The organism is Streptomyces sp. NPDC004031 (genome assembly GCF_053604375.1).
The window spans coordinates 1-57,671 of sequence record NZ_JBSGHL010000027.1; the positions used below are offsets into that span (position 1 = coordinate 1).

Below are 57,671 nucleotides of genomic sequence, written 5' to 3' on the forward strand. Positions count from 1 at the left end.
CGCACGGTGTGGTGGACCGCGCTGAACGTCGTGCTGATCATGGTGCTGGGCACGCTGGTGGCGCTCATGCTGGTCCGGCTCGGCAAGCGGATGCGGCTGGCGGTGATGAGCGGGCTGGTGCTGACCTGGGCGACCCCGGTCATCGCCGCCACCACCATCTTCCAGTGGCTCTTCCAGTCCCGTTTCGGAGTGGTCAACTGGGCACTGGTCAAGCTGGGCTTCGACTCCTACCGCAACTACTCGTGGTTCGCGCACGGCACCGCCACCTTCTCGATCCTCGTGGTGCTCGTGGTGTGGCAGTCCGTGCCCTTCGCGGCGCTGACCCTCTACGGGGGCCTGACGACGATCCCGGCGGAGCTGTACGAGTCGGCGCGGATCGACGGCGCGGGGGCCTGGAAGTCCTTCCGGCTGGTGACCTTCCCGATGCTGCGGCCGCTGTTCGCGCTCGTCACCTCGCTCGAAGTGATCTGGTGCGCCAAGGCGTTCACCCAGATCTGGGTGATGAGCGAGGGCGGCCCCAACGGCGCCACGACCACGCTCCCCGTCTACGCCTTCCAGATCGCCCAGAGCCTGCACAAGTACGACCTGGGCGCGGCCGTCTCCACCCTGACCGTACTGATCCTGCTCGGCGCGCTCGTGTTCAACCTGCGCCGGATGTTCCGCCAGGAGGGCGCGCTGTGACCGCTTGGACCACTGGTAAGGCGCCGCGGACGCTCCGCCGCCGGCCGCGCGCGCGGCGGCTGCCGCTCAACCTGGCCGCGCTGCTGACCCTGGCCGTCTCGGTCTTCCCCGTCTACTGGATGGTGGTGACCGCCTTCAAGCCGTCCGCCGACATCCAGTCCGACACCCCGTCCTTCCTGCCGCTGCACCCCACGCTCGCGCACTTCCGCACCGCCGTGGACTCCCCCGGCTTCGGCACCTTCTGGCGCAACAGCCTCACCGTCACACTCGGCGCGGTGCTGATGTCGCTGGTGGTGGCGCTGCTCGCGGCCTTCGCCGTCGGCCGGATGCGGTGGCACGGGCGGCGCGCCTTCCTGCTGATGGTGTTCGTCGCGCAGATGGCGCCGTGGGAGGCGCTGCTGATCCCGATGTACGTCATCGCGCGGGACACCGACATGCTCGACAAGCTGTCGATGCTGACGCTGGTCTACTTCATGACGACGCTGCCCTTCACCATCGTCACGCTGCGCGGCTTCCTCGCCGCGATCCCGGTGGAGCTGGAGGAGGCCGCCCAGGTCGACGGCTGCACCCGGCCCGCGGCCTTCCGCCGGGTGACGTTCCCGCTGCTCGCGCCGGGGCTGCTGTCCACGTCGCTGTTCGGCTTCATCACGGCGTGGAACGAGTTCGCCTTCGCCAACACGCTGATCATCAAGAACCAGGACGCCCGTACGCTGCCGGTCTGGCTGGCGTCGTTCAGCAACGTCTTCGGCACGGACTGGGGCGCCACGATGGCCGCCTCGTCGCTGTTCATGCTGCCGGTGCTGGTGGTCTTCCTGCTGCTCCAGAACCGGGTCACCTCGGGCATGACCGCGGGGGCCGTCAAGGGCTGATCCCTCCCCCGCCGCCGCACCGCGGCCCCACCGTACGCCCCTGTCCCGCGCTCCCCGCCGAGCGCGCGCCCCGCCCTGCCCTGGAGAGCGACTGCCGTGATCATTCCGCACCCCACCCAATACGCCCGCATCCCCGGCCACTTCACCTTCGACGAGTCCACCGCCGTACGGGCCGACGGCGCCGCGGCCGGCGCGGCCCGGCTGCTGCGCACGCTGCTCGCGCCCGCCACCGGGCTGCCGCTGCGGTCCTCCCCGACGGGCACCGTCGTCCTGGTCGTCGACGACATGCTCGGCGGGCTCGGCGACGAGGGCTACGGTCTGACCGTCGGCCCCGACGCGGTGCTGCTGCGCGCGGCCCGCCCGGCGGGGCTGCTGCGCGGTGTGCAGACGCTGCGCCAACTGCTGCCGCCCGAGGCGCTCGCGGCGCAGCCGGTGACCGGCGTGCCGTGGCGCATCCCCGGTGTGCAGATCACCGACGTGCCGCGGCACCCGTGGCGCGGGGCGATGCTGGACGTGGCCCGGCACTTCCTGCCGGTGTCCTTCCTGCGCCGCTTCACCGACCTGCTGGCCTTCCACAAGCTCAACGTGCTGCACCTGCACCTCACCGACGACCAGGGCTGGCGGATGCCGGTCGCCGCCTTCCCGCGGCTCACCGAGATCGGCGGGCGGCGCGGCGGCGACACCCCGCACGAGGGCGCCTACACCGCGGCCGAGCTGCGCGGCCTGGTCGCGTACGCCGCCGAGCGCGGGGTCACCGTGGTGCCGGAGATCGAGATGCCCGGACACACCCGGGCGGCGCTCGCGGCCTACCCGGAGCTGGGCAACGTGCCCGGACGGCAACTGGACGTGTGGACCGAGTGGGGCGTGTGCGACACCGTCCTCGGCGTCCACGACGAGGTGCTGGACTTCTGCCGCACGGTGCTCGGCGAGGTGCTGGACGTCTTCCCGTCCCGCTATGTGCACATCGGCGGCGACGAGTGCCCCGTCACCGAGTGGGAGACCGGGACGGCGGCGCGCGAGCGGGCCGCGCGGCTGGGCCTGGAGTCGCCCAAGGCGCTGCACGGGTGGTTCCTCGGCCAGGTCGGCGACTTCCTGCTGGCGCAGGGCCGGCTCCCGGTGTGCTGGGCGGAGGACTCCGGGGCGCCGCCCGCGGACTTCACCGTCATGCCGTGGCGGGACGCCGACCACGGGCTCGCCGCCGCCCGGCGCGGCCACGACGTCATCATGACGCCCTACCGCTCGACGTACCTGGACTACCCGCAGGCCGCCGGTCCCGACGAGCCGCGCGGCCAGGCCGGCGGGGTGCTGGACCTGCGCGCGGTGCACGCCGGCGACGCGGTGCCGCCCGGCTGGGAGCCGGAGGCCGCCGCCCGGGTGCTCGGCACGCAGGGCCAGTTGTGGACGGAGTACGTGACCACCGCCGCCCAGGCCGAATACCTCGCCTTCCCGCGGCTGGCCGCGCTCGCCGACCGGGCGTGGAACCCGGCGAGCAGCTGGTCGGCCGACTTCCGCCCCGCGCTGCGCCACCACCAGTCCCGGCTGGACGCGCTGCGCGTGCACCACCGCCGCGAACCCGGCGGCGCCCCCGCGACGGCGTCCTCGCGCTGACCCGCGGGACGCGCGCGGCCCCCCGACCCGCCGGGCCCCGAGCCCGGCGCGCACCACCTCCCTCCCCTCGGCCCACTTGGCCCACCGGACCCACCCACCCCACTGGAAAGGGATCACCGTGTCAGGTAAGACCGCACGAAGCACCACCGCACGCACCGCACGCCGCCCGGTCCGCATGCGCGCCGCCATGGCGCTGTGCGCGGCCGCCGGGCTCGGCTGCGCGGCCCTCACCGCGCTGCCCGCCTCCGCCGCGCAGGACGCGCTCACCGCGCAGTACCGCACCAGCGCGACGGGCGCGACCGCCGACCAGTCGGAGCCCTGGCTCCAGGTCACCAACACCGGCAGCTCGTCCGTACCGCTCAGCCAGGTCACCCTGCGCTACTACTTCAAGTCCGACGGCCCCTCCGTCACCTACCGCTTCGCCTGCTCGTGGGCCGTCAAGGGCTGCGGGAACATCACCGGCACCTTCGGCACCCTCGCCCACCCGACTGCGACCGCCGACCGCTACCTGGAGATCGGCTTCACCTCCGGCGCGGGCTCGCTGGCCCCCGGCCAGAACACCGGCGACATGCAGCTGCGCTTCTACCGCGCCGACTGGCAGACCCTCACGCAGTCCGACGACTACTCCTTCGGCGCCACCCAGACCTCGTACGCGAACTGGACGAAGGTCACCGTGCAGGAGAACGGCTCGGTCGTCTTCGGCACCGCGCCCGCGGGCAACGACCCCACCTCGCCGCCCACCACCCCGCCGACCACCCCGCCCACCTCCGGAGGAGGCGGCGACGACCCGGGGGCGCCCGCGCTCTTCGACGACTTCTCCTACACCTCCAGCTCCGACGCGGCCGTCTCCCAGCACGGCTGGACGGTCAAGTCCGGCCAGGGCGGTCCGGGCGTGGCGGGCGCGACCTGGTCGCCCGGCGACATCACCTTCGCCGCCGACGGCAGCAGCAACCGCGTCATGGACCTCAAACTCACCACCGACGGCACCGCGTCCGGCACCCGGGAGACCGAACTCCAGACCACCGCGCGGAAGTTCAAGAACGGGACGTACGCGGCCCGGGTCCGCTTCGGCGACTCCCCCGACAGCGGCCCGGACGGCGACCACATCAACCAGACGTTCTTCACCTTCACCCCGCTGAACGCCCCCATGGATCCCGACTACAGCGAGCAGGACTTCGAGTACCTGCCCAACGGCGGCTGGGGCGAGACGCAGAACATCATGTACGAGACGTCCTGGGAGACGTACAACCCCGACCCGTGGAACGCCGTCAACACCCACGGGCAGCAGTACGGCAGCCTCAACGGCTGGCACGACCTCCAGATCACCATCGACAACACCAACATCACCTACTACATCGACGGCCAGGTCGTCGCGACGCACGGCGAGCCGTACCTGCCCGAGACGCCGCAGTGGATCGACTTCAACCACTGGCTCATCGACCTCACGGGCCAGACCAGCAGCACCTCCCGCTCGTACCACGAGCAGGTGGACTACGTCGCCTTCGTCAAGGACCAGGTGCTGACCCCCGCGCAGGTCAGCGCGCGGGTGGCCGGATACCGGGCGGCGGGGACGACCTTCACGGACACCGTGCCCAATCCGTGAGCCGTGAGCCGCGCCCAGCGGGTTTCCGTTATCCGCCGGGCGTGGCACCGTCTCCTGTCCGGGGGAAGAAGCGCCGTCCGCACGGCGCGGACGGACGACGGACGACGGAAGATCGGAACGGAGCAGCATGCGCGCAGACGGCCGTGTCGGACCCGACCCCGCACTGGTGGCGGCCGCGCGGGCGGGCGACCAGCAGGCGCTCGACCGGCTGGTCGCGCAGTGCCTGCCGCTCGTCTACAACATCGTGGGCCGCGCGCTCGACGGGCACGACGACGTCGACGACGTGGTCCAGGAGACGCTGCTGCGGGTCGTCCGCGGGCTGGACGGCCTGCGCGACCCGGCGGCCTTCCGCTCCTGGCTGGTGGCCATCGCCGTACGCCAGGTCCGCGACCGCGAACAGGCCCGCAAGGCGTCCTGGCACCACCGCACCGCGCTGGACGCCGCCGAGCTGATCCCCGACCCGGCCTCCGACTTCGCCGCCCTCACCATCCTGCGGCTCGGCCTCACCGACCAGCGCCGGGAGATCGCCGAGGCCACCCGCTGGCTCGACGGCGACGACCGCACCCTGCTCGCGCTGTGGTGGCTGGAGGAGACCGGGGACCTCGGCCGCGCCGAACTCGCCGACGCGCTCGGCCTGTCCCGGCAGCACGCGGCGGTCAAGGTCCAGCGCATGAAGGAGCAACTGGACGTCTCCCGCGCGGTGGTCCGCGCGCTCGGCGCCACCCCGCCCTGCGACGGGCTGCGGCACGCCGCCGCCGGGTGGGACGGGGTGCCGAGCCCGCTGTGGCGCAAGCGCCTGGCCCGGCACATCCGCGGCTGCGCCGACTGCACCGCCCGCACGGGCGGACTGCTGCCGATGGACCGGCTGCTGAGCGGGCTGCCGCTGCTGCCGGTGCCGATCGGGCTCGGACTCGGCCACGCGGCGGGCTCCGGGGCCGCCGCCGGCGCGGGTGCCCTCGACCCCGCGGGCCTCGCAGGGCCCGCCCCCACACCCCCCACCCAGGCCGCGCCCCATGCCGCGGCCCCGCGCACCGCTCCGGCACACCCCCCACGCCGGAGCGGTGCGCGGCACGGACACCGGGCCAGGCCCCGGCTGCTGCACGGCCCCGCCGGGGTGACCACGGCCGCGGCCGGTACCGTCGCCGCGGTCGCGGCGGGCGCGCTGCTCGCCGTCCACCTGTCCGCGGGCGGCGACTCGGCGCCTGCCGCCGACGCCTCCGCCACGCCGCGCCCGGCGGCGAGCAGCACGTCGGCCGCCGCCGCGCCCACCACCGCCGCGCCGTCCCCCACGACGCCCTCGGCCTCCCCCACCCCGTCCTCCGCGACGCCCTCCGCCAAGGCCACCGCCCACGCCCCGGCCAAGGCCGCGCCGCCCGTCGCTCCCGCGTCCTCGACCCGCAAGGGCGTCGGCGTCTGGACCTTCGACGGGGTGAACTCCGCCCTCGGCAAGTCCGGCGCGAGCTGGTACTACACCTGGTCCACCACCCACAGCGGCGTCAGCGGCCCCGGCTTCGTCCCGATGATCTGGGGCTCCGCGAGCACCGACGCGGCCTCGCTCGCCCAGGCGAAGAAGGCCGGTCCCTACCTGCTGGGCTTCAACGAGCCCGACATGTCGGGGCAGTCCGACATGAGCGCGGACCAGGCGCTCGCCCTGTGGCCGAAGCTCATGGCGAGCGGGAAGGTGCTGGGCAGCCCCGCCGTCGCCTACGGCGGCGACACCCCGGGCGGCTGGCTGGACCAGTTCATGTCCGGGGCGAAGGCCAAGGGCTACCGCGTCGACTTCATCGCCCTGCACTGGTACGGCGGCGACTTCCGCACCCCCGAGGCGGTCGCCCAGCTCAAGTCCTACCTCCAGGCGGTGTACAACCGCTACCACAAGCCGATCTGGCTCACCGAGTTCGCCCTCATCGACTTCTCCCACGGCACGCGCTTCCCGACCGACGCCCAGCAGGCCGCGTTCGTGACGTCCGCGACGAAGATGCTGGACGGCCTGCCCTACCTGCAGCGGTACGCGTGGTTCGGCCTCGGGGCCGACGACACGAAGCCCAGCAGCGGGCTCTTCCGCAGCGGTGCCGCCGAGACGGCCGCGGGGCGGGCGTTCGAGGCGGCACGGTAGGGGCGGCACGGTAGGGGCGGCGCGGCCCGCCCGGGGCTCAGGCCGCCGTGAAGGTCACCTCGGGCGCCGCCCCCGCGTCGGTCGTCGCCAGCAGGCGCAGCCCCTCCGACGTCAGCGACGCGCGGTCCGCCGCCGCCAGCGGAGCAAAGTGCGTGACCTCCACCGCCGCCTTCCCGCGTGCCCGCGCGAAACGCCAGGTGCCCGCCACGAAGCCGTCGACCAGGATCGTGCCGCGCACGATGCCGTTGACCGTCATCACACGCGAGCGGTACGCCTCCGGCACGATACGTGTCCGGTCCACGTGCGACAGCAGGACGTTGTCGAAGTCCGCGACGAGCCGGGCCGTCACCGGCACGTCCGGGTCGGCGAGTTCCGCCTCCGGCAGGTCGTACAGCTCCCGGCCGTCGTCGGTCGTGTACGTGCGCAGGTCCAGCGGCGCGAAGGCGGACTTCAGCCCCGTCAGACCCGACCACTTCTGGAGGTCCGCGGGGGTGGCGGGTCCGAAGGCGGCGAGGTAGCGGCGGACGATGTCCGCGCTGTCCGGCGCCGTGTCGGCGGCCTCCTCCCCGAGCCACTCCTCCAGCAGGGCGTACGTCGTCTCCCCGCCCGCGCCCCACACCCCGCGCGGCGGCAGCTGCACGAGCGGCAGCCACGACCGCAGCGCGTTCACCAGCGCCGCCGGGTCCGCGGCGGGGAAGCGCGGGGCGAGCGCCGCGCGCAACTCCGCGGGGGTGCGCGGCTTCTCGCGCAGCAGCGCCCGCCCCTCGGCGGTCAGCGCGGCCTCGTCCGCCCCCGCCAGCCCCTTCGCCCACTGCGAACTCGCGAACGACCGCCGCAGCATCGGATCCACCCACGGCCGCAACCGCGACGCGTCCCGCGCCGTCACCAGATGCACGGTGCTGCGCATCATCGCCAGCCGGACGACCCGCCGTTCGGTGAGCAGCCGCCCCAGCTCGGCCACGTCGAAGCCGTCGAGCCGGCTCCACAGCCCCGGATACGGGGAGGAGGGCACCTGCGACTGCATCCCGAGCAGATGCCCGACGACATCCTCGGCGCCGGTCGCGGGCCCCGCCCGGTGCAGGAGGCGCTGACGGCTGAGCAGTGTCCGGTTGAGCGTGCGCAGGCTGAGGGGCATGGATCTTACGGTAGGCCCCGATGCGGACAGGTGCGGTCCGCGACTGCCCCTAGCGCCCCGCCTGCGGGGGGAGGGAGCCGGGGCTCAGGCCGCCTGCTCCGCCGTGCGCGGGGGTGCGGCGGCGGGCGTCCGCCGGTGGTCGGGGAGGTCCCGTACGCGGCGGATCGGGGAGAAGGCGAGGATCAGCGCGGCGAGCGGGATGCCCGCCGTCATGACGGTCATCGCGGCGCGGGGGCCCAGGGCGGTGCCGAGGGCGCCGCCGAGGAGCGCGCCGAGCGGGATCGTGCCGTAGCCGAGGAAGGCGGCGCTCGCGGTGAGGCGGCCGAGGAGTTCGGGCGGGCAGTAGCGCTGCTGGAAGCCCGCCTTGACGACGTTGCCGCCGACGACGCCCGCGGTGACGCAGAAGCCGCCGGTCACGAAGAGCAGCACTCCGGCGCCTCGGGTGGTGAGCGGCATGAGCAGGGCGAGGACGGGGACAGCCAGTTCGAACAGCAGCGTGGCGCGCGCGGTGCCGACGCGGCGGGCGACCCGGCGGGCGGCGAAGGCCCCGGCGACGCCGCCGGTGCTGGTGGCGGCGATGAGCGTGCCGACGAGGCCGGGGGGCAGGCCGACGGTGCGGACGAGGAAGACGACCTGGAGGGACTGGTAGCCCATGAGGGCCAGGTTGGAGGCGGCCCCGAAGAGGGCGAAGGTGCGGAACCACGGGTCGCCCGCGATGAGCCGCAGGCCCGCGCGGACCTCGGCGCCGAGCGCTCCGCGGGCGCGGCGGCCGGTGCGGGCGGGGCGGGGCTCGCGGTGGCGGATGCCGGCCAGGCACAGCAGCGAGACGAGGAAGGTCGCGGCGTTGGCGAACAGCCCGTTGACCGCCCCGGCGGCCTGCGCGATGACACCGCCCGAGCCGAGCCCGGCGAACTGCGCGGCGGACGCGCTGCCGTGCAGCTTGGCGTTGCCCTCGGGCTGGTCGGCGGGTTCCAGGAGGGTGGGGAGGTAGGCGGTCCAGGCGGTCTGGAAGAAGACCGCCGCGGTGCCCGTCAGCAGGGCCACCGTGAGGAGCAGCCCCATGCTCAGCAGCCCGCACCGCGCGGCGAGCGGCGCCGCGGTGAACAGGGCGAGGGAGGCGGCGGCCGACGACATCATGACCGGGCGGCGCGGCAGCCGGTCCACCCACGCGCCGACGGGCAGGCCGATGAACAGCCAGGGCGCCCAGGCGCTCGCGCTCAGCAGCCCGACCTCGAACGTCCCGGCGTGCAGCACGGAGACGGCGATGAGCGGCATCGACACCCCGGTGACGGACGCGCCGAACTTGCCTGCGGTCTCGCCGCACCACAGCAGGCGGAAGTCCCGGTGGCGGCGCAGCAGGCCGCCGCGTGCGCCGCCGCTCATCCGGTGCCCCGCGGTCTGCGCGGGAAGGACTGCAACTGGACGACGACGGGGAGCGCGCCGGGCGCGGGCTCGGTGCCGGGGGCCGGGGTGTGGCGTGCGACGACGTCGGCGAGTTCCGCGTTGAGCGCCTTGAGCTGGTCGGGCGTCAGCCGCAGGTCGCGCCAGTCCGCGACGGTGCCTGCGGCGCGCCAGGCGGTGTCCCAGTCCTCGTTGACGTAGGCCGTGACGCGGCTGAAGTACTGGTGCAGCAGTTCGTGCAGGTAGACGCCGAACGCGCCGCGGGTGTCGGGGTCGTCGCGGAAGTCGGCGCTGTTCAGCTCGTTCCTGGTGTCCACCCGGCGCCACCAGCGCTCCCGCTTGGTGCCGCGCCCGACCTCCTCCTCGATGAAGTCGTGCTCGGCCAGGTGCCGCAGGTGCCAGCTGACGGTTCCGGTGTTCTCGCCGAGGCGCTCGGCGAGCATGGTGGCGGTGGCCGGGCCGTCCAGGCTGAGGATCTCGAAGATCTTCATGCGCAGGGGGTGGGCGAGCCCGCGCAGGCTGCGGGCGTCGATCCGGCGGGTGGGCGGCGGGGGCACGGGTTCCCCGGGCGGGGTCGGGTCGGTCATGAGGGCAGCATAGGTTGCAGAGGATCCTCTGCATAGAGTCATTTGCAGAGATTCCTCTGCATGACGGCCGGACCGCGCCCCCACGGGAGCCGTACGGACGCGGTCAGGCGGGCAGGGCGTGGATGGGCATGGACGCGCCGGTCAGCGGCATCCCCGTGGCGCCCGTGCGGCACGCCAGGATCTCCGCGGTGACCGACAGCGCCGTCTCCTCCGGTGTGCGGGCGCCGAGGTCCAGCCCGATCGGGGAGTGCAGCCGGGCCAGTGCCGCGGCGGGGACACCGGCCGCGCGCAGCCGGGCCGTCCGGTCGGCGTGGGTGCGGCGCGAGCCCATCGCCCCGACGTAGCCGAGCGGCAGCCGCAGCGCCCGTGCCAGGACAGGCACGTCGAACCGCGCGTCGTGGGTGAGGACGCACACCACGGTACGGGCGTCGAGGCGGCCGGCCGCGGCTTCGGCGTCCAGGTAGCGGTCCGGGTGGTCGACGACGACCTCGGCCGCGTCCGGGAAGCGCCGCGGGGTGGTGAACACGGGCCGCGCGTCGCACACCGTGACCCGGTAGCCGAGGAAGGATCCGGCGCGGGCGAGCGCCGCGGCGACGTCCGTCGCGCCGAGGACGAGCATCCGCGGCGGCGCGGCGGCGCACTCGGCCAGCAGCGTCAGCGGCTCGCCGCACCGGCTGCCGTCCGCGCCGATCACGAAGGTGCCGGTGCGCCCGGCGGCGAGCAGCGCGCGGGCCCCGTCGGCGGCGGTGGCGTCGCGCCGCTCGTCGCCGAGGCCGCCCTCGTAGGGCAGGTCCGGGCGTACGAGCAGGGCGCGGCCCAGGAGTTCGGCCGGGCCCGCCACCACCCGGGCCAGCGCCGCCACCTCACCGGCGGCGAACGCGGCCAGTGCGGCGGCGAGTTCGGGCCGGGCGGCGGGGTCGACGCGCTGGACGAGGACGTCGATCTCGCCGCCGCAGGTCAGGCCGACGGCGAAGGCGTCGTCGTCGGACCAGCCGTAGCGGCGCAGCAGCGGCCGCGCCGGCTCCCCCGCGGCCAGGGCCTCCTGGCACAGCAGGTAGACGTCGGCCTCCACGCACCCGCCGGACACGCTGCCGACCGCGGTGCCGTCCGCGTCGACGGCGAGCGCGGCCCCGGGCTGCCGGGGCGCGCTGCCGCTGACGGCCACGACCGTCGCCACGGCGAAGGGGCGGCCCGCGGCGCACCACCGGTGCAGGTCGGCTGCGATGTCGAGCATCGCCTTCACCTCCTCGGGGCCGGTGGGACGTGTGGGTGCGGGGCGGTCCCGCCGGGTGGGGACGGGTGCGGGACGGACGCGTCCTAGGGTCCGGTCAGGTGTTCCGGGCGGACCGGGGTGCGGGTCAGGGCGCGGCCGGTGGCCTGGCGGATGGCGGCCAGGATCGCCGGGGTCGAGGACAGCGTCGGCGCCTCGCCCACCCCGCGCAGCCCGTACGGGGCGTGGGTGTCGGCGAGTTCGAGGATGTCGACGGGCATGGGCGGGGTGTCGAGGATGGTGGGGATCAGGTAGTCGGTGAAGGACGGGTTGCGGACCAGCGCGGTGGTGGGGTCGATGACGATCTCCTCCATCACCGCCACCCCGAGGCCCTGGGTGCTGCCGCCCTGGATCTGGCCGGTCACCGACAGCGGGTTGACGGCCTTGCCGACGTCCTGCGCGCACGCCAGCTCGACGACCTTGACCAGGCCCAGTTCGGTGTCGACCTCCACAACCGCGCGGTGCGCGGCGAAGCTGTACTGGACGTGCCCGTTGCCCTGCCCGGTGCGCAGGTCGAAGGGCTGGGTGGGGCGGTGGCGGAATTCCAGCTCCAGGTCGATGGCCTGGTCGCCGAGGACGTCGGCGAGGCCGGCGAGCACCTCGCCGCCGTCGGTGGCCACCTTGCCGTCCTCCAGGACGAGTTCGGCGGTGGCCCACGCCGGGTGGTGGCTGCCGAACTTGCGGCGGCCGAGGTCGAACACCCGCTCCCGCACGGCCTCGCAGGTGTGCTTGACGGCGCCGCCGGTCATGTACGTCTGGCGGGAGGCGGACGTGGAGCCGGCCGAGCCCACGGTGGTGTCGGCGGGCGCCAGGGTGACCTGGGCGACGCCCAGTTCGCTGCGGGCGATCTGCGCCTGGACGGTCACCCCGCCCTGGCCGACCTCGGCCATCGCGGTGTGCACGGTGACGACGGGCTCACCGGCGACGGCCTCGATGCGGACGCGCGCGGTGGAGTAGTCGTCGAAGCCCTCGGAGAAGCCGACGTTCTTGATGCCGACGGCGTAGCCGACCCCGCGCACGACGCCCTCGCCGTGCGTGGTGTTGGACAGCCCGCCGGGCAGGGCCCGCAGGTCGGGGCCCTCGGTGGTCTCCCACTGGCGTTCCGGCGGCAGCGGGCGGGCCTTGACGCGGCGCAGCAGTTCGGCGACGGGCGCGGGGGCGTCGACGACCTGCCCGGTGGGCATGACCGAGCCCTGGCTCATGGCGTTGCGGCGCCGGAAGTCGACCGGGTCCAGGCCGAGTTCGGCCGCCAACTTGTCCATCTGGGCCTCGTAGGCGAAGCACGCCTGGACGGCGCCGAAGCCGCGCATCGCCCCGCAGGGCGGGTTGTTGGTGTAGAGGGCGAGCGCCTCGATGTCGACGTCGTCCACGACGTAGGGGCCGACCGCGAGCGAGGCCGCGTTGCCGACGACGGCGGGCGAGGAGGAGGCGTACGCGCCGCCGTCCAGGACGATGCGGCAGCGCACGTGGGTGAGCTTGCCGTCGCGCGTCGCACCGTGCTCGTAGGCGAGCTTGGCGGGGTGGCGGTGGACGTGGCCGAAGAAGGACTCGAAGCGGTTGTAGACCATCTTCACCGGCTTGCCGGTGCGCAGCGCCAGCAGGCAGCCGTGGATCTGCATCGACAGGTCCTCGCGGCCGCCGAAGGCGCCGCCGACGCCGGACAGCGTCATCCGCACCTTGCGCTCGGGCAGGCCCAGGACGGGGGCGATCTGCCGCAGGTCGGAGTGCAGCCACTGGGTGGCGACGTAGAGGTCCACGCCGCCGTCCTCGGCGGGCACCGCGAGGCCCGACTCGGGGCCGAGGAAGGCCTGGTCCTGCATGCCGAAGACGTACTCGCCGCGCACCACGACGTCGGCCCGCGCGGCGGCCGCGGCGGCGTCGCCGCGCACGACCGGCTGCCGGTGGACGACGTTGGGGTGCGGGACGTGCGCCGCGTGGTGGTCGTCGCGCGCCTCGTGGACCAGGACGGCGCCGGGACCGGTCGCGCTCGCCTCGTCCGTCACGACGGGCAGCGGCGCGTAGTCCACCCGGATCTTCGCGGCGGCGCGGCGCGCGGTCTCCGGGTGGTCGGCGGCGACCAGCGCGACCGGCTCGCCGTGGTGGCGGACCTTGCCGTACGCGAGGACGGGCGTGTCGCGGAACTCCAGCCCGTAGTGGCGCACGTCGGTGGGCAGGTCGTCGTGGGTGAGCACGGCGTACACCCCGGGGGTGGCGAGCGCATCGGAGGTGTCGATCGCGGTGATCGTCGCGTGCGCGACGGTGCTGCGCAGCGTGTGGCCCCACAGCATGTCCTCGTGCCACAGGTCGGAGGCGTACGCGAACTCGCCGGTGACCTTGAGCGTGCCGTCCGGGCGCAGGGTGGACTCGCCCACACCGCCCGCACGGCCGGAACTGGACTGGGTGAGGCCGGTGGGGGCGAGGCGGGTGCCCCGGGCGGAGTCCATCGCGTTCACCCGGCCTGTCCGGTACGGGCGGCCGCGAGGCGGACCGCGTCGAGGATCTTCTCGTAGCCCGTGCAGCGGCACAGGTTGCCCGACAGCGCCTCGCGGATGTCGGCGTCCGACGGCGAGGGGTTGCGCTCCAGCAGCTCGTCGGCGGCGACCAGCAGGCCCGGCGTGCAGAAGCCGCACTGCACGGCGCCCGCGTCCACGAACGCCTGCTGCACGGGGGCGAGCGCGCCGTCCGGTCCGGCCAGCCCCTCGACGGTGTCGACCCGGCGGCCCTCGGCCTGCCCCGCCGCGACCAGGCAGGAGCACACCAGGACGCCGTCCAGGCGCACCGTGCACGAGCCGCACTCGCCCTGCTCGCAGGCGTTCTTGGCGCCCGGCAGGCCGAGCCGCTCACGCAGCACGTACAGCAGGCTCTCGCCCTCCCAGACGTCGTCGGCCTGCCGGCGGCGGCCGTTGACGGTGAACGTCACGCGCATGTCCTGCTCCCCCTCTCGTCGCGGTACTGCCGCCAGGTCCATTCCAGGGTGCGCCGGGCGAGCACGCCCAGCGCGTGCCTGCGGTACGTGGCGGTGCCGCGCACGTCGTCGATCGGGCTCGCAGCGGCGGCCACCAGGGCGGCGAACTCCCCGGCCGCGGACGGCGGTACGGGCCGGCCGCTGTCCCACAGCCCCTCCTCGTCGAGCACCGCGGCCAGGAACTCCTCGGCGGTACGGGCGCGGACCGGGGTCGGCGCGGCCGAGCCGATGCCGGTGCGGACGGTGCGGGTGTCCGGGTGCAGGGCGATGCCGAAGGCGCACACCGCGATCACCATCGCATTGCGCGTGCCGACCTTGGAGAACTGCTGCGGGCCGGTCGCCCTGGTCACGTGCACGGCGCGGATCAGCTCGTCGGGCGCGAGCGCGTTGCGCTTGACGCCGGTGTAGAAGTCGTCGATGGGGATCATCCGCCGCCCCCGCACCGACTCCGCCTCGACCCGCGCGCCCGCCGCGAGCAGCGCCGGGTGGGCGTCGCCCGCGGGCGAGGCGGTGCCCAGGTTGCCGCCGACCCCACCGCGGTTGCGGATCTGCGGCGAGGCGACCGTACGGCTGGCGAGCGCCAGGCCCGGCAGCTCGCCGGCCAGGTGGTCGATGACCTGGGCGTACGGGACGGTGGCGCCGAGCCGTACGTCCGGCCCGGCGCTCTCCCAGCGGGCCAGCTCGGCGATCCGGCCGAGGTCCAGCAGCTGCCGCGGCCTGCGGTGGTCGTAGGTGATCTCGACCATCACGTCGGTGCCGCCCGCGAGCGGCACGGCCTCGGGGTGCGCGGCCTTGGCGGCGAGCGCCTCCTGCCAGCTGGCAGGGCGCAGGAAGTCCATGCGGTGCCTCACTCTTCGTCTCGGCGCGGGCGGCGGCTCTTCCTGTCCTGTTACACGCTGCGTACGCCCAGTACACGGCGGCTGGGCCGTCCGGGTGCAGTCACCGAAACCATGAAGCGCTTGGCTGGCCACACCCCCCGTCTTGTAGATTCCTCTGAAAGAGACCGTGCGGAAACCTCACGGTTTCCCACCGGCCACACCGGACGCCGGCCGGCCACCCGCGGGCCCCGCGGCGGCACGGCACCGGACCGAGCACGACAGGACAGGGCGACCACGATGCGGCTGCGCGCGCTCCTCGACACCGGAACCCTCGGCCTGCGGCTGCTGGGCGGCGAGGCCGAACTGGACCGCACCGTCCGCGGCGTGATGACCACGGATCTGCGCGACCCCAGCCGCTACCTCAGCGGCGGCGAACTGGTGCTCACCGGGCTGACCTGGCGGCACACCCCCGCCGACAGCGAGGCGTTCGTCCGGCTGCTGGCGGCCGCCGGGGTCGCCGCGCTCGCCGTCGGCGAGGCCGAGCTGCGCGGGGTCCCCGACGACCTCGTCGAGGCGTGCGCCCGGCACCGGCTGCCGCTGCTCGCCGTCGACGAGCGGGTCGCGTTCGCCACCATCACCGAGTACGTCGCCCGGCAGGTCTCCGGCGAGCGCGCCGGAGACCTCGCGGCCGTCGTCGAACGCCACCGGCGGCTGATGTCCTCCGGCCCCGCGGGCGGCGGCCCGGACGCCGTCCTCGACCTGCTCGGCAGCGACCTCGATCTGCGGGCGTGGGTGCTGTCCGCCACCGGGCGGGAGATCGCCGGGCCGGGCCGCCCGCTGCCCCCGCACCTGGGCGCCGAACTCGCCGGAGCCCAGCAGGCCGCCGCCCGCACCGGCCGCCGCGGGCCCTACCGCATCGCGGTGCAGGGCCGGACGTACTCCCTCTTCCCGGTACGCGGCGGAGCCGCCGACACCGACCCCCGCGCCCGGGTGCTCACCGACTGGTTCCTCGCCGTCGAGGCCGATGCGGGCGACTGGCCCGACGAACGGCTCGACCTGCTGCGCGGCGTCACCCAGCTGATCGCCGTCGAACGCGACCGGCGCGACGGCGCCCGAGCCGTCGGACGGCGGCTGGCCGGGGAGATCTTCGACCTCGTCGCGGGCGGCGGCGCTCCCGCCGAGACCGGCGCCCGGCTGCGCGCCGCCGCCCCCGTCCTCGCCCCCGGCGCCGAGGGCCCGACCTACTGGCAGATCGTCGTCGCCGCCGTCGACTGGCCCGGCGGCGGCCCCGCCGCAGGACCCGCCGCGCAGGCGCTGCTCGAAGAGGTACTGGCCGGCCCCGCCGACGGCGGACCCGGACGCGTCGCCGTCGCCCACGCCGAAGGCCAGGCCATGGCGCTCGTCCCGCTCACCGGAGCCGCACACGCCCCCGGCGAACCCGGCGGCCCCCACGACCCGCTCACCGCCGACTCCCTGCACGCCCTGCTGCGCGGCCCGCTCGCCCGCGGCCTCGGCGACGAGGGCCGGCTCACCGCGGGCGTCAGCGCCGCCGTCTCCTCCCCCGAAGGCCTGCGCGGCGCCCTGGAGGAGGCCCGGCACGCCCGCCGGGTCGCCGCCGCCCGCCCCGGCACCGTCTCCGTCGCCGGGCACGAGGAACTCGCCTCGCACGTCCTGCTGCTGCCCTTCGTCCCCGACGACGTCCGCCGCGCCTTCACCGCCCGCCTCCTCGACCCGCTGCGCGCCTACGACCGGCGGCACCGCTCCGACCTCATCACCACCCTGGAGGCCTTCCTCGACTGCGACGGCTCCTGGACCCGCTGCGCCACCCGGCTGCACCTGCACGTCAACACACTGCGGTACCGCATCACCCGCATCGAGCAGCTGACGGGCCGTGACCTGTCCCGGCTCGAGGACAAGCTGGATTTCTTCCTGGCGCTCCGGATGAGCTAGTGATCCCGTTCACAAGATGTGATCTCCGACCCCTTGGCGGAAGCCCCCGCCGCGTGCTGAACTTCGGCCACCGGCAGGCACGCGGACAACTGCCGGACACATGAACCCGATACCGCACCGCGGGGGGTCGGCGCGGACGTCCACGTTCCTGCACTGCTGCACGGCACGCACAACTCGCACTGGCTCGACGACGCGCTTGGGGGAGAAGTGGCGGAAACCGCCCTGTCGGAATCTGTGGTCGGAACACCGGACGTCTGGCGGCTGCGCGCCCGCGGCTGCTGGGCGGAAGCCGCGGCGCTGCTCGCACCGCACTGCGCCAACGACCCGGGAGCCGCACGGCAGCGCGCGGAGATCCTCATCGAAGGCTGCTTCTACCACCTCGACGGATGGGCCGAGGCCGAGGACGCGCTGCGCGTCGCCGAAGCGATGGCCGGCACCGACGAGGAACGCGGCGCCGCCGCCTCCGAACGCGGCTACCTCGCCTACGGCGCCACCCTCCACCACGTCCGCGACCGCGCCGACGAGGCCCGCTCCGCGTTCGGCCGCAGCGCCGCGCTGCTGTCGCCCAGCTCGCCGGGCCGCCCCCTGCTCGACTTCCGCCGCGGCCTCGTCGCCGAACACATCGCCGCCAACCCCGCCGCCGCGCGTGCCGCCTACCGCCGCGCCCACGCCGGGGCCGTCGCCCACGGCAACACCTTCCTGACGTCCTTCACCTGGCGCCACCTCGCCGGACTCGCCGCGGCGGACGGCGACATCGCCGAGGCCCGGCACGGATTCGCCGAATCCCTCCGCCTCCGGGTGACCCTCGGCCACCTCGTCGGCACCGCCCCCGCGCTCCTCTCCCTCGCCGAGGTCTCCCCCGACGACGAGGCCGCCCCCCTCCGCGCCGAAGCAACCCGCCTCTTCACCCTCCTGGGCGCGATCCCCACCTGGCTGGCCCCGTCCCTGCGCTGAGCTTGCGCAGGGGGACGCCCCGGGCTGCCCCTTGCGGTGGGCTGGTCGCGCAGTTCTCCCCCAGGCTCCGCCCGGGAGGTGCCCCCACGCGCCCTGAAAAACGGGTGCCCGACGCGGTAACGGCGTGCGCATGCCGCGCAGGCTGACAAACCAGGGGCGCGGGGAACTGCGCGACCAGCCACAACGCGCGGAAGATCGCGCAAAGCGCCCCCGGGGGGCACCCCGGAGCGCAAGGGGCGCGGGGAACTGCGCGACCAGCCACCGACGGCGGGGAGATCCCGGCACGGACCGCACGAGGCAGCCCGGAGGGCTGGGCTCATCCCGTGTAGGAGTCCAGCGAGTGGGTGGGGGTCCAGCCCCGGGACCGGGCACGGGAGATGTCGAGGACGACCCCGCGGGCGAGCTGGTCCACCGCGTAGCGGGTCAGCGGGGGCTCCCTCCCGGGCCGGACACGGCCCACCGCTTCGGTCACCCGCGCCGCCAGCCCGGCGAGAGGCACGGGCACGTGCCGCACCCTCGCCCGTACACCGTGGGCACCGAGCACGAACCCCACCGCCGCGTCCCGCCCGTACGCGCCCGCGTCGGCGATGTTGTACGCCCCGGGCGCCCACGCGGCAGCGGCAAGGCAGGCCTCCGCCAGGTTCTCCACCGCCGTGAGGCTGAGCCGCACGTCGGAGCCGGGCAGCAGCAGCACTCCCCCGCGGACGCGGGCCAGCAGTCGTGGCACGAGGTGCGGGTCCCCGGCGCCGTACACCGCGCGGGGCCGCAGCACGACCGCGCCCGCCGCGAGGGCCAGCGCCTCGCCCGCCGCTTTCGTGCGGCCGTACGCGTTGAGCTGGTCGCGCACGGGATGGTCCTCCGCGACCGGGACGCCCGACCGTGCGACGGGCGCGTAGACGCTGGCGCTGCTCACCCACACCAGGGGCCGCCCGGCGGCGGCCCGCAGCAGCCGTGCGGTGCCCGCGACGTTGACCGCGTGCATGGCGGCCTCCGCGGCCGAGCCCGGTACGGGGTCGCCGACCGCCGCCGCGCAGTGGACGACGACGTCCGCGCCGTCCAGGTCCGGCACCTCCCGCGCCGCGTCCCACGGGACGTGCCGCCCGACCGGCCCCGGACGGCGTCCGACGCACAGCACGCGGGCGCCCCGCGCCGCCGCCCGCGCCGCGACGTATCCGCCGCAGAAGCCGCTCGCGCCCGTCACGGCGACGGTGGTCACCGGCCCGCCCGTACGACGAGGGTCCGCCAGCCGGGCAGCGCGGCCCGCCGGTCCACCCGGGCCCGTACGACGACGGGATGGTACGGCGCGAGCGCGGCGAGCACGTCGTCGAGCTGCTCCCGCGCCAGCCGCGCCCCCGGGCACGCGTGGCTCCCGGCCCCGAAGACCAGGTGCGCGAGCGCGGGCGGCGCCGGGTGGCGCACGTCCGGCGGCGTCCGGTGGGCCCGTACGGCGTGCCGGGCGACCAGGACGAGGCGGTCCCCGCGGCGCACCGGGCACCCGCCCAGCTCCGCGTCCGCGGCGGCCACCCGCGGCAGCACCGGCGACGGGGCGGTCACCCGCAGCAGTTCGCCCACGAGCGCGGCCCGGCTGTCCGCGTCCGCCGCGTACCCCCACCACCCCGCCCGCGCGCACCATGCCGCGGCCCGGGGCACCGCCGCGACCGTCGTGTTCACCCCGGCCACGGCGAGCACCCCCGGCAGCCCTCCGGTCCCCACCAGCGACGCCAGCTCCTTCGCGGCCTCCGCGGCCCGCCGCGCCGCGAACGGGCGCCGTGGGCCGGGCAGTTCGGCCCGTACCGCAGCCGCGGCCGCCGCGCTCGCCGCCTCCGCGACGGCCTCCGGCGGCGCCGTCACCCCGAGCAGCGCGCACACCGTGGCGCCCGCCAACTCGCGGGCCAGCGGCACGAGATCCACGTCGCGGCCCGCGCCGAGCGGGGCGATCCGGCGGTCCAGGACCGCACGCCACACGGGCCGCAGCCGCTCCGTTCCCGCGGCCCCGAGCCCCTCCGCGACGGCGCGCCGACTGCCCCGGTGTTCGCCGCCCTCCTCGTCGAACAGGCCTCCGCCGGAGCCGAGTTCCCGCACCGCACCGCCCGTGGTACCGGCCGCGGCGCGATCGAGCGGGATCCGGGTGAGGGCTTCCCGGTACGGCCCGGCCCCGTTCACCACCACGGTCCTCCCCAGCCGGACGACCTCCCTCCTCCGCACCCCCGCGAGCAGGGCGAACAGCACGGGATGAGCCCTGCCGTACACCCGCCGGTCGAACCGCCGTGCGGCCCCTTCACCCACGGGATCCCCCTCCTCGGAGGCGGTCCGCCGCCAGCCGGGCCGCCGCCGCACGGTCCGGTTTCCGCGAACGGCCCCCCAGCGGGACGTCCGCCAGGACCACCGCGTCCGGCCGCGCGGCGCCCATCCGGGCGAGCGGGGCCGCCAGCGCCGCCCGCACCTCCCGCGCATCCACACCCGCGACGGGCTGGACGACGGCGACCAGCCGCTCGTCCCCGTCCTCCGCGGGCACGCCCACCAGCAGCGCCAGTTCCACCCCGGCCACGTGCAGCGCGGGCTCGTACAGCCCCGGGTAGATGTTCTCCGCGTCGCGCAGCACCATGTCCTTCACCCGCCCCTCCAGGACGATCCGGCCACCCCCGTCCACACCGCCCCGGTCGCCGGTCGCGACCCACTCCTCCGCCGCCTCGCCCAGGTAGCGGTCCCGCGCCGCCGGACCTGCCAGCAGCAACTGGCCGCCGTCGTCCGTACGGGCGCGTACGCCGGGCAGTGGGGCACCGACGAGGTCCCCGGGACCCCCGTACGCGGCTTTCTCCGCCTGCTCGACCGCGGCGGCCGGGAAGAGTTCGGTGAGCGCGTAGACACCCCACGCCTCGTCGGCGCCCGCCCGCCGGACGCGGGTGAGGAGTTCGGCGCTCGCGGGGGCGGAGCCCGTCCACACCCGGCCGGTGAAGGCGGCGCCCTCCGCGAGCACCCGCCGCAGCTGAGGCGGCGTCAGATACGTCGCCTGCGGCTTGAGCCGCCGCAACTGGCGGGCCAGCGCACGCGGTGAGCGCGCGGGCAGGGCGACGGGCGCGCCGGAGGCGAGGGAGGGGACGAGGACGAAGAAGGTCCCGCCGAGCACGGGCCGGTCCGGCGCGGGCCGGACGAGATCGGCGACGGTCCGCATACCGGCGGCCAGCGAGGCCCGGGTGTGGACGACGGCCCGTGGCCGCGACGTCGTCCCGGAGGTGAAGACGATCGCGGCGTCACCGTCCCCGTCCACGGCCCGCGGCATAACGCCCGACCGCGCCCCCGCGTCCAGCCCGGCCGCACAGCCCGGCAGCCGCGGCCCGACGGTGGCGACGGGCCCCAGCTCCGCCAGGTCCGGCAGAGCGAGCTGCGCCCGCCGGGCGAGCGGACGCGCCCACCCGGCCACCGCCTGCGCCGTCGCGTCCGCGAGCACGACATCGGGCCGCGCGAGCGCCAGCCGGGCCCGCAGCACATCGGGCCCGGCCCCCGGATCCAGCACCGCCCCGCGCGCCCCGAGCCGGTGCACGGCCAGCAGCACCGCGAGCGCCCGCGGCCCCGGCCGCACGGCGACCCCGACCGTCCCGCCCACCCCGATCCCCCGCGCGTGCAGCGCCCGCGCGTACCGGTCGGCGAGATCGCCCAACTCCCCCCGGGTGACGGCAGTCCGCACACCCCGCAACACGGCAGGCCTCTCCGGCGCCTTGCGCAGCCCCCGCGCGAGTTCGTCCAGCACGATCCGATTCCCCCTATGACGAAGCCGAGTTCGAACAACACCCCCACCGACAGGCAGCCGCCGAGCCGCCCCGGAGGGGGACGGTGCGGGGTGCCCCCGCAGGAATGCGCTGTCAGTGCCTCACCAACTCAATACGAGGGTGAACGCGCATTCCGAGGAGGTGCCCCGTGGCGGCCCCCGCCCCACCCGCGGCGCGCCGCGACAGGGGCGCGTGGAACGGCGCGACAAGCCCCCACCCACAGAAGGTCGCACGACAAACCTCACCACCCACCCCCGAGCGCAACCGCAACCGCAAGCGCAACCGCAACCGCACCTCACCGCGGATCCTCCCCCCGCAGCCCCGCCCCGCGGTCCAGGTACCAGCGCGCCGTCCCCACCACCCCGTACGCCCGCAGCCGCCGCGTGGAGTTCTCCACGACCATGCCCCGGGCGTGCACGATCGACGCGGTGTGCCGCCGCACCCGGTTGAGGAAGAGGCGATCCGTCGGCGACGGACGCCTCGGCATGCCCCCCACCGCCTCGTACAGCGCCGCGGTGACGGCCATGTTGTTGCCGGCGTGCATGCGGTACGGCGCGAGGTAGCCGTGGCTGCGGCGGTGCGCGGGGCGGAGCCGGCCGAAGAGCGCGGCGGCGCGCACGAGTCCGCGGAAGGCCGCGCGCCCGAGCGCCCCGTGCTCGTCGCGGCGCGCGTCGATGCGGCCGCAGACGAGCCCCGCGCCGCGCGCGAGCGCGTCGCGTGCCGCGGCGGTCCAGTCGGGCCGGGGCAGGCAGTCCGCGTCGGTGCGGGCGAGCAGCGTGGCCCCGCTGCGTATCGCGTAGCGGAATCCGGTGTCGACGGCGCAGCCGACGCCCTTGTCGGGCTCGTCGATGACGTGCACGGGGAAGGGCGCCCAGCGGGCGAAGTCGCAGGCGAGCGCGGATGTGCCGTCCGTGGAGGCGTTGTCGACGACGACGAGGGTGAAGTCGCGGTCGTGTTGCGCGGCGAGCGCTTCGAGTGTGCCGCTGATGCGCGCGGCCTCCTGGTGGGCGGGGACGACGACCCACAGCGCGCTCATGCCTTCTCCCAGACCATCGACATGACGCTGGCGCCGCCGCCGAGTCCGACGAAGAGCACCCGGTCGCCGGGGGCGAGCCCGGCGTGGACGCGGTCGAGCTGGACGCCGAGCGTGGCGCTGGCCATGTTGCCGAGTTCGGGGACGGTGACGACGAGCCGGTCGCGCGGCACCCCGGTGAGTTCCACGAAGCGGTCGAGGTAGGGCAGGGTGACCTGGTGGACGAGGACGTACCGGAAGTCGTCCCATTCCAGTCCGGTGCGCTCGCGCATGCGGTCGAGCACGCGCATGCCGAACCGTTCGAAGACGGTGCGCAGTTGGCGGCCGTCGCCGTGGAAGTAGGTGTGCTCGTCGCCGCGCGGGTGGCGCGAGCCGCCGCCGAAGATGCCGCCGAGCGGCCAGTGTTCGGAGCGGGTCTCGGTGTCGACGTCGAGGATGCCGCCGCGTGCGACGGGTTCGACGACGACGGCGGCTCCGGCGTCGCCGAAGGTGTAGCCCGCGAAGCCGTCCTTGAGCTGGTCGGGGCCGGACGGGGCGTGCCGTACGGCGCGGCTGGGGGTCTCGCCGGTGACGACGAGGGCGCGGCGGGCGCGCCCGGCGAGGATCATCGCGCGGGCGGTGTCGATGCCGTTGACGAAGCTGTTGCAGGCGTTGGTGACGTCCAGCGCGTGGGCGCTGGAGCCGAGTTCGGCCTGGACGATGTGGGCGGTAGCGGGTTCGACGACGTCGCGGGTGGCGGAGGCGAAGACCAGGAGGTCGAGGTCGCCGGGTGCCAGGTCCGCGCGGGCGAGTGCGGTGCGGGCCGCGCGGACGGCGAGGGTCGAGGCGTACTCGCCCTCCCCGGCGGCGCGGCGGGTGGCGATCCCGGTGGCCCGCTCGACCATCCGGGGCGGCAGCCGCAGTCCGGCCGCCGCGCTGATCCGCTCCTGCAACTCGGCTGAGCTGACGCTCCGTTCGGGCAGCCATGCGGCTGCCGCGGTGATGCCCGCCCGTATCGCGCGGGGTGCGACGCCCGCGCGGGGCGCGGTGGTCTGGAGGTCCGTTGCCATGCCGCGATGCTATGAGCCGATTCGAACGTCTTGCCTGAGTACGCGTACTCAATCGCCTTACGTCACGGCCTCCTTGCGGGCGGCGGCGAGCCGCGTACGCACCCGGCGCGGGGGGCCGCGGGCGGTCTCACCGCCTGAGGGTCGGGGCGCCGAGGACGAGATCGCCCATCAGGCAGTGGGGGTTGGGCTCGGTGTCGGAGAAGACGATGGTCAGCCGCAGGCCGCCGGTCACGGGGACGTCGATCGAGGCGGGACGGCCGACGTCGACCTCATCGGTGTACACCTGCTGGTCGTCGACGTAGAGCGTGACTTTCGCGGCGATGTCGGAGGAGTCGTCGTCGATCCCGGCGACCATGGTGAGGCGGTTCCAGTCGCGTCCCAGGTTGTAGGAGACCGATCCCCCGCAGCGGGCCGTCCGCCCGTTGTCGACGACGAGCGCTTCGGGGTAGGGAGTGGTGTCGACGGTTCCGCTGCCGTTCTGCAGGGAGCCGTCCGGGTCGCGGGCGACGGGCTGGAGGTCCGTCAGGGACAGGGTGGACGGCGTCGTCGTGGGCGGCTCGGTGGTGGGTTCGGTGCCCGGGGCCGCCGCGGGGGCGGAGGACGGCACCGGGCTCGTGGTGCCCGTCGAGCCGGGCTGCGGGGTGTCCCGGTCCTTGGCCGACCCGCCCCCGGTCCCGTGGTCGGTGACGAGGTAGGCGACGAGGGAGACCGCGATGACCGCGGCGAGGACGGCGAACGCGACCAGCGCCCTGCGCGGCCCCCGGGACCGGGCCGGGGGCGGGCCGGGCTGGAGCAGGGTGCCCGGCCGGTAGGGCTCGGTCAGCCGCGGCGGCGCGGCGGGCGCGGCCGGGTACGCGGAGGGCGGCGGCGCGTAGGGCGAGGCGGCGGGCCCCGCGGAAGCGGACCCGGCGGCGGGCGGAGCCGCGCGCAGCGTCTGCGCCTCCGGCGAGGGCGTGCTCCCGACGGACCGGCGCAGCTCCGCGACCCATGCCGTCAGCTCCCGGGGCCGCCGCTCCGGGTCCGCCGCGGCGATGGCGCACAGCCGTTCGCGGGTGTCCGCGGGCAGCGCCGCGAGCTGCGGGAGGGCGCCGAGGGCGTGCGCCAGCTGGTCGGGGACGACCGGCGGCGTCTGGCCGCTGAGCAGGAAGTAGGCGAGGCCGCCGAAGGCGTAGCGGTCGGTGGCGGGGGTCCGCTTGCCCTCGAAGACCTCGGGCGCGGCGTATCCGGGGGTGAACCACACCTGGGCGGTGCTGCCTTCGGCGGTGAGCTTGCTGAGCCCGAAGTCGACGAGGGTGGTCCGGCCGCGCTCGTCGACCATGACGTTGCCGGGCGAGAGGTCGCCGTGCACGACGAGCCGGCGCGAGGGGGTGGCGAGTCCGGAGTGCAGGAAGTCGAGCGTCTCGGCGAGCTGGGCGAGGACGTGGGCGACCTCCTGCCGGTCCGCGCCGTGCGCGGTGCCCGGCGCGGAGCCGTCCGCGGGGCCGCGCGCGGCGCGCCAGTCGCGCAGGTCGAGCCCGTCGACGTAGTTGAGCACCAGGACGAGGGCGCGGCCGCTCACCGTGGCGGCCTCGCCGGGGCGGTGGACGGGCTGGGCCTCGAAGTACTCGCGCACGCCGACGACGCCGGGGCGGTGCACGAAGCGCAGCAGTTCCGCCTGCTCCTTCCAGCGGCGGCCGATCCGCTCGAACTCCTCCTGGCTCACGGTGGCGGCGGTGTCGAAGACCTTGAGGACGACCGGCTCGGTCTGCCCGGCGAGTTCGAGTTCGGCGAGGAAGAGCAGCGCCTCGCCGCCCCTGCCGAGCGAGCGGACCAGCCGGTAGCGGTCCGGTTCCGTCTCCGGACCGATCCGCTGAGACGTGTCCGCACCGGCCACGACGCCCCCCACCCCGACGAACCTCATGAACCCGACAGATCGGCCCACGGAACGCATCCGTCGCCGACGGGACGACTGTAGTGCGGCGGAAGGGCCGCCGGTGGCCGTTCCCCGGCCAATGGCCGCACTGCCACCCGGAGGACGGAATTCCCCCGGTGCACCCTTGCGCCGCAGGTCAGCGGGCCGCGCAGGCCTCACCCACCGGGACGGCGGGCTCAGGCGGCGGGCTCAGGGGCAGGCGGCGAGGTGGGTGCGCAGCAGCGGTTCGGTCGGGGCGCCGGTGGCGAGCGCGTCGAGCAGGGCGTCGTGGTGCGCGGCGTGGGCGCGCAGGTCGGGGCGCGGGCCGTCGGTGGGCCACTGGGCGCGGCGGTGCAGGCCGTCGGCGACGTCGAGCAGGTGGGTGTTGCCCATGTGCCGCAGCAGCGCGCGGTGGAAGGCGCGGTCGGCCTCGGCGTACCCGGCGCGGTCGCCGGACGCGGCGGCGGCGTGCGCGGCGTCGGCGAGCGGCCGCAGCTCGGCCCAGCGCGCGGCCGGGACGCTGCGGGCCAGCGACTGCACGACGGGTATCTCGACCAGCATCCGCACCTGCGCGATCTCCGCGAGGTCGGCGGGTGTGCTGCGGGTCACCCGGAAGCCGCGGTTGGGCAGCACCTCCAGGGCGCCCTCCTGGGCGAGCAGCTGCATGGCCTCCCGGACGGGCGTGGCCGACACGCCGTAGCGCGCGGCGAGCGCGGGCGCGGAATGCACCGAGCCCGGCGGCAGCTCGGCGGTGAGCAGCGCGGCCCGCAGCTCGGCGAGCACCTGCCCGCGTACGGAGTGCCGCTCGGGCATCCGCCGCGGCTCGGGCAGCGGCGCCCGGCCGTGGGCGCCGTCCCGCAGGGACGCTGAAGCCTCCATCAGCCGCTCCACCTCTCCCGTCCCGTCGTTGTGGCCGGACCGCCCGGCGGGGATACCGCGCGCCCCCTGGGTCACCCCTATGGCGTACTGCGGTGAGCATAATCGCCGTTCTCACAGGGTAAGGTAAGCCTCACCTTTGCTGATCTTCGGCTCCCCGGAGGGCCCCCGCATGTCCGTGACCAGCACCGCTTACGCCCGGCTCGCCGCGGCCTTCCCCGGCCTGCGGGTCGCCGAGGGCGCGCCGCGCTCCGGCGGCGGCTGGGTCGCGGCGGCGGAGCTGGCGGGGGGCGGCGCGGCCCTGGACGCCTTCACCGGGCAGGACACCGAGGAGCTGACGCGGGAGTACGGCCGCCCGCCGCGCCCGCATGTCGCGGCCGCGCTCGCCCTGCACCGCTACGCCTGGCCCGCGTGCCTGCTCTTCACGGTGCCGTGGTTCCTGCACCGCCGGGTGCCGCGGCTGCCGGTCGCGGAGGTGTCCTTCCACCGCGCGACGGGCGCCATGACCGTACGCGCCGGCGCCTTCGCCTGCCTGCCGGACGACCCGGCGGCGGACCTGCCGGGGGCGCGTACGGTGCCGGACGAGGCGGCGCTGCGCGACGAGCTGCGGGCGGCGGTGGCCGAGCATCTGGCGCCGCTGCTGGACGCGTTCGGGCCGCGTATGCGGCGCGGGCCGCGCGCGCTGTGGGCGATGGCGACCGACGAGATCACCGAAGGCCTGTACTACGTCGCGGGGTTGCTGGGCGAGCAGGAGCGCGCCGTCGCGGAGCTGACCGGGCTGCTGCCGGGCGGCACCGCCCCGTTCGCGGGCGGCGCGGGCTTCCGTACCGCGTCCCTCGCGGGCAACGGGGGCGCGCCCGCGGACGGTTGCGCGCGCGACCGGCTCACCTGCTGCCTCTTCTACACCGTCAGCCCCGAGCAGAGTTGCGTTTCGTGCCCGCGCGCGACCGCTTCCGACCGGATCGGGCGCCGCGCGGCGGCGGCCTGACGGGCCGCGCTACGATCTCGCTCAACTAGACTGCTCTGGCACGCGAGTTCGAGCAAACGTCCCTCTTCACGGGATTTCGCCGGGACTCTTGTGCCATAACGTCTGCACTCACCCGCGCTCTTCGCAAAGATGTCGGTCGTACGCCGTCCCGCGGCCCGAGCGCGACGGGAAGCGACTCTAGGAAACGCATATGAGAGACATATCGCTGGACTGGGTGCTCTCGGGCATCGTAGGCCTGGTCGTGCTCGCGGCGTGCGCGGTCGTGTTCCGCACCCGCCGCACGCAGAACGCGGAGAACAAGCCCGCGGACTCCTGGGAGCGCAGCGAGGAGCGCCGCCGCCGCAAGGAGGCGGTCTACGGCAGCGCGTCGTACGTACTGCTGTTCTGCTGCGCCGCGGTCGCGGCCGCGCTCTCCTTCCACGGCCTGGTGGGCTTCGGCCGGGAGAACCTGAACCTGACCGGCGGGTGGGAGTACCTGGTGCCGTTCGGCCTGGACGGGGCGGCGATGTTCTGCTCCGTGCTGGCGGTGCGGGAGGCCAGCCACGGTGACGCGGCACTGGGCTCGCGCATGCTGGTGTGGCTGTTCGCGGGCGCCGCGGCCTGGTTCAACTGGGTGCACGCGCCGCGCGGCATGGGCCACGCGGGCGCGCCGCAGTTCTTCGCCGGCATGTCGCTGTCGGCCGCGGTCCTCTTCGACCGCGCCCTGAAGCAGACCCGCCGGGCGGCGCTGCGCGAGCAGGGCCTCGTGCCGCGCCCGCTGCCGCAGATCCGCATGGTGCGCTGGCTGCGCGCCCCGCGCGAGACCTTCGCCGCGTGGTCGCTGATGCTGCTGGAGGGCGTCCGCTCGCTCGACGAGGCGGTCGAGGAGGTCCGCGAGGACAAGCGGCAGCGCGAGAACAACCAGCTGCGCCGCCGCGAGCACGACCGGCTGGAGCGGGCCAAGATCAAGGCGCTGAGCCGGCAGGGCCGTTCCTGGCCGCGCGGCGGTGGCGGCCGCCAGGTGCCGGTGGAGCTGCCCGCGACGAGCCTGGCCGGTACGGCCGAGGCCTCCTCGGAGCCCGCCATAACCGGTTCCGGCTCGGCCTCGTCCGACCTCCCGGTCCGGGCGCTGCCCGCGCTCCAGCCGGTGCGCGACGAGGCCGCGGAGGGCGCCGGAAAGGCGGCGGCCGCCGGGTCCTTTCCGATCGACCTGACGGCCGAGGACGACACCATGACGCTGCCGCGGCTGGACTCGCTGGAGCGCAAACTGGCCGAGATGGAGCGGCAGTTCGGCTGACCGCCGCCGCACCGAGGACCGCGCGGGACCGCGTACGGGCACTGGCCGCCCGTACGCGGTCCCGCGGCTTCTGCGGGCGGACCCCGCGGATCGCTCACCGCGAACTGCCGCCTTTTCACCGCCGGTTGCCGCTAGCGTCGGTCGCCTGACTCGGCAACCGGGAGGCGGCGGCAGTGGACGAGGGCGTACGGGGCAGGGCGGCGGTCGTCACGGGCGGCTCGCGGGGGATCGGACGGGCCGTCGTGGAACGGCTGTGCGCGGACGGGGCCGAGGTCGTCTTCGGGTACCGCAGCGACGAGCGCGCGGCGGCCGACGTCACGGCCGCGGTCCGCGCGGCGGGCGGCCGGGCGCACGCCGTGCGCGTCGACCTGGCCGACCCGGACGGGCCGGAGGAGCTGATGCGCACCGCCGAGGAGCAGCTCGGCGGCCTCGACATCCTGGTCAACAACGCGGCGCTCTCGCACAAGGCGACGACGCTCGCCGAGACCGGCACCGACCTCTTCGACGCGGTGCTCGCGGTGAACACCCGCGCGGTCTTCCTGACGCTGCGGTACGCGGCCCGCCGGATGCGCGACGGCGGGCGGATCGTCACCGTCTCGTCGGTCAACACCGCGCGGGCCGCACGCGGCATCGGGGCGTACGCGGCGAGCAAGGGCGCGATCGAGCAGCTCACGGCGGTGGCCGCACAGGAGCTGGGACCGCGAGGCATCACGGCGAACACGGTGTCGCCCGGCGCCACGGACACCGACCTGCTGCGGTCGGTCAACCCGGCGGAGGCGCTGGAGGCCGTCGCCGGGATCACCCCGCTCGGCCGGCTCGGGCTGCCGTCCGACATCGCCGCCGCCGTCGCCTTCCTCACCGGCCCCGACGGCCGCTGGATCACCGGCCAGAACCTGCGCGCGACGGGCGGCCTGGCCTAGGGCCTGTCCGCTGAGCACCGCCCGGCGGAGGGCGCCTCGCACCACCTGGGGCGCCCTGACCCGGCGCGTCTCAGGCGGCGGCCGCCGCCTCGATCTCGAACCACACGACCTTGCCCGCGCCGCGCGCCTGGACGCCCCACGTGTCGGCGAGCGCCTCGACGAGGAGCAGCCCGCGGCCGGATGTCGCGTCGTCGGCGGGGCGTCCACCGCCGGGCGGGCGACGGCCGAGCGAGTCGTGCACCTCCACCCGCAGTTTGCGCGCGGGGCCCGCGGAGAGTGTGGCCGTCAACACGGCGCCGCCGCCGGTGTGCTGGAGCGCGTTGGTGACGATCTCGGTGGTGAGCAGTTCGGCGGTGTCGGCGAGTGCCGGTACACCCCACTGGCGCAGGTGGTCCCGCAGGCGTCTGCGGGATTCCGCGACGGCCCGCAGATCCGCGCGACGGACCGCGTACCGTAGACGATTCCCCGTGCTGTCCGTGAGCCTCCCCCGTTCTGGTCCGGACCGATTCCCCTGACAGAGGCATGCCCCGCGTGCACCCCGTCCAGTCCTGTGACGCGCGCGACGGCGCGGCACGCGGGGCGGACGCGGGGCGGCGGGGCCTGCCGGGGCGGCGGAGCGGCAACGGGCTTTCCGCCAGGGGACCTTGATAGGTCGGATGTATGACGTGCCGATGTCTTGACACGACCCCGCCCTCCCGCCACTGTGTGGCCCATTCACCCCTCGCCATCCATGGGTGAATGCGCCTGTACCACAGGTCTTCTCGCCTCAGGAGGAACCGCTCGTGAACCGAAAGCCCCACACTTTCGGCCGACGCCGAATGATCCGACCACCAGCCCTGGCCGTTGCGGCGCTGCTCGCGGCCGGTGTGCTGGTCCCCGCCGTCTCCCCCACGTCCGCTTCGGCGGCGACGGCGACCACCGCGTGGCAGAACGGCAGCTACCACGTGGACACACCCAACGTGGTGCGCCGCTCCGACATCGTGCTGGGCTCGCCCAACTCCCAGGCCGCGCAGTCGCTGCCGCTCGGCAACGGCTCGCTCGGCGTCGCCGCGTGGGCGGCCGGCGGCTTCACCGCGCAGCTCAACCGGGCCGACACGCTGCCCGGCCGCAAGTCGCCGGGCCAGGTGCAGATCCCGGGCCTGTCCAAGCTCACCGGCGCCTCGGACTTCAAGGGCACCCTCGACCTGTACACCGGGGTGCTCACCGAGACCGGCGGCGGCATGACGCTCAAGGCATGGGTGTCGGCCACCAAGGACGAGCTGATCGTCGACGTGACCGGCGCCGACCCGAACACCGCGCAGTCCGCGACCGTCAGCCTGTGGTCGGGCCGCAGCCCGCAGGCCGCCGCGTCCGGTGCGATCGGCACCCTCGCCGAGACGTGGGTGGACAACCAGGAGGCCGGTTACTCCGGAAAGACGTTCGGCTCGCTCGCCGCACTGTCGGCGGGCGGCCGCAACGTGTCGGCCCAGGTCGTCAACAGCACCCAGGTGAAGGTCAACTTCACGCCGAACACCGACGGTTCGTACCGCGTGATCGTCGGCTCCCCCACCTGGACGGGCGGCAACGCCGGCAGCACCGCGTCGGGCCTGCTGGGCTCGGACGCGACCGCCTCCGAGTCGTCGCTGCTCGGCTCGCAGCAGTCGTGGTGGGCCAACTACTGGGCGAACACCGGCATCCTGGAGGCCAACTCCTCCGACGGCCAGGCCCAGTACATGGAGTCGCTGCGCACGATCTACCTCTTCATGGAGGCCGCCTCGATGCGCGGGACCATCCCGGGCAGCCAGGCGGGCGTGGCCGACATGTTCAACTTCGGCCAGGACCACCAGAACTGGACGCCCTCGGCGACCTGGCTGTGGAATCTGCGCACCCAGATCTCCGCGAACATGTCCTCGGGCAACTTCGCCCTCAACATCCCGATCTTCAACCTCTACCAGAACAGCCTCGCCGGTATCGAGGCGTGGACCAAGCAGCAGATGGGCGGCCTGCCAGGCGCCTGCGTGCCCGAGGTCATGCGCTTCAACGGCAACGGCGGCGACCCGGGCGCCGGGGCCAACGCGGCGTGCAGCCAGCCCGGCAGCCCCAACTGGAACGCGCTGAACGTCACTTCGGGCGCGGAGATCAGCCTCTACGTGTGGCAGCAGTACCAGGACACCGGCGACCTGAACTTCCTGCGGACCTACTACCCGCTGATGAAGGACTCCGCGGTCTTCCTGCTCGCCTACCAGAAGGTCGGCTCCGACGGGAAGCTGCACGCGGTCGCCAACGCGCACGAGACCCAGTGGGCGGTGCAGGACCCGACCACCGACCTCGCGGCGGACGCCGCCCTCTTCCCGGCGGTGATCAAGGCGGCGCAACTGCTGAACACCGGTGACACCACCCTGATCAACCAGCTCACCACCGCGCAGGGCCAGATACCGGACTGGGCGCGTACGGACTACGGCCGCACGCAGGTGCTGCCGCCGTCCGCCGACGCGCAGGGCAACGACATGATCGCGGACTCCTACCAGCCGACCGCGCAGATCAGGAACAGCGAGAACATCGGCCTGGAGCCGGTGTGGCCGTACAACCTCATCACCGACGAGCCGGGCGCGCTGCACGACCTGGGCGTGCGCACCTACAACCACCGGCCGGTGACCGGCGGCAACGACTGGAGCATGGACGCCATCGACGCGGCCCGGCTGGGGCTGGCGAGCGAGGTCGCGGCCAAGCTGGTGTCCATCACGCAGGGCCACCAGGTCTACATCAACGGCCTGGCCGACCTCGGCAACAGCGTGGGCACGGAAGGCTACATCGAGCAGATCTCGGGGGTCGCCACCGCGCTGAACGAGGCGCTGGTGCAGGACTACGACGGGCTGCTGCGGATCGCGCCCGCGTGGCCGTCCGGCTGGGACGTCAGCGGCACGGTCGCGGTGCAGGGCAACACCAAGGTCGATGTGCAGGTGCAGGGCGGCACCCCGGTCACGGTCGCCATCCAGGCCGGGTCGTCGCAGACCATGCGTGTGCGCAACCCCTGGCCGGGCCAGGCGATCCGGGTCGTCAACGGGTCGTCGGGCGCGGTCGTGGTCTCCTCCACCACCGCGGGCACCATCAGCGTGCCCGTCGCCTCCGGCCAGTCCTACCTGGTCGAGCGCACCGGCACGCCCACGAGTTCGCTGCCGTACGCGCAGGTCGGCGGTTCGCCCGCGACCGCCGCCAAGCACCTGGGCAACGTCCAGATTGGCCTGGACGGCGGGGGCGGCACCAACCCCGGCAACGGCAGCGTCATCAGCCTGCGGGCGCACGCCAACGGCGACTACGTCACGGCCGAGGACGCCGGGGCGTCACCGCTCATCGCCAACCGCACGGCGATCGGGCCGTGGGAGCAGTTCGACGAGATCGACGCGGGCGGCGGCTACATCGCGCTGCGCGCGCACGCCAACAACAAGTACGTCACCGCCGACAACGCCGGAGCCGCGCCGCTGCTGGCGAAGGTCGACGCGGTCGGCACCTGGGAGCAGTTCCAGCTGATCCACAACGGTGACGGCAGCGTCAGCCTCAAGGCGCGCGTCAACGGCGACTACGTGACCGCGGAGAACGGGGGCGCCGCGGCGCTCATCGCCAACCGCACCGCGATCGGCCCCTGGGAGGAGTTCGACCTGATCACCAACTGACCGCACCCGCACGGCAGGCAGCGTGCCGCGTCCCGCAGCGGTTCTACGGGCGCGGCACGTTGCGCAGGTTCGAGCGGGCCAGCTGCACCATCTTGCCGACCCCGCCGTCCAGCACCACCTTGCCGACCGACAGTGCGAAACCGCCGATCTGCTCGCCGGTGATCTTCGGCGGGATGGACAGCGCGTGCGGGTCGGTCACCACGTCCACCAGTGCCGGGCCCTTGTGCCGGAAGGCGTCCCGCAGCGCCGCACGCAGCTCCTTGGGCTTCTCCACCCGCACCCCGTACGCGCCCGCCGCGCGCGCCACCGCCGCGAAGTCCGGGTTGTGGTTGGTGGTCCCGTACGCGGGCAGGCCCTCGACCATCATCTCCAGCTCGACCATGCCGAGCGAGGAGTTGTCGAACAGCACGACCTTCACCGGCAGGTCGTACTGCACCAGGGTGAGGAAGTCGCCCATCAGCATGCTGAACCCGCCGTCACCGGACATCGACACGACCTGCCGCCCGCGGTCCAGGAACTGCGCGCCGATCGCCTGCGGCAGCGCGTTGGCCATCGAGCCGTGCGTGAACGAACCGATCACCCGGCGGCGGCCGTTGGGCGTGAGGTAGCGGGCCGCCCACACGTTGCACATCCCGGTGTCGACGGTGAAGACCGCGTCGTCGTCGGCCTCCTCGTCCAGCACCGAGGCCACGTACTCGGGGTGGATCGGCCGGTGCTTGTCGACCTTGCGGGTGTAGGCCTTGACGACGCCCTCCAGCGCGTCGCTGTGCTTCTTCAGCATCCGGTCCAGGAACCGCCGGTCGGACTTCTCCCGCACCTTCGGGGTGAGGCAGCGCAGCGTCTCGCCGACGTCCCCCCACACCGCGAGATCCAGCTTCGAGCGGCGGCCCAGGTGTTCGGGCCGCATGTCCACCTGGACGATCGCCACGTCGTCGGGCAGGAAGGCGTTGTACGGGAAGTCCGTGCCCAGCAGGATCAGCAGATCGCACTCGTGCATCGCCTCGTACGCGGCCCCGTAACCGAGCAGCCCGCTCATGCCGACGTCGTAGGGGTTGTCGAACTGGATCCATTCTTTGCCCCGAAGCGCGTGCCCCACCGGCGACTTGACGCGCTCGGCGAAGGCCATGACCTCGTCGTGCGCGCCCGCGGTGCCGCTGCCGCAGAACAGCGTGATCCGCCGGGCGCCGTCCACCATGCGGGCCAGCGCGTCGAGTTCGGCGTCCCCCGGGCGCACCGTGGGGCGGCGGGTGACGAGCGCGTGCTCGATGCTGCGCTGCGGCGCGGGGTGCGCCGCGATGTCGCCGGGCAGGCTGATGACCGCCACGCCGCCACGGCCCACCGCGTGCTGGATCGCGGTCTGGAGCACCCGTGGCATCTGGGACGCGCTGGAGATCAGCTCGCTGTAGTGGCTGCACTCTGCGAACAGCCGGTCCGGGTGCGTCTCCTGGAAGTAGCTCGTGCCGATCTCGCTGCTGGGGATGTGCGAGGCGAGCGCGAGCACCGGGGCCATCGAGCGGTGCGCGTCGAAGAGCCCGTTGATGAGGTGCAGGTTGCCCGGCCCGCACGACCCGGCGCACGCCGCGAGCCGCCCGGTCAGCTGCGCCTCCGCGCCCGCGGCGAACGCGGCGGTCTCCTCGTGCCGCACGTGCACCCATTCGAGCGACCGGGTGCGCCGCACGGCGTCCACGACGGGGTTGAGGCTGTCGCCCACGACCCCGTACAGCCGCTGCACACCCGCGCGCACGAGAATGTCGACGAACTGCTCGGCCACGGTCTGCTTCGCCATGTACCCATCTCCGCACGAGTCCGGCGGCTCCGCATCCGCGGTGCGGCTCCCCGGGGGCGAGGTGGGCGTCACGGGCCGTGTGGGTCAGGCGTCCCAGACGGTCACCGCCGTACGGTCGTCGGCGTAGCCCTTGACGCGGGTCTGGACGTCGGCGAGGTAGCCCGCGAGGCCCGGCGCGCGCCCGCCGCCCCAGCGCTCGGCGAGCAGCGCCGCCAGCTCCGGCTCGCCCCGCAGCGGCTCGGCCAGCCCCGCGCTGCACATCACCAGGGCGTCACCCGGCTGGGCGGACGTCGCCCGGAAGCGGAAGGGCGAGCCGTCGTCCTCCGGGGCGATGTCCAGGTCCTGCCAGGCACCGTCCCGCACCCGGAAGAGCCCGCCGTCGCCGACCCCGAAGAAGAGCCGGATCGGGCAGCGCGGATCCACCGGCAGCAGCAGGCAGCGCAGCGCAGCGGTGTACGCGCCCTCCTCCAGGCCGAGATCCTCGCCGCGCGCCCGCAGCCGCCCGTAGCAGCGGTCGGTGAGCCGGTGCAGACCCGACTTCAGCGCGCCGCGCCGGGCCGCCCGCAGGTCGCCCGCCAGCCGCTCCCGGCTGCGGCCGACCGCCGCGGCGATCCACCGCACGGCGTCCTGCGCGGCACGGTGCGCGTCGTCCGCGGCCCGCGCGCCACTGGCCATCGCGACCAGCAGCAGGGCGTCCTCGCCCGAGCCGAAACGGGCGGTGAGCAGCGCGTCGCGACGCGGCTGGCCGCGGTAGCGCGCGGAATCCCCGCGCAGGCTGACCGTACGCAGCGTCATGCCCGCGTACTGCGCGCCGTCCAGCACGGTGTCCGGCACCAGGCCGTCCAGCCCGTCGGGATCGGCCTCGGGCCACGCGGTCGGCTCGGCCGCGTACGTCGGCGGCCCGCCGCCCACCACGGTCGCGGCCGGCTCCTCCTCCCCCGCCGCCACCCACCCGGGCGGCAACTCGGGCGCCCAGCGCACGGTGCCCTCCGTGAACGCCGTGTCCCCCCACGCCCCGTCCCCGGCGGGCGGCAACTCGGCCCGCACGGCGGGCGGCTCGATCGCGGCGGGACCCGCGCCGGGGCCGACCCCACCGGCCGCGGCGGGCCGCAGCGCGGGCGCCCCCGCGGGATCGGCCCCCTCCGCCGGGGCCACGGGCGCGGGCTCCGTCTCCGGCTCCGGCTCCGTCTCCGTCTCCGGCACGGCGCGTCCCGGCGACGCGAACGCGTCAGCGAGCGAGCGGTACGCATCGGACTCACCCCCGCGCCCCACCCCCGGCCGCGGCACCCCCACCCGCACCCGCCCGGTCGGCACCTCGACCCCACCCTGGGGTGAGTACGCCCCGCCCGCCGCGCGATAAGGGTTCTCCTCCTCCCGGGAAGCCGCAGCACTCGGCCCGCCGGTGCCCCCGTCAGACCCCGCAGCCGCCCCGTCGGACGACTCGGCCGACACAACCGGCCCGGCCCCGGCATCGGAAGGCGGTGCGAACGGCTCGCGCCCGGCAGCGGGAGGCGTCACCGGCGGCGACGCGTACGGCCCTGGGACACCCGGCACGGACCCGGCGACAGGCGCCACGGGCGCGACCGACGACGCGGCGGGCGGCTGGCTCGGCTCCCGCCCGGCGACAGGCTCCCCGGGAGGATACGGCTGCGCAGAGTACGGCCCGGAACCACGCGGCACGGCAGGCGCCTCAGCGGACGGCCCGGACGACACGACCGGACCGGGACCGGCAGCAACAGGCGCGACCGGCGGCACCGCAGACCCGGCAGGCGGCGGGCTCGGCTCCGGCCCGGCAGCGGGAGGCGCCGTGTCGGGCTCGCTCGCGGGTGGGGTGCGGTAAGGGTTCTCCTCAGGGGCGACACGGGGTGGGCGGGGCGGGGCGTACGGGCCGCGTTCGGCGGGGGCGGGGGTCGACCAGGGCTCCGCCGGGCTGAACGTGGCGTCAGGGCCCGGCGCGGGCGGGCGCTCCTGCTGCTCGGGGAAGCGCGGCACCGGCCACCCCGCGGGCGGGGCCGACGCCCAGGGTTCCGCCGGGGCGGGCGGCGCGGCGCCCCACTCCTGGGCCGCAGGGGCCTCCTCCGGCTGCCCGGCCCGCGGCTCCGGCTCGGGTCGGGGCTGCACGGGGCGGCCCTCCGCCGCTCCGGGCCGCGGCGACCACACGGGCCAGCGGCGCGGCTCCTCGGCCCCTGCCTCTGCTTCTGCCTCTGCTTCTGCTTCTGCCGCGGGCCCGGCCTGCGCCTCCGCGGAAGCCGGGGCGTCGGCACCGCCCACGCGATCCTCGTCCGGCGAGGGGAACATCGGGCGGGCCGCCCACACGTCCCACGGCGGCGCCTCGGCGCCCCGCTCCTGCGCGACCTCGTCCGGCGCCCGGCCGCCCTCGTCCGCACTCGCGGACCCGGCCGACGACGGCGCGACGTCTCCCCGGCCTTCCGGCGGAACGGCCCCGCGCCCGTCGGACTCGGGCGAAGGCACCCCCGGGACCGGGACCACCGGCACGCGCTCTTCACCTGCGGGCGCCCCCGGCGGCACCGGTCCTCGCCCGCCCGCCACCGCGCCCTGCGGCGGAGTCACCGCAACGGCCCGCCCCGGCAACCGCACCACCGGCACCCGCGGCGCATCCCCCGCCGCCCCAGACCCGGCGGACACGCCCGGCGCAGCCCCCGCAGCTCCACCCTCCGCTTCCGGCGGGAACGGCGCGTCCCCCGCACGACCTCCCTCCGCCCCGGGCCCGGCAGGCGCGCCCGCCTCCGGCGGCACCGGCTCATCCACCGCCTCCGGCGGAACCGCCGGGGGCGTGCGGGTCGGGCGGGGCCAGGACGGGGGCGGGGGCGGCGGCACCGGGCGGCGCAGCCGGAGCGTTTCAGCAGGGGGTGACGCCGGGGGCGGCGGGGACATCGCCGTCAGCGCGGTGTCGAAGTGCTCGTCGACCGAGTCCGGCGCGGGACCTCCCGCGCCCCCCGCACCGGCCGCGCCGCCGGCCTCCTCGTCGTACAACTGCCGCCACCAGTCGTCCTCTTGACGCTTCGGTGAGTCCCCCTGCTGCCTCATGCCCTTATTGTCCACCGCCGGGCCCGCCGGGAAACGTGGAATCGCCGCACCGCGCGCCACCCCTCGCCGTCCGCTCCCCCACCGCACCCGCCCCACCAGCACCATCGCCCGGCTTCCCGCGGACACGGCGGCCCGTACCCGTACGGAGGTGCCAACCTCCACCCGCGGCGGCGGGAAGCGCGCGGATCCGGCAGGGTGGGGCCATGGGGACCGCACAGACGGGGCTGATCGGCGTCGTGATGCTGCTCGGCCTGGTGTGCGTGCCGGTGCCCGGTGTCCCGGGCACCCTGCTGTGCTGGGCGGCGGTGCTGTGGTGGGCGACGTCCGAGCACACGAGCCTGACGTGGGGCGTGCTCGCCGGGGCCACGGGGGTGCTGGCGGTCGCCCAGGTGGCGCTGTGGCTGCTGCCGAACCGCCGTATCCGCGCGTCCGGTCTCACCTGGCGCACGGTGATCGACGCGGGGGCGGTCGCCATCGCGGGCTTCTTCCTCGTGCCGGTGCTCGGTGCCGTCCTGGCCTTCGTGGGCTATCTCTACGTGTCCCAGCGCGTCCGGCTGGGCGGCGGCCACCGTGCGGCGTGGGGTGCGACCCGTACGGCGATGCGCGCGGTGGGCACGTCAGTGCTGGTGGAACTACTGGCGTGCCTGCTGGTCGCGGGCACCTGGCTGGGCGCGGTGATCGCGTCCTGAGCTCCCGCCGGGGAGGTCTCAGCGGTGGCCGAGGACGTTGACCACCTGCCCGCTCGGGTCCCGGACGAAGAAACGCCGCACGCCCCACTCCTCGTCCTGCAACGGGTGGACGATCTCCGCCCCGCTGCGCAGTACGCGGGCGTAGACGGCGTCCACGTCGTCCACCTCGATGCTGATGTCCGGGCTGACGGGCGCGGTCGCGTCGGCGGACATCACGCTGAGCTGCGCGGACGGTTCGACGGGCGAGGCGAACGTCATGATCCAGCCGTGGTCCATGACCGGCTCCAGGCCGATGAGCCCGTAGAACTCCCGGCTCTGCTCGGCGGCCAGGGAGTGGACGACAGGCACCACACGGCGTACGGACACGGTCTGCTTCCCTCCGCTGACGGCCGGGCCCGTGGACACGCGGACCCCCGTCCATTCCACCACGCCCGCCGCCGCTCCCCGCAGATCGACCGGTGACCCGGCGCTGCGCGGGTAGGCGCGGTGCATGAGCGGCGCGGACGACACGGCGAACCCGGCGCACCCGGCGGGCGGCGCGGGCCCGACCCTCGGCGTGGAGGAGGAGTACCTGCTCCTGGACCGGGAGTCGGGACGGCCCTGCCCCCGGGTGGGCGAGGTGCGGTCCGCCGCCCGGGACATCCCCTTCCTGCACCGCTCCGAGGTCGGCAACGAACTGCTCCAGGCGCAGATCGAGATCGCCACACCGGTGTGCGGCGATCTCGCGGAGGTGGCCGGCCAGCTGACCCGGCTGCGCGAGACGGTGGTGCGCGCGGCGGACCGCGCGGGCTGCCGGCTCGCCGCGACGGGCGCGGCCCCCTTCGCACCCGAGGACGCCGTGCCGGTGAGCCCGGAGCAGCGGTACCGCGACATGCGCGCCCAGGCGCGGCGGCTGGTGGACGAGCAGCTGATCTGCGGCATGCATGTGCACGTCGCCGTCCCGGACCGGGAGCGCGGGGCCGCCGCGCTGGGCCGGATCCGGCCGTGGCTGCCGGTGCTCCTGGCGCTGGGGGCGAACTCGCCGTTCTGGGACGGCCGCGACACCGGCTTCGCGGGCTGGCGCACGATCGTCAGCGACCGCTGGCCGGTCACCGGGCCGCCGCCGTACACCGCGGACGGCGCGGACTACGCGCGGGAGACGTCCGCGCTCCTCGACTCCGGGGTGATCGCCGACCTGGGGCAGGTCTACTGGCATGCCCGGCTGTCGGAGAGCTACCCCACGCTGGAGGTGCGGGTGTGCGACGTGCAGCTGGACACGGACGCCGCCGTCACCCTGGCGGGCCTGGCCCGCGCCCTGGTCGCGACCGCGCTGCGGGAGGCGGCGGAGGGCACCGAGCCGATCGTCTCCGGCGACGGCGTCCTGCGCGCCGCCGCGTGGCACGCCGCCCGGCACGGCGTGACGGGGACGCTGGTCCACCCGGTGCGCGGGACGCTCGCCCGCGCGGACGAGGTCGTGGACGCGTTCACCGCCCGGCTGGCCCCGGCGCTGCGGAGCACGGGCGACCTCGCGCGGGTCACCGCGGGCGTGGACCGGCTCCGCGCACAGGGCGGCGGCGCCACCCGCCAGCGTGCCGCCGCGGCCGCGTCGGGCCTCGACGGTCTCCTGCGCACGACCTCGGCCGCCGGCACGGGATGACCTCCGGCCGCCGCACCACCCCGTCACCGGAGGCACGCCCCCGTTGCCAGGCCCGCCCACGCGACCGAACGCCCCCGCCCTACCACCCCCGCCCGAGACCGGGCGACCGGCGGCCTCCGCCCTGCGACCTGGGCGGGGCGCCCGACACGCCCTACGCCGTGCGCCCGATGCGGGCCCGGTGGGGCGGTGGCAGGGTGGGCCGCATGACGAAACCGAGCACGCGCACCGAACTGGACGACGCCGAGCTGGCCTATCTGCGGGGGCAGCGCCTCGGGCGGCTCGCGACGGTGGACGCGAAGGGCCGCCCGCAGAACAACCCGGTGGGCTACTTCCTCCGCCCGGACGGCACGATCGACATCGGCGGCTATTCGATGGGCACCACGAAGAAGTGGCGGAACGTCGCCGCGAACGCGCATGTCTCGCTCGTCGTCGACGACATCGCGAGCGTGACGCCGTGGCGGGTGCGCGGTGTGGAGGTCCGCGGCACCGCCGAGCAGGTCGTCGGCCCGCACGACCTCGGGGCGCACATGAGCCCCGAGCTGATCCGGATCACCCCGTACGCGATCATCAGCTGGGGCGTGGAGGACTGAACCCGCGGTCCCCCGGCCCCTCCCGGGGGAGTCCGCCCGGGGTCCCTCCCCCCGGCTCCGGCCAGGACAAAGCTCACGCTGTGAAATAAGAGAGCGCTCTCACGCACGCCCGGTGACCCGTTACGCTGTCGGTGTCCGTACCGATCCCGGGATTTTCTGTTATCCGCGTGCGAAGGAGCCCTCCTCGTGTCCGACCCGACGTTCGCGGCCCGCCCGACGCTTGAGGAAGTGGCCGCCCGCGCCGGGGTCTCGCGGGCGACGGTCTCGCGGGTGGTCAACGGCAGCGAGGGCGTACGGGCGCCGCTGGCCGAGCGGGTGCGCGCGGCCGTCGACGAGCTGGGCTACGTGCCCAACCAGGCCGCCCGCACGCTGGTGACCCGGCGCAACGGCGCGGTCGCCGTCGTCGTCGCCGAGCCGGAGACGCGCTTCTTCGCCGACCCCTTCTTCGCCCAGCAGGTGCGCGGCATCAGCAAGGAACTGACCGTCCACGACAACCAGTTGGTGCTGCTGCTCACCGAGGGCGCCGCCGACTACCAGCGGGTGGGCCGCTATCTGGCCGGCGGCCATGTGGACGGGGCGCTCATCTTCTCGCTGCACGACGACAACTCGCTGCCGGAGATGGCCCGCCGGGCGGGTGTGGCCACCGTGATAGGCGGACGGCCGGGCTGGTCGGACGCGGTGGCCGGGCCGACGACGCTGTACGTCGACTGCGACAACCGGGGCGGCGCGCGCGACGCCGTACGCCATCTGCTGGGCCTGGGGCGCCGCCGTGTCGCGCACATCGCGGGCCCGCTGGACCAGACCGCGTCCATCGACCGCCTCGACGGTTTCCGCGACGTGCTGCCGAACACCGACCCGGCGCTGATCGCCGAGGGCGACTTCACCCCCGAGGGCGGCGCCCGCGCGATGGAGCAGTTGCTGGAGCGCGCTCCCGACCTGGACGCGGTGTTCGCCGCCTCCGACGTCATGGCGTCCGGTGCGCTGCGGTTGCTGCGGCGGCGCGGGCTGCGGGTGCCGGAGGACGTCGCGGTCGTCGGCTTCGACGACATCGTGTCGGTGGCGGAGTGGACCGACCCGCCGCTCACCACCATCCGGCAGGACATCGAGGAGATGGGCCGCATGATGGCGCGACTGCTGCTGCGCGCCCTGGAGTCGCCGTCCGGCGACGGCGTCGCCCCGGTCCCGCTCGCGCCGATCGTCACCCCCACCCAGCTGGTGGTGCGCGCCTCGGCGTGACGGCCGGGCTTCTCCGGCCGCCTCCGACGGCTCCGACGGCTCGCGACGACTCCGGACCGGCGGGCCGTCACGGTTTGCGCGGGGCCGTCCCGTTCGGGTGGGCGGCGGGTGAAACCGGTTGCGGGTGGCGTGGGTTGGGAACGACGGGCAACGGGAAGGTCACGGTCAGGCAGCGAACGTGAGGGAGCGGTGAAGGCCGCCCCAGAGGACGAGGAGGACTGCCATGGCCTACTCCGTGATTCTCGGAGTCGTGATAATCGCGCTCGTGGTGGCCGTCGTCATCGGCTCGTTCTGGAGCGCGGGCAGCCCGCTCGGGTCGCGCCGCCGCCAGGGACGGGGCGGCGGCGCGGGGTGAGAAGGGCCCTGCGGGCGGGGGCTCATGGGCCCGCGCCCGCAGGGGAGTTGTGGGAGCCGGGGTACGTCCGGCGTCCTGGCTCTCAGACCGTACGGCGGTGGCCACCCCCTCCGCCGCGCTTGCGCTCGTACATCTCCCGTCCGGCCGCCGAGCGCATCTTCCACTCGCGGCGCATCTCGGCGCGCAGCCGCTGGTCGGTGCGTGAGGCGATCCAGGCGTTCTCGCGCAGCAGTTTGCGGTAGCTGTCCAGGCGCCGGTGGGTGAGGCGGCCGTCGTCGAGGGCGGCCCGGACGGCGCAGCCCGGCTCGGTGTCGTGCGCGCAGTCCTGGAAGCGGCAGTCGGCGGCCATCTCCTCGATCTCGGCGAAGACTTGGCCGACGCCGTCCTGCGCGTCCCACAGCCCGACACCGCGCAGTCCGGGAGTGTCGACGACGGCCCCGCCGCCGGGCAGCACCCGCAGGTCGCGGGTGGTCGTGGTGTGCCGGCCCTTGCCGTCGGCGTCCCGGGTGGCCTGCACCTCCTGGACGTCGTGGCCGACCAGCGCGTTGGTCAGGGTGGACTTGCCCGCGCCGGACTGCCCGAGCAGGACGGAGGTGCCGTCGCCGATCACCGCGGTGAGCGCGTCGAGCCCCTCGCCGGTGGCGGAGCTGACGACCAGCACGTCGACGCCGGGCGCGGCGGCCTCGGCGTCGGCCCGCAGGAAGGAGGTGTCGGCGACGGTGTCGGCCTTGGTGAGCACCACGACCGGCCGGGAACCGCTCTCCCAGGCCAGCGACACGAAGCGCTCCAGCCGTCCGAGGTCGAGATCGGCGGCGAGCGAGACGCACACCACCGCGTAGTCGGTGTTCGCCGCGAGCACCTGCCCCTCGGAGCGTTTGGAGGAGGTGGAGCGGACGAAGGCGGTGCGCCGCGGCAGCAGCGCCCGGACGAACAGCGGGTCGCCCGCGGCGTCGACGGCGGCCCAGTCGCCCGTGCACACCACCTTCATCGGGTCGGGCGGCATCACCAGCGCGGTGTCCGCCCGCACCTGCCCGCCGGGGGTGACCAGGTCGCACTGGTCCCGGTCCACCCGCACCACCCGTCCGGGCAGCAGCCCCTGCGCGGCGTACGGGGCGAACTCCGCCTCCCACACGTCGTCCCAGCCGTAGGGCGTGAGGGCGTGGGAGGAGGCGTCACGAAAAGCGAAAGTCAACGGGAAACCCTTCACAAGGGTGGTCCCGGCGTCCGCGCGCCCAGCGCGCAGGAAGTAAGGTCAGCCGGAGACCACGGGAGTGCATGGCACGATCTGCTGAATTCGGGCAGCGCCCAGCGCAACGACAGCCATCGGTCCACACCTCCTCGCTCGCTCGAACGGCCGGTACGGAACCCGCGGCGGATCCCGTACGAACACGAGTGACGGTAGCGCCCCGCGCGGTCGCGCGCCACCGCATTGATTCCGGCACGCTCCCGGGCCGGGGTGTCACCGCGACGCCGGTCGGGCCCGTGCCGCCGCCGGAGGTGCCGGAGGAGGGGACGACCCGCCGAGGGGATTGACATGAACTCGATTAGTTAGGAAAGTTTCCTAACGCTCATTCTCCTCCACCCCACGGGAGTTGTGATGCACTTCCTGAGACGAACCCTCGCCACCGCGGTCGCCACCGCCTGTACGGCCCTGGGCCTCGCGGTCGCCGGCAGCAGCGACGCACGGGCTGCGACCGCGCCGGCCAACCCGTTCCCCACCCATGTCACCTACAAGGTCGGCGTCAGCCCGTCCGCGAGCCGGTCGGCCCGCGACGCCGCGGTCGAGAAGCAGTACGACGCGTGGAAGAGCACGTACCTGGTGCACGGCTGCGCGTCGAACGAGTACTACGTGTCCACGAAGGGCGACGGCGACGCGCCCCACAACGGGCCGGTGTCCGAGGGCCAGGGCTACGGCATGAACATCGTGCCGCTGATGGCCGGGTACGACCCCGACGCCAAGGCCGAGTTCGACGGCCTGTGGCAGCTCGTCAAGGACCACAAGGACCAGTACGGGCTGATGCAGTGGCAACTCGACGGCTCCACCTGCAAGTACGCCGACAGCGGCACCCCCGACGCCGCCACCGACGGCGACCTCGACATCGGCTACGGGCTCGTCCTCGCCGACCGGCAGTGGGGCGGCTACACCGCCGACGCCAAAGCCTGGCTGGCCGCCGTCTACGCCCACGACGTGACGTCCGACGGGCATCTGAAGTGCGAGGACGACGGCCCGTCCACCGACACCCGGCCGTCCGACATGATGCTGGACCACCTGCGCGCGTTCGCCGCGTACGACACCGCGCACGACTGGAACAAGGTCGTCACCCGCACCGAGGCGATCGTCACCGAGTTCACCGGCGCGTACTCCGCGGCCGACGGCCTGCTGTCGGACTTCGTGGTCAACGCCCAGACCACCAGCCCCAAGCCCGCCCCCGCCGACTACCAGGAGGACCAGCCCGACAACATCGTCGGCTACAACTCCATCCGCGTGCCCTGGCACATGGGCACCGACGCCCTGCTGTACGGCGCCACCACCGCCGCGACCTCCTACGCCGACGCGAAGAAGTGGTCGGCGTGCGCCAAGTCCGTCTCCGGCGGCAACCCGCAGAAGGTCTATCCGCATCTGAAGCTCAACTGCGCGGTGCAGTCGACCTCCGACCAGGCCGAGGAGGCCGGTGACTCGGTCGGACCGGCGGCCATGGCGGCCGGCGACCAGGCGTGGACCGACGCGATCTGGAACCAGCTGGCCGGCAACCCGTTCGGGGACGGGTACTTCGGCGAGACGATCAAGACCCTCGTCTATCTCGTCATGGCCGGCGACTACTGGAGCCCCGCCGCGGCCTCCGCGCCCGCCGACGACTTCTCGGTGAGCCTGTCCCCCGCCTCCGGCAGCGCGGCCCCCGGCGGTACGCAGAGCTCCACCGTCGGCACCCAGGTCACCTCCGGCGCCGCCCAGTCCCTCGCCCTCACGGCCACCGGCGCGCCCGCCGGTGTCACCGTCTCCTTCAGCCCGGCCACCGTCACCGCGGGCGGCACCGCCGCCATGACCGTCTCCGCCGGCTCCGGCGCGGCCGCGGGCACCTACCCCGTCACCGTCCACGCCACCGCCGCCTCCGGCAGCCACACCGCCGTCTACACCCTGACCGTCACCCCGGCCGGGGGCGGCTGCACGGCCGCCCAGCTCCTCGGCAACCCCGGCTTCGAGAACGGCGCCGCTCCCGCCCCCTGGACGCAGACCTCCACCCTGGGCTTCGCGCCGGTCAACGACGACACCGCCGACGAGCCCGCGCACAGCGGCAGTTGGGACGCCTGGACCAACGGCGACGAGTCACCGGACACCGACACCGTCGCCCAGCAGGTGACCATCCCGGCCGGCTGCGCCGCCACCCTCAGCTACTGGCTGCACGTCGACACGACCGAGAACACCACGACGGCCCGCCCCGACACCTTCACCGTCCAGCTCCTCGACCCGGCGGGCACCGTCCTGACCACGCTCGCCACCTACTCCAACCTCGACCACGCGAACGGCTACACCCAGCACACGGCCGACGTGTCCGCCTACGCCGGCCGCACGGTGACCCTGCGCTTCACCGGCACCGAGACCGACACAGACGGCGGCACGACGTCCTTCGTCCTCGACGACACCGCCCTCACCACCCGCTGACGCCCGCCGGGGGTTGCGCGTACCGGCCACCCCGCCGGCCCGCGCAGCCCCTGGCCCGGCGCCCGTCCTTACCCTGGAGCCATGTCCCACGTGAAGACCTCGTACGTCGGTCTGCCGTGCCGGGTCCCCTTCAATCCGCCGTCCGGCCGCGACCGCGCTCACCTTGCGGGACCTGCCGTGAGACCGCGGCGCGGCACACCGGGCGCGCACCGCCTCCGCAGGCCTCCGGCCGCCGCGCTGGCCCTCGTGGCCGGTGTCGTGCTGCTGGTCGGAGGGTGCGGGGACGCGGGGGCGGGGAGCGGTTGTCCCGTGGGGCGCGACACCGCTTCGGCCGGGCTCGCGACGAGTCACCGCAGTACGCAGGATCCGACCGCCGTGGCGTCCTACTGGACGGAGGAGCGGATGCGCAGCGCCCTCCCGGCCCCGATGCCGACGCACGACGAGGAGCACTGCGGGTCCTGACCCGGCGCCCCGGCCCGGCCGCGGCCGCAACGGGCTTCCTGTGCACAGGCATTGACACCGCTTCGCGGCTCCGTGAAACTCCCCCGGGAGAGCGCTCTCCAAGCTTCCTACGAGGCCCAACCCCCCATGGAGATGCATATGAGCCTCCTGTCCCCCTTCCGGCGGGGCGTCCGGCGCAGACGACCTTTACTGACCGCGATGGTGGCAGCCGTGGTCGCCGTGGCCGGGGCGCTCACCGCCACGTCCGGCACCGCGCACGCCGCCCCCACACTGCTGTCGCAGGGCAAGACCGCGACGGCATCCTCCACCGAGAACGCCGGTACCCCGGCCTCCGCCGCCGTCGACGGCAACACCGGCACCCGCTGGTCGTCGGCGGCCAGTGACCCGCAGTGGCTCCAGGTCGACCTGGGCGCCACCGACACCCTCAGCTCCGTCTCGCTCAACTGGGAGACGGCGTACGCCACGGCGTTCAAGATCCAGGTCTCCGACAACGGCCAGACGTGGACCGACGCCTACTCCACCACGACCGCCACCGGCGGCCAGCAGTCGATCCCCGTAAACGCTTCCGGACGCTATGTGCGGATGTACGGGACGGCCCGCGCCACCGGATACGGCTACTCCCTGTGGGAGTTCCAGGTCTACGGCAGCACCGGCGGCGGCACCAACCCCGGCGCGTGCGGCACCGCCAACGCGGCGCAGGGCAAGACCGCGACGGCCTCCTCCATCGAGGGCGCGGGCACACCCGCGTCCGCGGCCGTCGACGGCGACCCCGGCACCCGCTGGTCCTCCGCGGCGAGCGACCCGCAGTGGCTCCAGGTGGACCTCGGCTCGTCGCAGACCGTCTGCCAGGTGGTGCTCAACTGGGAGGCGGCGTACGGCACCTCCTTCAAGATCCAGGTCTCGGACAACGCGCAGACCTGGACCGACGTCTACTCGACGACCACCGGACCGGGCGGCGTCCAGACCCTCGACGTCTCGGGCACCGGCCGCTACGTGCGGATGTACGGCACCGTGCGGGCCAACGGATACGGCTACTCCCTGTGGGAGTTCCAGGTCCACACCACCTCCGGCGGCGGCACCACCACACCGCCCCCCACCGACCCCGGCGGCGGTGACTTCTCCGGCACCGTGATCTCCGCCTTCAAGCAGGTCACGGCCTCCTCCTACGAGGGCGGCAACGCCCCGGCCGCCGCCCTCGACGGCCGGACGACCACCCGCTGGTCGAGCCTGGCCACCGACAACCAGTGGCTCCAGGTCGACCTGGGCGGCACCGGCACCATCAGCGGCCTCGTGCTCAACTGGGAGTCCGCCTACGGCACCGGCTACCGCATCGAGGTCTCCGACAACGGCACCTCGTGGACGCAAGCGTACGCGACCACGACCGGCAAGGGCGGCATCGAGAAGCTGCCCGTCACCGGCAAGGGCCGCTACGTGCGCTTCACCGGCACCGCCCGCGCCACCGGATACGGCTACTCCCTGTGGGAGTTCCAGGTCTACGGCACGGTCGACACCTCCACCGCGACCCCGCCGCTGCTGTCCGGCCCGACCAAGGCCCCGGCCACCACGGGTCAGTTCCAGCTCGCGGCGCCCGCGAACAAGGCGATGGTCACCACCACCCGCCGCCCCCAGCTGAGCTGGAACGCGGTCTCCGGCGCCGCCCACTACGAGGTGTGGCTCAACATCAGCCGCACCGACTACGACTGGACGGCGTCCGGCAACCTGCTGGACCTCTACACCAAGGTGGCCGAGCCCACCGGCACGACGTACACCCCGAGCTGGGACATCACCGACCGCTGGACGTACAAGTGGTTCGTGGTGGCCGTGACCGGCTCGGGAGCCAAGACCACGTCCGACATCCGGCAGTTCAGCGTCTACCTGCCGGACGTCGAGCAGGTCGCGGACGGCGTCAACGTCATCAACGGCGCCCGCGACCTCAACAAGGACGGGCAGATCGAGCCGTACGAGGACTGGCGGCAGCCGGTCGACGTACGGGTCAACGACCTTCTCAGCCGTATGACGCTGGAGGAGAAGGCCTACCAGATGTTCTACAACGTCCAGACCTACCCGATGTCCGGCTGGCACTTCGGGCCGGCGCAGCCGGGGGACCTGGACACCGTGCTGAAGTCCACGGCCGCGACCCGGCTCGGCATCCCGCCGGTCTCCGCCGGTGACACGACCGCGGGCTACCAGACCACCTACCCGCTGCAGAGCACCCTGTCGGCGGGCAAGGACTACCCGCTCGACTACAAGCTCGGCGACATGCAGCGCAAGGAGGAGCTGGAGGTCGGCGCGCGCGGCACCCTGTCGCCGCTCGCCGAGGTCGGCACCAAGGTGCTCTACCCGCGCATCCAGGAAGGCGGCGGCGAGAACGCCGACGTCGCGGCCGCGCAGCTCAAGGCGCTGGTCGCTGGTCTGCAGGGCGGTCCCGAGCTGAACCCGTCCTCGGTGCTGGCCACGGTCAAGCACTGGCCGGGCGAGGGCGCGGGCGGCGAGGCGGGCATCGTCTACGACGCCACCACGATCAAGTACCACATGATCCCGTTCCGGGCGGCGATGGAGGCCGGCGCGGTCAACATCATGCCGGGCTACGCGGGCAGCTCGTACCTCGACCCGGGCGGTCCGGGCGCGGGCGACAGCGCGAAGATCCTCACCTACCTGCGGCAGAACATGGGCTACACCGGTCTGATCACCACGGACTGGCTGCCGTCGGGCGCGTGGGTCAACGCGGCCAACGCCGGTTCCGACGTCATGGGCGGCGCCGACCCCGGCGCCGTGGGCTTCACCATGGCGTCCTTCGAGCAGAACGTGCCGCAGTCCCGGATCGACGACGCGGTCAAGCGGATCCTCACGCTCAAGTTCGAGCTGGGCGTCTTCGAGCACCCGTACGGCGACCCGGTCAACGGCCCGTACCGCTTCCACCAGCCCTCCTACACGCAGCTGGCCAACCAGGCCTCCCGCGAGTCCAACACCGTGCTGAAGAACAACGGTGTGCTGCCGCTCAAGCTCAACTCGGGCGACAACATCGTGGTGGCCGGCGACCGGGCGACCGACGGTGCGGCCTGCTGCATCTGGTCCAGCTACTTCCACCCGGACTACGGCTCCCTGGACCAGCTCGACGCCCTCAAGGCGAGAGCCGGGCAGGCCGGGGTGAACGTCTCCCAGGGCACGGCGACCAATCCGAAGGTCGCGGTGCTGTACGTCGGCGAGCCGTCGTACACCCACGCCACGGCCTGGCCGGACACCCAGCCGTACCTGCCGGCCGACCAGCTGGCGCTGATCCAGCAGTACAAGAACCAGGGGCTCAAGGTGGTCGTCGTGCTGACGCTGCCGCGGCCCATCGTGATCAGCGACTGGAACAACCTGGCCGACGCCATCGTGGTGACCTACCGCGGCGGCGAGGAGGTCGGGCCCGCGACGGCGAGCCTGCTCTTCGGCGACTACACCCCGCACGGCCACCTGCCCTGGCAGCTGCCGCGCAGCCTGGACCAGATCCTCAAGCCGGGCGGCGGCGACGTGCAGGCCGACGCGAACGAGGCGTGGGACCTGCCGTACGACCTCGGCGCGACCGCCGCCGAGCGGGCGGACATCCGGGCGAAGATCGACGCGGGCCAGACCGTGCCGCCGACGTACGGCAACCCGCTCTACCAGTACGGCGCCGGGCTGACGAGCTGGGCGACAGGCTGACCGAACGGTGCCCGGAGCCGGACGTGAACCGGCTCCGGGCCCCGGCCCGGTCCTGACCGCCGGCCGCGTCCCGGGTCGTCCCGTCCCGGTGGCGCGGCCGGTTCCGTACCGACCGCCGCGGTGCCCTCACCGCATGCGCGAGGCACAGTGAGCGGATCGTTTGGAATCTGCAATGCGGGCGGCCCCTTCCGCCTCGCACCTGCGGACTTATGATCGTCCCCGTGTCCGCACCCCGCGTGCGGCAGAGAGGACGACATCCTGTGACATCCCGTTCCGCACGACGCCGTACGCTGCCCCTCGCCGTGGGCGGCGCCGCGCTGCTGCTGGCGCTCACCGCCTGCTCCTCCTCCGACTCGTCCGACTCCTCCTCCGGTGCCTCGTCCGGCGCCTCGGGCTCGTCGGCTCCCTCGTCCTCGGCGAGCACGTCGCCGAAGGTCAGCGGTACGGTCACGGTCTTCGCGGCGGCCTCGCTCAAGGAGACCTTCACCGAGCTGGGCAAGGAGTTCGAGGCCGCCTACCCGGGAACGAAGGTGACCTTCAACTTCGGCGGCAGCGACACCCTCGCCGCCTCCATCACCGCCGGTGCCCCCGCCGACGTCTTCGCCGCCGCGAGCCCCACGACCATGAAGACGGTCACGGACGCGGGCGACGGCAAGGGCACGCCCTCCACCTTCGTGCGCAACCAGCTGGAGATCGCCACGCTGCCGGGCAACCCGCAGCACATCGCCACCCTCAAGGACCTCACCAAGTCCGGCCTCAAGGTCGCGCTGTGCGCCAAGACCGTGCCGTGCGGCTCGGCCGTGCAGAAGGCGCTCACCGCGAGCAGCCTGAAGCTCACCCCGGTGTCGTACGAGCAGGACGTGAAGTCCGCGCTCACGAAGGTGGAGCTGAAGGAGGTCGACGCCTCGGTGGTCTACCAGACCGACGTCAAGGCGGCGGGCGGCAAGGTGGACGGCGTGCGGTTCCCCGAGTCGGCGGGCGCGATCAACGACTACCCGATCGTGGAGCTCGCGCACGCCCCCAACACGGCGGGCGCGCAGGCCTTCATCGCGCTGGTGAAGTCCGCGGAGGGCCAGAAGGTCCTGACCGAGGCGGGCTTCCTGAACCCGTGAGCGTCTTCTCCGCCGGTGGCGGGGCCGGGCCCGAGCCCGGCCCCGGGACCGCCCTGCCGGGGGCGCCGGGGCTGCCGTACGGGGGCGGCCCCGGCACTCTGGAGGCCGCCCGGCGCAGGCGCTCCCGGGGCGGGCGCGCGCCCGTCGCGCTCGCGGTGCCCGCCGTGCTCGCGCTCGCGTTCCTGCTGCTGCCGCTCGTCGCGCTGCTGATCAGGGCGCCGTGGCGGAGCATGCCGGACCAGCTCACCAGCGCGGCCGTCTGGCAGGCGCTGCGGCTCTCGCTCCAGACGGCGACGCTGGCCACCGCCGTGTCCCTGGTCTTCGGCGTGCCCCTCGCCTGGCTGCTGGCCCGCACGTCCTTCCCCGGCGGCCGCCTGGTGCGCGCGCTGGTGACACTGCCGCTGGTGCTGCCGCCGGTCGTCGGCGGTGTGGCGCTGCTGCTGGCGCTCGGCCGCAACGGCGTGGTCGGCCGCTGGCTGGACACGTGGTTCGGGGTCACGCTGCCGTTCACCACGTCGGGCGTCGTCGTGGCGGAGGCCTTCGTCGCGATGCCCTTCCTCGTCATCACCGTCGAGGGCACGCTGCGCGCCGCGGACGTCCGCTACGAGGAGGCCGCGGCGACGCTCGGCGCCTCCCGGCTGACCGCCTTCCGCCGGGTGACGCTCCCGATGATCGCGCCGGGTGTCGCGGCGGGCGCGGTCCTGGCGTGGGCGCGGGCGCTCGGCGAGTTCGGGGCGACCATCACCTTCGCGGGCAGCTTCCCCGGCCGCACCCAGACCATGCCGCTGGCCGTCTACCTCGCCCTCCAGGACGACCCGGCAGCCGCGATCGCCCTGAGCCTGGTGCTCCTCGCGGTCTCCCTCGCGGTCCTGGCGGGCCTGCGGGAACGCTGGACGGGCGGTGCGCTGTGAAGGCCTGCGCGCGGCGACGGGAGACGACATGACGGCCACCACTCCCCCGGCCCTGCTGACCGGCGAGGGCCTCGACGCCCATCTGGTCCTCGCCCGCCCCGACTTCACCCTCGACGTCGAACTGGCGGTGCGCCCCGGCGAGGTGCTGGCGCTGCTCGGGCCCAACGGGGCGGGCAAGACCACCGCGCTGCGCGCCCTCGCAGGGCTCGCCCCGCTCACCGGAGGACGGCTGCGGCTCGACGGGAAGACGCTGGAGGAGCCCGCGCTGCGCCGCCGGGCCGCGCCCGAGGACCGCCCGGTCGGCGTGATCTTCCAGGACTACCTGCTCTTCCCGCACCTGACCGCGCTGGAGAACGTCGCCTTCGGCCCGCGCTGCCACGGCGTGCCACGAGCCGCCGCCCGCGCGCTGGCCGCCGAACTCCTCGGCCGGATGGGCCTCGCCGACCACGCCGGGAAGAAGCCGCGCCGGCTGTCCGGCGGCCAGGCCCAGCGGGTCGCGCTGGCCCGCGCGCTCGCGACGAACCCGCGGCTGCTGCTCCTGGACGAGCCGCTCGCCGCCCTGGACGCGGGCGCCCGGCTCGACGTACGGGCCGAACTGCGCCGCCGGCTCGCGGCGTTCGAGGCGGTCGCGGTGCTGGTCACGCACGACCCGGTGGACGCGATGGTGCTCGCCGACCGGGTGCTGGTGATCGAGGACGGGCGGCGCGTCCAGGAGGGCACCCCCGCGGAGGTCGCCCGCCGCCCCCGTACGGACTACGTGGCCCGCCTCGTCGGCCTCAACCTCTTCCGCGGCGACGCCTCGGCCCGCACGATCCGCCTCGCGCCGGGCCTCACCCTGCCCCTCGCCGCGGAACTGGAGGGCCCCGCCTTTGTGGCCTTCCCGCCGTCCGCGGTGACCCTCCATGCCACGAGGGCCGCCGCCGCGCAGGCCGGTGCGGCGGTGTGGCCCGCGACCGTCCGCACCCTCGAATCCCACGCCGACGCCGTCCGCGTCCACCTCACCACGGCTGAGGCCGCCCTCCCCCTGACCGCCGACCTCCCCGCCCACTCCCTCACCGCCCTCCCCCTGGAGCCCGACGCGCCGGTGTGGGCGGCGCTGCCGGAGGGGGAGGCGTACGCGTGAGGAAGCCGCTCAGTCCCGGCGGAAGGTGGGGGACGTGTTCCCCCAGAGGTCCGTACCGCTGAGGGGGTTGTGCGGCAGGCTCCCCTGGAAGATGCGCACCAGGAATTCGACGATGCCGCAGTCGAAGCGGGTCACCGCCGGCTCGTAGGGACCGTGCTGCCTGCGGAAAGTGACGACGCGCCACTCGTCGGGCTCACCGACGGTGCTCCAGAAGGCGTTGTCGCCATCGGGCGTGTAACCCCACAGGACCAGACCGCCCTGCACCAGATACTCCGGCTCGATGCCTTCCAGACCTTCTTGCTCAACAGCCGCGGTCGAAAGGACCCCAAAGGTCTCTCCGACCTCGGAGGCCCGGACCGGGGGCAGGATTCCGAAGTAATCCGAAATCAGCCCCGGTCCGTACGTCTCCATCAGCCAGAGAAAGTCCGCGGGCAACGCCGTTCCGTACCCGCGCACGATCTCGTCCGGGGCAGGGGGGACCCATTTCTGGGCGGGTGGCTCCAGCAGCCGCAGAAGCTCATCTCGTGTGGACATCACTTCTCTTTTCGCCCTGATGTTCGACTACTCGCCGATGGTGGCACACAGGTATGACACTCCGGTACGGACCGTGCTCCCGGCACCTGCGGCGATAACCCTTTGGCGGACGGCCGCCGCCCCTGCTAATCTCGCCGAGGCCGTGCAGGAGAACGAGGAGGTGGTACCCGTGAACGCAGAATCGACATGGGTGCTCCCCTCGTGGGCCACGGTCGGACGGTAGGTCGTCCGGGAGCGCCGTCACGCGTACTCCCGAAAGGCACGACCGTGCACTTCACTTCAGAGCGGCTTCTCGACGACGGGGTCGTCGAGCGCCAGTTCACCCTCGGCGAGATTCCCGGCACCCTCTGGACCACCGGGTCCGCACCCGCTCCGCTGATCCTGATGGCCCACAACAACGGCCTGCCGAGGACGGAGCCGCGCCTCGTGGGCCGCGCCCGGCTGACGGCCGCGTACGGCTACGCGGTGGCCAGTATCGACACCGCCGGATGCGGTGACCGGCCGCGGTCGGCCGCCGCCGAGCAGGCCCGCGCCGAACTGCGGCGGGCGATGCGGGCCGGCGAGCCGGTGGACGAGATCTTCGAGTCCCTCGTGGCACCGCTGGTCGCGAACGCCGTCCCGGAATGGCGGACCACCCTCGACGCGCTCCTCTCTCTCCCCGAGGCCAACGGCCGCGTCGGCTACTCGGGCTGGACGGCCCTGGGCATCGCCCTCGCGGTGGCCGATCCCCGGATCGAGGCCGCGGGGCTCTTCGCCGGGGGGTACGTCCCCCGCGCGCAGCGCGAGCAGGCCGGTCAGGTCACCGTCCCGCTCCTCCTCCTGCTCCAGTGGGACGACGAGGGCAACCCGCGTCAGCGTGCCCTCGACCTCTTCGACGCCTTCGGCAGCAAGGAGAAGACCCTGCACGCCAACCTGGGCGGCCACCTCGGCACCCCGGCCTTCGAACGGGAGGACGGCGACCGCTTCTTCGCCCGTCACCTGAAGTAGGACCGCGCCCTGCCGGGCCGGCGCGTCGTCGCCGGCCCGGCAGGGCGGCGCGGCCGGGACGCGGTCCTTGCCGGGGCAGCACGCGCAGGCTGCGGGGCCCGATGTCAGGAGCCGCCCGCCAGGCCGCGCCGGTACGTCAGCCCGGGTCCCCCGGAATACTCCCGCTCCCCGACCACCGCGAACCCCGACCGCGCCAGCACCGCCCGCGAGGCGGCGTTGTCGAGCGTGGTCCCCGCCCGCAGGGACTTCAGCCCGTACCGCCCGGCGGCCAGTCCGCAGACCTCCGCCACCCCCCACGTCGCCAGGCCCCGCCCGCTCGCCCGCTCCGCGATCCGGTAGCCCAACTCGGCCTCACCGTCGGCCACATCGACGAGGTTCACCCGCCCCAGCACCTCGCCGCCGTCCCCGACGACGACATGGAACCAGCACTCCCCGGCCTCCTGCTCCGCCAGCCGCGCCCGCAGCATCTCGCCGAAGTGTGCGAAGAAGTCGTCCCCCCGATCGGGGACGGAGGCGGCGAAGTACGCCCGGTTCTCCACCTCGAAGGCGAGCAGCGCGGCGGCGTGACGGAGGTGGAGCAGCTGAATCTGGGGCATGGCCAGCACTATAGGCACTGGGTCAGCCGCGCCGAGGGCGTCTCGCCCGCTGGAATCCCGGATGCGCCTGCGTCATCGCAGCGGTCGCCAACTCTCCATTGCCGACGATGAGTTGAGGTCAACGAGGCCGCGAGTACCGTCGCCGGGCATCACCGCGGGCGTGACGCCGGGGCCGCGCCAGGGCAGAATCCGGGACATGCGGACGATCGACCACATCGCCCACCTGCAGCGGGAGGGCGAACTGCTCGCGGACGCCGCCGCGGAGGCGGGCGAGAACGCACCCGTGCCGACCTGTCCCGGCTGGACGACCGGCGACCTGGTCCGGCACACCAGCACCTTCCACCGCTGGGCGGCGCGCATCGTGGCCGGGCGGCTGCCGGGGCCCGTGCCGGAGGATCCGATGCCCGCGGGGCCGGTGGGCGAGGCGCTGCTGCCGTGGTTCCTGGAGGGGCACGGCGCCCTGGTCCGTACGCTGCGGGCGGCCGGTGAGGACACCGCGTGCTGGGCCTTCCTGCCCGCGCAGTCACCGCGGGCGTTCTGGGCCCGGCGCCAGGCGCACGAGACGGCGGTGCACCGGGTGGACGCCGAGTCGGCGCGCGGCGGGGAACTCTCCCCGCTGGACCCGGAGTTCGCCGCGGACGGCATCGACGAGCTGCTGACCGGATTTCACGCCCGCGCGCGCAGCCGGGTACGCACCGGGCAGCCCCGTGTGCTGCGGGTACGGCCGACGGACGCCGCCGGGGCGTGGACGGTACGGCTCTCCGCCGACGAGCCGCCGCTCACCGAGCGGTCCGCGGGCGACGGCCCGGCCGACTGCGAGCTGACCGGCCCGGCGCAGGACCTCTACCTCATGCTGTGGAACCGGCTGCCGCCCGACGCCGCAACAGTCACCGGCGACACCGCCCTCGCCGCGCTGTGGCGGAGGACCTCGGCCATCACCTGACGCCGCCGCTCACGACGACCCCCGCGCCGCGGTGCCCCAGCGCTCCTCCGCCAACCGCCCAGTCCCCGTAGTCGCGCTGCCCGCCGGGGGTCTGGTGATGGCCCCGATGACCCGCAACCGGGCCGCGGCCGACGGCACCCCCGAACCGGTCATGGCAACCTACTACGCCCAGCGCGCCACCGCCGGGCTGATCATCGCCGAGGCCTCGACGCCGAGCGCCGTGGGCCGGACCTACCCCAACATCACCGCGATCCACAGCGCCGGGCACGTCGCCGGGTGGCGGCACGTCCGGCTACACGGACTACCCCACGCTGCACCCGACCCCCGAACCGGCCGCGGCCTGACCGGCGGTGGGGTGCGTCGCCACGCTGTCGACCGAGCCGGGTGGTGCCCCGCGGCTGCGGAGCACCACCCGGCGCGGGCTGACGGGGTCAGGCGGTGGGCAGGTGCCAGGTCTGGTTGGTGGCGGCGGTGCAGGTCCAGATCTGGAGGCGGGTGCCGTTCGCGGAACTCTTGCCCGTGGCGTCCAGGCACTTGCCGGACTGCGGGTTCACCAGGGAGCCGGACGCGCCGGGCTGCCAGACCTGCGAGCCGGTCCCGTTGCAGTCGTACAGCTGGACCTGCGTGCCGTTCGCCGTCCCGGCGGACACCACGTCCATGCACTTGCCCAGCGCGCGCAGCGTGCCGTCGGAACCGACCGTCCACTTCTGGGCGTTCGTGCCGTTGCAGTCGTAGAGCTGGACGGCCGCACCGTTGGTGCTGCTCGCGCCCGCGACGTCCACGCACTTGCCGCCCAGGCCCGTGATCGCGCCGGTGCCGCCGCCGGGGGGCGGGGTGACGGGGCCGGTGGCGCCGCCGAGCCAGCGCAGGCCCTGGAGGAGGAGCTGGTTCTGCTGGGGGCTCGCGAAGGT

At 74.5% G+C, this 57,671-nt stretch carries 46 protein-coding genes and 1 pseudogene (1 of these 47 running past the window's edge); 25 read left to right on the plus strand and 22 right to left on the minus strand.

All coding sequences use genetic code 11. The features are described 5' to 3' along the window. From ACWERV_RS18935 to ACWERV_RS18955, 5 genes are all read left to right on the plus strand, one after another. Window positions 1-681: carbohydrate ABC transporter permease (locus ACWERV_RS18935; protein WP_452934262.1), on the plus strand; the 681-nt coding region annotated here is incomplete at its 5' end. Further along, the gene (locus ACWERV_RS18940) at window positions 678-1,550 is read left to right on the plus strand and encodes a carbohydrate ABC transporter permease (RefSeq protein ID WP_398178474.1); all 873 of its coding nucleotides are present in this window, start codon (window positions 678-680) and stop codon (window positions 1,548-1,550) included. The genes ACWERV_RS18935 and ACWERV_RS18940, both read left to right, overlap by 4 nt. 96 nt (window positions 1,551-1,646) lie before the next feature. Beyond that, on the plus strand, window positions 1,647-3,158 hold the full coding sequence (locus tag ACWERV_RS18945) for a beta-N-acetylhexosaminidase (RefSeq protein WP_452934265.1): 1,512 nt from the start codon (window positions 1,647-1,649) through the stop codon (window positions 3,156-3,158). A 175-nt stretch (window positions 3,159-3,333) separates the two neighbouring features. Then, window positions 3,334-4,761: a cellulose binding domain-containing protein gene (locus ACWERV_RS18950; protein WP_452934420.1), complete on the plus strand. Its 1,428-nt coding sequence runs from the start codon at window positions 3,334-3,336 to the stop codon at window positions 4,759-4,761. A 127-nt stretch (window positions 4,762-4,888) separates the two neighbouring features. Further along, a complete protein-coding gene (locus tag ACWERV_RS18955) occupies window positions 4,889-6,877 on the plus strand; it encodes a sigma-70 family RNA polymerase sigma factor (protein WP_452934268.1) in 1,989 nt (662 codons plus the stop codon). Between the two features lie 37 nt (window positions 6,878-6,914). Here the strand turns inward: ACWERV_RS18955 and ACWERV_RS18960 are convergent, their stop codons facing one another. From ACWERV_RS18960 to ACWERV_RS18990, 7 genes are all read right to left on the minus strand, one after another. Then, entirely contained in the window at window positions 6,915-8,012 is a 1,098-nt protein-coding gene (locus ACWERV_RS18960; protein WP_452934270.1) for a winged helix DNA-binding domain-containing protein, read from the minus strand. An 84-nt stretch (window positions 8,013-8,096) separates the two neighbouring features. Beyond that, window positions 8,097-9,395 carry an MFS transporter gene (locus ACWERV_RS18965; RefSeq protein WP_452934273.1) on the minus strand — a complete coding sequence of 433 codons (1,299 nt, stop codon included), beginning with the start codon at window positions 9,393-9,395 and terminating at the stop codon, window positions 8,097-8,099. After that, a complete protein-coding gene (locus ACWERV_RS18970) occupies window positions 9,392-10,000 on the minus strand; it encodes an ArsR/SmtB family transcription factor (protein WP_452934275.1) in 609 nt (202 codons plus the stop codon). Before ACWERV_RS18970 ends, ACWERV_RS18965 begins: the two co-directional genes overlap by 4 nt. Before the next feature lie 103 nt (window positions 10,001-10,103). Beyond that, complete coding sequence (locus tag ACWERV_RS18975; RefSeq protein ID WP_452934277.1) at window positions 10,104-11,234, minus strand: XdhC family protein; 1,131 nt, start codon at window positions 11,232-11,234, stop codon at window positions 10,104-10,106. Window positions 11,235-11,317: 83 nt separating this feature from the next. After that, complete coding sequence (gene pucD, locus ACWERV_RS18980; protein ID WP_452934280.1) at window positions 11,318-13,714, minus strand: xanthine dehydrogenase subunit D; 2,397 nt, start codon at window positions 13,712-13,714, stop codon at window positions 11,318-11,320. A gap of 5 nt (window positions 13,715-13,719) precedes the next feature. Beyond that, a complete protein-coding gene (locus ACWERV_RS18985) occupies window positions 13,720-14,196 on the minus strand; it encodes a (2Fe-2S)-binding protein (protein ID WP_452934283.1) in 477 nt (158 codons plus the stop codon). Beyond that, entirely contained in the window at window positions 14,187-15,074 is an 888-nt protein-coding gene (locus ACWERV_RS18990) for an FAD binding domain-containing protein (RefSeq protein WP_398178449.1), read from the minus strand. Before ACWERV_RS18990 ends, ACWERV_RS18985 begins: the two co-directional genes overlap by 10 nt. Before the next feature lie 276 nt (window positions 15,075-15,350). Here ACWERV_RS18990 and ACWERV_RS18995 point away from each other — a divergent pair, with 276 nt between their 5' ends. Beyond that, window positions 15,351-17,003 (plus strand): PucR family transcriptional regulator, encoded by a 1,653-nt coding sequence (locus ACWERV_RS18995; RefSeq protein ID WP_452934286.1) that lies wholly within the window; start codon window positions 15,351-15,353, stop codon window positions 17,001-17,003. A 207-nt stretch (window positions 17,004-17,210) separates the two neighbouring features. Further along, window positions 17,211-17,957 carry a hypothetical protein gene (locus ACWERV_RS19000; RefSeq protein ID WP_398178443.1) on the plus strand — a complete coding sequence of 249 codons (747 nt, stop codon included), beginning with the start codon at window positions 17,211-17,213 and terminating at the stop codon, window positions 17,955-17,957. A 316-nt stretch (window positions 17,958-18,273) separates the two neighbouring features. On the opposite strand, the gene ACWERV_RS19005 is transcribed toward ACWERV_RS19000, so the two are convergent. The 7 genes from ACWERV_RS19005 to ACWERV_RS19035 all read right to left on the minus strand — a co-directional run bounded on the left by ACWERV_RS19005 (window position 18,274) and on the right by ACWERV_RS19035 (window position 26,576). Next, entirely contained in the window at window positions 18,274-19,173 is a 900-nt protein-coding gene (locus ACWERV_RS19005; protein WP_452934288.1) for an NAD-dependent epimerase/dehydratase family protein, read from the minus strand. Then, window positions 19,170-20,243 (minus strand): cytochrome P450, encoded by a 1,074-nt coding sequence (locus ACWERV_RS19010; RefSeq protein WP_452934291.1) that lies wholly within the window; start codon window positions 20,241-20,243, stop codon window positions 19,170-19,172. The genes ACWERV_RS19005 and ACWERV_RS19010 overlap by 4 nt, the downstream gene beginning before the upstream one ends. Continuing rightward, window positions 20,236-21,705, minus strand: coding sequence for an AMP-binding protein (locus ACWERV_RS19015; RefSeq protein ID WP_452934294.1), 1,470 nt, complete (start codon window positions 21,703-21,705; stop codon window positions 20,236-20,238). Before ACWERV_RS19015 ends, ACWERV_RS19010 begins: the two co-directional genes overlap by 8 nt. 314 nt (window positions 21,706-22,019) lie before the next feature. Further along, window positions 22,020-22,760, minus strand: coding sequence for a glycosyltransferase family A protein (locus tag ACWERV_RS19020; protein ID WP_452934297.1), 741 nt, complete (start codon window positions 22,758-22,760; stop codon window positions 22,020-22,022). Next, the gene (locus ACWERV_RS19025) at window positions 22,757-23,806 is read right to left on the minus strand and encodes a 3-oxoacyl-ACP synthase III family protein (RefSeq protein WP_452934300.1); all 1,050 of its coding nucleotides are present in this window, start codon (window positions 23,804-23,806) and stop codon (window positions 22,757-22,759) included. Before ACWERV_RS19025 ends, ACWERV_RS19020 begins: the two co-directional genes overlap by 4 nt. 127 nt (window positions 23,807-23,933) lie before the next feature. Then, window positions 23,934-25,679 carry a protein kinase domain-containing protein gene (locus tag ACWERV_RS19030; protein ID WP_452934301.1) on the minus strand — a complete coding sequence of 582 codons (1,746 nt, stop codon included), beginning with the start codon at window positions 25,677-25,679 and terminating at the stop codon, window positions 23,934-23,936. Window positions 25,680-25,907: 228 nt separating this feature from the next. After that, a complete protein-coding gene (locus tag ACWERV_RS19035; RefSeq protein WP_452934304.1) occupies window positions 25,908-26,576 on the minus strand; it encodes a GntR family transcriptional regulator in 669 nt (222 codons plus the stop codon). A gap of 169 nt (window positions 26,577-26,745) precedes the next feature. Between ACWERV_RS19035 and ACWERV_RS19040 the strand changes: the two genes are divergently transcribed. The 3 genes from ACWERV_RS19040 to ACWERV_RS19050 all read left to right on the plus strand — a co-directional run bounded on the left by ACWERV_RS19040 (window position 26,746) and on the right by ACWERV_RS19050 (window position 29,757). Next, window positions 26,746-27,561 carry an iron-sulfur protein gene (locus tag ACWERV_RS19040; protein WP_452934306.1) on the plus strand — a complete coding sequence of 272 codons (816 nt, stop codon included), beginning with the start codon at window positions 26,746-26,748 and terminating at the stop codon, window positions 27,559-27,561. A gap of 190 nt (window positions 27,562-27,751) precedes the next feature. After that, a complete protein-coding gene (locus ACWERV_RS19045; protein ID WP_452934308.1) occupies window positions 27,752-28,837 on the plus strand; it encodes a DUF2637 domain-containing protein in 1,086 nt (361 codons plus the stop codon). A 173-nt stretch (window positions 28,838-29,010) separates the two neighbouring features. Continuing rightward, entirely contained in the window at window positions 29,011-29,757 is a 747-nt protein-coding gene (locus ACWERV_RS19050) for an SDR family oxidoreductase (protein WP_452934309.1), read from the plus strand. Between the two features lie 70 nt (window positions 29,758-29,827). Here ACWERV_RS19050 and ACWERV_RS19055 read toward each other — a convergent pair whose 3' ends face one another. Next, on the minus strand, window positions 29,828-30,475 hold the full coding sequence (locus tag ACWERV_RS19055; RefSeq protein ID WP_452934312.1) for an ATP-binding protein: 648 nt from the start codon (window positions 30,473-30,475) through the stop codon (window positions 29,828-29,830). Between the two features lie 100 nt (window positions 30,476-30,575). On the opposite strand from ACWERV_RS19055, the gene ACWERV_RS19060 reads away from it, so the two are divergent. Next, the gene (locus tag ACWERV_RS19060) at window positions 30,576-33,407 is read left to right on the plus strand and encodes a fascin domain-containing protein (RefSeq protein ID WP_452934314.1); all 2,832 of its coding nucleotides are present in this window, start codon (window positions 30,576-30,578) and stop codon (window positions 33,405-33,407) included. Window positions 33,408-33,450: 43 nt separating this feature from the next. Here ACWERV_RS19060 and ACWERV_RS19065 read toward each other — a convergent pair whose 3' ends face one another. Beyond that, complete coding sequence (locus tag ACWERV_RS19065) at window positions 33,451-35,193, minus strand: pyruvate dehydrogenase (protein ID WP_398178404.1); 1,743 nt, start codon at window positions 35,191-35,193, stop codon at window positions 33,451-33,453. 84 nt (window positions 35,194-35,277) lie between these two features. Next, window positions 35,278-36,396 (minus strand): protein phosphatase 2C domain-containing protein, encoded by a 1,119-nt coding sequence (locus ACWERV_RS19070; protein ID WP_452934315.1) that lies wholly within the window; start codon window positions 36,394-36,396, stop codon window positions 35,278-35,280. A 2,048-nt stretch (window positions 36,397-38,444) separates the two neighbouring features. On the opposite strand from ACWERV_RS19070, the gene ACWERV_RS19075 reads away from it, so the two are divergent. Further along, window positions 38,445-38,930 (plus strand): DUF456 domain-containing protein, encoded by a 486-nt coding sequence (locus tag ACWERV_RS19075; RefSeq protein ID WP_452934318.1) that lies wholly within the window; start codon window positions 38,445-38,447, stop codon window positions 38,928-38,930. An 18-nt stretch (window positions 38,931-38,948) separates the two neighbouring features. Here the strand turns inward: ACWERV_RS19075 and ACWERV_RS19080 are convergent, their stop codons facing one another. Next, a complete protein-coding gene (locus tag ACWERV_RS19080) occupies window positions 38,949-39,296 on the minus strand; it encodes a VOC family protein (RefSeq protein ID WP_452934320.1) in 348 nt (115 codons plus the stop codon). 124 nt (window positions 39,297-39,420) lie between these two features. Here ACWERV_RS19080 and ACWERV_RS19085 point away from each other — a divergent pair, with 124 nt between their 5' ends. From ACWERV_RS19085 to ACWERV_RS19100, 4 genes are all read left to right on the plus strand, one after another. Beyond that, entirely contained in the window at window positions 39,421-40,566 is a 1,146-nt protein-coding gene (locus tag ACWERV_RS19085) for a carboxylate-amine ligase (RefSeq protein WP_452934323.1), read from the plus strand. Between the two features lie 203 nt (window positions 40,567-40,769). After that, complete coding sequence (locus ACWERV_RS19090) at window positions 40,770-41,156, plus strand: PPOX class F420-dependent oxidoreductase (RefSeq protein WP_452934325.1); 387 nt, start codon at window positions 40,770-40,772, stop codon at window positions 41,154-41,156. Window positions 41,157-41,342: 186 nt separating this feature from the next. After that, a complete protein-coding gene (locus ACWERV_RS19095) occupies window positions 41,343-42,392 on the plus strand; it encodes a LacI family DNA-binding transcriptional regulator (RefSeq protein WP_452934328.1) in 1,050 nt (349 codons plus the stop codon). A 223-nt stretch (window positions 42,393-42,615) separates the two neighbouring features. Continuing rightward, window positions 42,616-42,747 (plus strand): hypothetical protein, encoded by a 132-nt coding sequence (locus ACWERV_RS19100; RefSeq protein ID WP_398178383.1) that lies wholly within the window; start codon window positions 42,616-42,618, stop codon window positions 42,745-42,747. Between the two features lie 82 nt (window positions 42,748-42,829). Here the strand turns inward: ACWERV_RS19100 and rsgA are convergent, their stop codons facing one another. Beyond that, window positions 42,830-43,939: a ribosome small subunit-dependent GTPase A gene (gene rsgA, locus ACWERV_RS19105; RefSeq protein ID WP_452934330.1), complete on the minus strand. Its 1,110-nt coding sequence runs from the start codon at window positions 43,937-43,939 to the stop codon at window positions 42,830-42,832. Between the two features lie 405 nt (window positions 43,940-44,344). Here rsgA and ACWERV_RS19110 point away from each other — a divergent pair, with 405 nt between their 5' ends. The 6 genes from ACWERV_RS19110 to ACWERV_RS19135 all read left to right on the plus strand — a co-directional run bounded on the left by ACWERV_RS19110 (window position 44,345) and on the right by ACWERV_RS19135 (window position 53,700). After that, window positions 44,345-46,408 (plus strand): glycosyl hydrolase family 8, encoded by a 2,064-nt coding sequence (locus tag ACWERV_RS19110; protein ID WP_452934333.1) that lies wholly within the window; start codon window positions 44,345-44,347, stop codon window positions 46,406-46,408. A 177-nt stretch (window positions 46,409-46,585) separates the two neighbouring features. Then, complete coding sequence (locus ACWERV_RS19115; protein WP_452934335.1) at window positions 46,586-46,870, plus strand: hypothetical protein; 285 nt, start codon at window positions 46,586-46,588, stop codon at window positions 46,868-46,870. Window positions 46,871-47,008: 138 nt separating this feature from the next. Beyond that, a complete protein-coding gene (locus ACWERV_RS19120; RefSeq protein WP_452934338.1) occupies window positions 47,009-50,554 on the plus strand; it encodes a discoidin domain-containing protein in 3,546 nt (1,181 codons plus the stop codon). Between the two features lie 209 nt (window positions 50,555-50,763). After that, complete coding sequence (gene modA / locus ACWERV_RS19125) at window positions 50,764-51,666, plus strand: molybdate ABC transporter substrate-binding protein (protein ID WP_452934341.1); 903 nt, start codon at window positions 50,764-50,766, stop codon at window positions 51,664-51,666. A 98-nt stretch (window positions 51,667-51,764) separates the two neighbouring features. Next, window positions 51,765-52,577 (plus strand): ABC transporter permease, encoded by an 813-nt coding sequence (locus ACWERV_RS19130; protein WP_452934423.1) that lies wholly within the window; start codon window positions 51,765-51,767, stop codon window positions 52,575-52,577. 28 nt (window positions 52,578-52,605) lie between these two features. Continuing rightward, complete coding sequence (locus ACWERV_RS19135; protein WP_452934343.1) at window positions 52,606-53,700, plus strand: ABC transporter ATP-binding protein; 1,095 nt, start codon at window positions 52,606-52,608, stop codon at window positions 53,698-53,700. A 9-nt stretch (window positions 53,701-53,709) separates the two neighbouring features. On the opposite strand, the gene ACWERV_RS19140 is transcribed toward ACWERV_RS19135, so the two are convergent. Continuing rightward, a complete protein-coding gene (locus tag ACWERV_RS19140; RefSeq protein WP_452934346.1) occupies window positions 53,710-54,234 on the minus strand; it encodes a hypothetical protein in 525 nt (174 codons plus the stop codon). 267 nt (window positions 54,235-54,501) lie between these two features. Here ACWERV_RS19140 and ACWERV_RS19145 point away from each other — a divergent pair, with 267 nt between their 5' ends. Further along, a complete protein-coding gene (locus ACWERV_RS19145; protein WP_452934349.1) occupies window positions 54,502-55,221 on the plus strand; it encodes a dienelactone hydrolase family protein in 720 nt (239 codons plus the stop codon). Between the two features lie 104 nt (window positions 55,222-55,325). On the opposite strand, the gene ACWERV_RS19150 is transcribed toward ACWERV_RS19145, so the two are convergent. Continuing rightward, window positions 55,326-55,817: a GNAT family N-acetyltransferase gene (locus ACWERV_RS19150; protein ID WP_452934352.1), complete on the minus strand. Its 492-nt coding sequence runs from the start codon at window positions 55,815-55,817 to the stop codon at window positions 55,326-55,328. Between the two features lie 196 nt (window positions 55,818-56,013). Here ACWERV_RS19150 and ACWERV_RS19155 point away from each other — a divergent pair, with 196 nt between their 5' ends. Then, the gene (locus ACWERV_RS19155) at window positions 56,014-56,760 is read left to right on the plus strand and encodes a maleylpyruvate isomerase family mycothiol-dependent enzyme (RefSeq protein WP_452934354.1); all 747 of its coding nucleotides are present in this window, start codon (window positions 56,014-56,016) and stop codon (window positions 56,758-56,760) included. Between the two features lie 31 nt (window positions 56,761-56,791). Next, window positions 56,792-57,049, plus strand: a pseudogene (locus tag ACWERV_RS19160) (oxidoreductase); the annotation flags it as partial. A 142-nt stretch (window positions 57,050-57,191) separates the two neighbouring features. Here ACWERV_RS19160 and ACWERV_RS19165 read toward each other — a convergent pair. Then, window positions 57,192-57,671 carry the 3' end of a ThuA domain-containing protein gene (locus ACWERV_RS19165; RefSeq protein WP_452934356.1) on the minus strand. It continues 768 nt past the right edge of the window, so 480 of the gene's 1,248 nt are visible here — the last part of the coding sequence; its start codon lies beyond the right edge, outside the window; its stop codon occupies window positions 57,192-57,194.

Bases quoted from the DNA above. Each gene is read 5' to 3' on its own strand.
- ACWERV_RS18950 (WP_452934420.1), top strand. From the start codon at position 3,334: ATGCGCGCCGCCATGGCGCTGTGCGCGGCCGCCGGGCTCGGCTGCGCG.
- ACWERV_RS18955 (WP_452934268.1), top strand. From the start codon at position 4,889: ATGCGCGCAGACGGCCGTGTCGGACCCGACCCCGCACTGGTGGCGGCC.
- ACWERV_RS18960 (WP_452934270.1), bottom strand. From the start codon at position 8,012: ATGCCCCTCAGCCTGCGCACGCTCAACCGGACACTGCTCAGCCGTCAG.
- ACWERV_RS18965 (WP_452934273.1), bottom strand. From the start codon at position 9,395: ATGAGCGGCGGCGCACGCGGCGGCCTGCTGCGCCGCCACCGGGACTTC.
- ACWERV_RS18970 (WP_452934275.1), bottom strand. From the start codon at position 10,000: ATGACCGACCCGACCCCGCCCGGGGAACCCGTGCCCCCGCCGCCCACC.
- ACWERV_RS18975 (WP_452934277.1), bottom strand. From the start codon at position 11,234: ATGCTCGACATCGCAGCCGACCTGCACCGGTGGTGCGCCGCGGGCCGC.
- pucD (WP_452934280.1), bottom strand. From the start codon at position 13,714: ATGGACTCCGCCCGGGGCACCCGCCTCGCCCCCACCGGCCTCACCCAG.
- ACWERV_RS18985 (WP_452934283.1), bottom strand. From the start codon at position 14,196: ATGCGCGTGACGTTCACCGTCAACGGCCGCCGCCGGCAGGCCGACGAC.
- ACWERV_RS18990 (WP_398178449.1), bottom strand. From the start codon at position 15,074: ATGGACTTCCTGCGCCCTGCCAGCTGGCAGGAGGCGCTCGCCGCCAAG.
- ACWERV_RS18995 (WP_452934286.1), top strand. From the start codon at position 15,351: ATGCGGCTGCGCGCGCTCCTCGACACCGGAACCCTCGGCCTGCGGCTG.
- ACWERV_RS19020 (WP_452934297.1), bottom strand. From the start codon at position 22,760: ATGAGCGCGCTGTGGGTCGTCGTCCCCGCCCACCAGGAGGCCGCGCGC.
- ACWERV_RS19025 (WP_452934300.1), bottom strand. From the start codon at position 23,806: ATGGCAACGGACCTCCAGACCACCGCGCCCCGCGCGGGCGTCGCACCC.
- ACWERV_RS19035 (WP_452934304.1), bottom strand. From the start codon at position 26,576: ATGGAGGCTTCAGCGTCCCTGCGGGACGGCGCCCACGGCCGGGCGCCG.
- ACWERV_RS19040 (WP_452934306.1), top strand. From the start codon at position 26,746: ATGTCCGTGACCAGCACCGCTTACGCCCGGCTCGCCGCGGCCTTCCCC.
- ACWERV_RS19045 (WP_452934308.1), top strand. From the start codon at position 27,752: ATGAGAGACATATCGCTGGACTGGGTGCTCTCGGGCATCGTAGGCCTG.
- ACWERV_RS19060 (WP_452934314.1), top strand. From the start codon at position 30,576: ATGATCCGACCACCAGCCCTGGCCGTTGCGGCGCTGCTCGCGGCCGGT.
- ACWERV_RS19065 (WP_398178404.1), bottom strand. From the start codon at position 35,193: ATGGCGAAGCAGACCGTGGCCGAGCAGTTCGTCGACATTCTCGTGCGC.
- ACWERV_RS19075 (WP_452934318.1), top strand. From the start codon at position 38,445: ATGGGGACCGCACAGACGGGGCTGATCGGCGTCGTGATGCTGCTCGGC.
- ACWERV_RS19085 (WP_452934323.1), top strand. From the start codon at position 39,421: ATGAGCGGCGCGGACGACACGGCGAACCCGGCGCACCCGGCGGGCGGC.
- ACWERV_RS19090 (WP_452934325.1), top strand. From the start codon at position 40,770: ATGACGAAACCGAGCACGCGCACCGAACTGGACGACGCCGAGCTGGCC.
- ACWERV_RS19100 (WP_398178383.1), top strand. From the start codon at position 42,616: ATGGCCTACTCCGTGATTCTCGGAGTCGTGATAATCGCGCTCGTGGTG.
- ACWERV_RS19110 (WP_452934333.1), top strand. From the start codon at position 44,345: ATGCACTTCCTGAGACGAACCCTCGCCACCGCGGTCGCCACCGCCTGT.
- ACWERV_RS19120 (WP_452934338.1), top strand. From the start codon at position 47,009: ATGAGCCTCCTGTCCCCCTTCCGGCGGGGCGTCCGGCGCAGACGACCT.
- modA (WP_452934341.1), top strand. From the start codon at position 50,764: ATGATCGTCCCCGTGTCCGCACCCCGCGTGCGGCAGAGAGGACGACAT.
- ACWERV_RS19135 (WP_452934343.1), top strand. From the start codon at position 52,606: ATGACGGCCACCACTCCCCCGGCCCTGCTGACCGGCGAGGGCCTCGAC.
- ACWERV_RS19140 (WP_452934346.1), bottom strand. From the start codon at position 54,234: ATGTCCACACGAGATGAGCTTCTGCGGCTGCTGGAGCCACCCGCCCAG.
- ACWERV_RS19150 (WP_452934352.1), bottom strand. From the start codon at position 55,817: ATGCCCCAGATTCAGCTGCTCCACCTCCGTCACGCCGCCGCGCTGCTC.
- ACWERV_RS19155 (WP_452934354.1), top strand. From the start codon at position 56,014: ATGCGGACGATCGACCACATCGCCCACCTGCAGCGGGAGGGCGAACTG.